The sequence below is a fragment of the Chloracidobacterium sp. genome, assembly GCA_016715795.1.
Lineage (GTDB): Bacteria > Acidobacteriota > Blastocatellia > Pyrinomonadales > Pyrinomonadaceae > OLB17.
Genome location: JADJXP010000001.1, coordinates 518,263 through 575,933 on the forward strand (window position 1 = coordinate 518,263; position 57,671 = coordinate 575,933).

Annotated in this window: 47 protein-coding genes and 6 pseudogenes (2 of these 53 only partly in view); 27 read left to right on the plus strand and 26 right to left on the minus strand. The window is 55.6% G+C overall.

Annotated elements, in window-relative coordinates:
* Both IPM59_02340 and IPM59_02345 read right to left on the minus strand, forming a co-directional pair.
* Nucleotides 1–1,435: the 5' portion of a TonB-dependent receptor gene (locus IPM59_02340; GenBank protein MBK9214433.1), read on the minus strand. 1,445 nt of this gene lie to the left of the window's left edge; only the first 1,435 of its 2,880 coding nucleotides appear in the window; its start codon is at nucleotides 1,433–1,435; its stop codon lies off the left edge, out of view.
* Between the two features lie 28 nt (nucleotides 1,436–1,463).
* Complete coding sequence (locus IPM59_02345; GenBank protein MBK9214434.1) at nucleotides 1,464–3,434, minus strand: winged helix-turn-helix domain-containing protein; 1,971 nt, start codon at nucleotides 3,432–3,434, stop codon at nucleotides 1,464–1,466.
* A 139-nt stretch (nucleotides 3,435–3,573) separates the two neighbouring features.
* Here IPM59_02345 and IPM59_02350 point away from each other — a divergent pair, with 139 nt between their 5' ends.
* The 5 genes from IPM59_02350 to IPM59_02370 all read left to right on the plus strand — a co-directional run bounded on the left by IPM59_02350 (nucleotide 3,574) and on the right by IPM59_02370 (nucleotide 10,869).
* Entirely contained in the window at nucleotides 3,574–4,920 is a 1,347-nt protein-coding gene (locus IPM59_02350; protein MBK9214435.1) for a PD40 domain-containing protein, read from the plus strand.
* A gap of 89 nt (nucleotides 4,921–5,009) precedes the next feature.
* On the plus strand, nucleotides 5,010–7,601 hold the full coding sequence (locus tag IPM59_02355) for a PD40 domain-containing protein (protein ID MBK9214436.1): 2,592 nt from the start codon (nucleotides 5,010–5,012) through the stop codon (nucleotides 7,599–7,601).
* Entirely contained in the window at nucleotides 7,598–7,933 is a 336-nt protein-coding gene (locus IPM59_02360) for a VCBS repeat-containing protein (protein ID MBK9214437.1), read from the plus strand. The genes IPM59_02355 and IPM59_02360 overlap by 4 nt, the downstream gene beginning before the upstream one ends.
* Before the next feature lie 95 nt (nucleotides 7,934–8,028).
* Complete coding sequence (pgsA, locus tag IPM59_02365) at nucleotides 8,029–8,715, plus strand: CDP-diacylglycerol--glycerol-3-phosphate 3-phosphatidyltransferase (protein MBK9214438.1); 687 nt, start codon at nucleotides 8,029–8,031, stop codon at nucleotides 8,713–8,715.
* Nucleotides 8,716–8,907: 192 nt separating this feature from the next.
* The gene (locus IPM59_02370; GenBank protein ID MBK9214439.1) at nucleotides 8,908–10,869 is read left to right on the plus strand and encodes a diguanylate cyclase; all 1,962 of its coding nucleotides are present in this window, start codon (nucleotides 8,908–8,910) and stop codon (nucleotides 10,867–10,869) included.
* On the opposite strand, the gene IPM59_02375 is transcribed toward IPM59_02370, so the two are convergent.
* The 4 genes from IPM59_02375 to ribB are packed head-to-tail and all read right to left on the minus strand — an operon-like array spanning nucleotide 10,866 to nucleotide 20,392.
* Nucleotides 10,866–12,320 (minus strand): BamA/TamA family outer membrane protein, encoded by a 1,455-nt coding sequence (locus tag IPM59_02375; protein ID MBK9214440.1) that lies wholly within the window; start codon nucleotides 12,318–12,320, stop codon nucleotides 10,866–10,868. The genes IPM59_02370 and IPM59_02375 overlap by 4 nt on opposite strands.
* Nucleotides 12,259–14,139, minus strand: a complete 1,881-nt coding sequence (locus IPM59_02380; protein ID MBK9214441.1) for a hypothetical protein — start codon at nucleotides 14,137–14,139, stop codon at nucleotides 12,259–12,261. The genes IPM59_02375 and IPM59_02380 overlap by 62 nt, the downstream gene beginning before the upstream one ends.
* Before the next feature lie 8 nt (nucleotides 14,140–14,147).
* Nucleotides 14,148–19,265 carry a translocation/assembly module TamB domain-containing protein gene (locus IPM59_02385; protein ID MBK9214442.1) on the minus strand — a complete coding sequence of 1,706 codons (5,118 nt, stop codon included), beginning with the start codon at nucleotides 19,263–19,265 and terminating at the stop codon, nucleotides 14,148–14,150.
* Nucleotides 19,265–20,392, minus strand: coding sequence for a 3,4-dihydroxy-2-butanone-4-phosphate synthase (gene ribB, locus IPM59_02390; GenBank protein ID MBK9214443.1), 1,128 nt, complete (start codon nucleotides 20,390–20,392; stop codon nucleotides 19,265–19,267). Before ribB ends, IPM59_02385 begins: the two co-directional genes overlap by 1 nt.
* Before the next feature lie 373 nt (nucleotides 20,393–20,765).
* Here ribB and IPM59_02395 point away from each other — a divergent pair, with 373 nt between their 5' ends.
* Entirely contained in the window at nucleotides 20,766–21,329 is a 564-nt protein-coding gene (locus IPM59_02395) for an MFS transporter (GenBank protein ID MBK9214444.1), read from the plus strand.
* On the plus strand, nucleotides 21,307–21,708 hold the full coding sequence (locus IPM59_02400) for a hypothetical protein (protein ID MBK9214445.1): 402 nt from the start codon (nucleotides 21,307–21,309) through the stop codon (nucleotides 21,706–21,708). The genes IPM59_02395 and IPM59_02400 overlap by 23 nt, the downstream gene beginning before the upstream one ends.
* Before the next feature lie 15 nt (nucleotides 21,709–21,723).
* On the opposite strand, the gene galU is transcribed toward IPM59_02400, so the two are convergent.
* The gene (gene galU, locus IPM59_02405; protein ID MBK9214446.1) at nucleotides 21,724–22,596 is read right to left on the minus strand and encodes a UTP--glucose-1-phosphate uridylyltransferase GalU; all 873 of its coding nucleotides are present in this window, start codon (nucleotides 22,594–22,596) and stop codon (nucleotides 21,724–21,726) included.
* 137 nt (nucleotides 22,597–22,733) lie between these two features.
* Here galU and serS point away from each other — a divergent pair.
* The 3 genes and pseudogenes from serS (at nucleotide 22,734) to IPM59_02420 (ending at nucleotide 24,612) form a co-directional block, all read left to right on the plus strand.
* Nucleotides 22,734–24,018, plus strand: a pseudogene (gene serS, locus IPM59_02410) (serine--tRNA ligase).
* A gap of 31 nt (nucleotides 24,019–24,049) precedes the next feature.
* Complete coding sequence (locus tag IPM59_02415) at nucleotides 24,050–24,298, plus strand: AbrB/MazE/SpoVT family DNA-binding domain-containing protein (GenBank protein ID MBK9214447.1); 249 nt, start codon at nucleotides 24,050–24,052, stop codon at nucleotides 24,296–24,298.
* On the plus strand, nucleotides 24,286–24,612 hold the full coding sequence (locus tag IPM59_02420) for a type II toxin-antitoxin system PemK/MazF family toxin (GenBank protein MBK9214448.1): 327 nt from the start codon (nucleotides 24,286–24,288) through the stop codon (nucleotides 24,610–24,612). The genes IPM59_02415 and IPM59_02420 overlap by 13 nt, the downstream gene beginning before the upstream one ends.
* Before the next feature lie 9 nt (nucleotides 24,613–24,621).
* Here IPM59_02420 and mazG read toward each other — a convergent pair whose 3' ends face one another.
* On the minus strand, nucleotides 24,622–25,443 hold the full coding sequence (mazG, locus tag IPM59_02425; protein MBK9214449.1) for a nucleoside triphosphate pyrophosphohydrolase: 822 nt from the start codon (nucleotides 25,441–25,443) through the stop codon (nucleotides 24,622–24,624).
* Between the two features lie 62 nt (nucleotides 25,444–25,505).
* Here mazG and IPM59_02430 point away from each other — a divergent pair, with 62 nt between their 5' ends.
* The 3 genes from IPM59_02430 to IPM59_02440 all read left to right on the plus strand — a co-directional run bounded on the left by IPM59_02430 (nucleotide 25,506) and on the right by IPM59_02440 (nucleotide 27,841).
* On the plus strand, nucleotides 25,506–26,060 hold the full coding sequence (locus IPM59_02430) for a DUF1844 domain-containing protein (GenBank protein MBK9214450.1): 555 nt from the start codon (nucleotides 25,506–25,508) through the stop codon (nucleotides 26,058–26,060).
* Nucleotides 26,061–26,183: 123 nt separating this feature from the next.
* Nucleotides 26,184–26,867, plus strand: coding sequence for an MBL fold metallo-hydrolase (locus tag IPM59_02435; GenBank protein ID MBK9214451.1), 684 nt, complete (start codon nucleotides 26,184–26,186; stop codon nucleotides 26,865–26,867).
* A complete protein-coding gene (locus IPM59_02440) occupies nucleotides 26,867–27,841 on the plus strand; it encodes a deoxyhypusine synthase family protein (protein ID MBK9214452.1) in 975 nt (324 codons plus the stop codon). Before IPM59_02435 ends, IPM59_02440 begins: the two co-directional genes overlap by 1 nt.
* Before the next feature lie 88 nt (nucleotides 27,842–27,929).
* Here IPM59_02440 and IPM59_02445 read toward each other — a convergent pair whose 3' ends face one another.
* Both IPM59_02445 and IPM59_02450 read right to left on the minus strand, forming a co-directional pair.
* The gene (locus IPM59_02445; GenBank protein ID MBK9214453.1) at nucleotides 27,930–28,586 is read right to left on the minus strand and encodes a hypothetical protein; all 657 of its coding nucleotides are present in this window, start codon (nucleotides 28,584–28,586) and stop codon (nucleotides 27,930–27,932) included.
* A 29-nt stretch (nucleotides 28,587–28,615) separates the two neighbouring features.
* Nucleotides 28,616–28,846 carry a hypothetical protein gene (locus tag IPM59_02450; GenBank protein ID MBK9214454.1) on the minus strand — a complete coding sequence of 77 codons (231 nt, stop codon included), beginning with the start codon at nucleotides 28,844–28,846 and terminating at the stop codon, nucleotides 28,616–28,618.
* Nucleotides 28,847–29,087: 241 nt separating this feature from the next.
* On the opposite strand from IPM59_02450, the pseudogene rfaD reads away from it, so the two are divergent.
* From rfaD to IPM59_02485, 7 genes and pseudogenes are all read left to right on the plus strand, one after another.
* Nucleotides 29,088–30,116 (plus strand): annotated as a pseudogene (gene rfaD / locus IPM59_02455) (ADP-glyceromanno-heptose 6-epimerase).
* 5 nt (nucleotides 30,117–30,121) lie between these two features.
* A complete protein-coding gene (ribF, locus tag IPM59_02460; protein ID MBK9214455.1) occupies nucleotides 30,122–31,579 on the plus strand; it encodes a riboflavin biosynthesis protein RibF in 1,458 nt (485 codons plus the stop codon).
* A gap of 96 nt (nucleotides 31,580–31,675) precedes the next feature.
* Nucleotides 31,676–31,924 (plus strand): hypothetical protein, encoded by a 249-nt coding sequence (locus tag IPM59_02465; protein MBK9214456.1) that lies wholly within the window; start codon nucleotides 31,676–31,678, stop codon nucleotides 31,922–31,924.
* Nucleotides 31,925–32,377: 453 nt separating this feature from the next.
* Nucleotides 32,378–32,428: a hypothetical protein gene (locus IPM59_02470; GenBank protein ID MBK9214457.1), complete on the plus strand. Its 51-nt coding sequence runs from the start codon at nucleotides 32,378–32,380 to the stop codon at nucleotides 32,426–32,428.
* Nucleotides 32,429–32,678: 250 nt separating this feature from the next.
* Nucleotides 32,679–33,152, plus strand: coding sequence for an AarF/ABC1/UbiB kinase family protein (locus IPM59_02475; GenBank protein MBK9214458.1), 474 nt, complete (start codon nucleotides 32,679–32,681; stop codon nucleotides 33,150–33,152).
* Complete coding sequence (locus IPM59_02480) at nucleotides 33,152–33,385, plus strand: hypothetical protein (protein ID MBK9214459.1); 234 nt, start codon at nucleotides 33,152–33,154, stop codon at nucleotides 33,383–33,385. The genes IPM59_02475 and IPM59_02480 overlap by 1 nt, the downstream gene beginning before the upstream one ends.
* A gap of 288 nt (nucleotides 33,386–33,673) precedes the next feature.
* Nucleotides 33,674–34,162, plus strand: a complete 489-nt coding sequence (locus IPM59_02485) for a hypothetical protein (GenBank protein ID MBK9214460.1) — start codon at nucleotides 33,674–33,676, stop codon at nucleotides 34,160–34,162.
* A gap of 155 nt (nucleotides 34,163–34,317) precedes the next feature.
* Here IPM59_02485 and IPM59_02490 read toward each other — a convergent pair whose 3' ends face one another.
* From IPM59_02490 to ttcA, 6 genes and pseudogenes are all read right to left on the minus strand, one after another.
* Nucleotides 34,318–34,647 (minus strand): hypothetical protein, encoded by a 330-nt coding sequence (locus IPM59_02490; GenBank protein ID MBK9214461.1) that lies wholly within the window; start codon nucleotides 34,645–34,647, stop codon nucleotides 34,318–34,320.
* 497 nt (nucleotides 34,648–35,144) lie between these two features.
* Nucleotides 35,145–37,683, minus strand: a pseudogene (locus IPM59_02495) (restriction endonuclease).
* Complete coding sequence (locus IPM59_02500) at nucleotides 37,676–38,698, minus strand: virulence RhuM family protein (protein ID MBK9214462.1); 1,023 nt, start codon at nucleotides 38,696–38,698, stop codon at nucleotides 37,676–37,678. The pseudogene IPM59_02495 and the gene IPM59_02500 overlap by 8 nt, the downstream one beginning before the upstream one ends.
* Nucleotides 38,699–38,883: 185 nt before the next feature.
* A complete protein-coding gene (locus IPM59_02505; GenBank protein MBK9214463.1) occupies nucleotides 38,884–40,461 on the minus strand; it encodes an Eco57I restriction-modification methylase domain-containing protein in 1,578 nt (525 codons plus the stop codon).
* A gap of 142 nt (nucleotides 40,462–40,603) precedes the next feature.
* Entirely contained in the window at nucleotides 40,604–41,245 is a 642-nt protein-coding gene (locus IPM59_02510) for an N-6 DNA methylase (protein MBK9214464.1), read from the minus strand.
* Between the two features lie 288 nt (nucleotides 41,246–41,533).
* A pseudogene (gene ttcA / locus IPM59_02515) lies at nucleotides 41,534–42,369 on the minus strand (tRNA 2-thiocytidine(32) synthetase TtcA).
* A 303-nt stretch (nucleotides 42,370–42,672) separates the two neighbouring features.
* On the opposite strand from ttcA, the gene IPM59_02520 reads away from it, so the two are divergent.
* The 3 genes and pseudogenes from IPM59_02520 to mscL all read left to right on the plus strand — a co-directional run bounded on the left by IPM59_02520 (nucleotide 42,673) and on the right by mscL (nucleotide 43,854).
* Nucleotides 42,673–42,987 carry a polymer-forming cytoskeletal protein gene (locus tag IPM59_02520; GenBank protein MBK9214465.1) on the plus strand — a complete coding sequence of 105 codons (315 nt, stop codon included), beginning with the start codon at nucleotides 42,673–42,675 and terminating at the stop codon, nucleotides 42,985–42,987.
* Entirely contained in the window at nucleotides 42,984–43,298 is a 315-nt protein-coding gene (locus IPM59_02525; protein MBK9214466.1) for a polymer-forming cytoskeletal protein, read from the plus strand. The genes IPM59_02520 and IPM59_02525 overlap by 4 nt, the downstream gene beginning before the upstream one ends.
* An 80-nt stretch (nucleotides 43,299–43,378) precedes the next feature.
* Nucleotides 43,379–43,854 (plus strand): annotated as a pseudogene (gene mscL, locus IPM59_02530) (large conductance mechanosensitive channel protein MscL).
* On the opposite strand, the gene IPM59_02535 reads toward mscL, so the two are convergent.
* The 5 genes from IPM59_02535 to IPM59_02555 all read right to left on the minus strand — a co-directional run bounded on the left by IPM59_02535 (nucleotide 43,826) and on the right by IPM59_02555 (nucleotide 47,142).
* Complete coding sequence (locus IPM59_02535; GenBank protein MBK9214467.1) at nucleotides 43,826–44,248, minus strand: 5-formyltetrahydrofolate cyclo-ligase; 423 nt, start codon at nucleotides 44,246–44,248, stop codon at nucleotides 43,826–43,828. The pseudogene mscL and the gene IPM59_02535 overlap by 29 nt on opposite strands.
* 135 nt (nucleotides 44,249–44,383) lie before the next feature.
* Nucleotides 44,384–44,695, minus strand: coding sequence for a type II toxin-antitoxin system RelE/ParE family toxin (locus tag IPM59_02540; protein ID MBK9214468.1), 312 nt, complete (start codon nucleotides 44,693–44,695; stop codon nucleotides 44,384–44,386).
* Nucleotides 44,692–44,937 carry a hypothetical protein gene (locus IPM59_02545; GenBank protein MBK9214469.1) on the minus strand — a complete coding sequence of 82 codons (246 nt, stop codon included), beginning with the start codon at nucleotides 44,935–44,937 and terminating at the stop codon, nucleotides 44,692–44,694. Before IPM59_02545 ends, IPM59_02540 begins: the two co-directional genes overlap by 4 nt.
* A 7-nt stretch (nucleotides 44,938–44,944) precedes the next feature.
* Complete coding sequence (mnmA, locus tag IPM59_02550; protein MBK9214470.1) at nucleotides 44,945–46,063, minus strand: tRNA 2-thiouridine(34) synthase MnmA; 1,119 nt, start codon at nucleotides 46,061–46,063, stop codon at nucleotides 44,945–44,947.
* Nucleotides 46,060–47,142: a hypothetical protein gene (locus IPM59_02555; protein MBK9214471.1), complete on the minus strand. Its 1,083-nt coding sequence runs from the start codon at nucleotides 47,140–47,142 to the stop codon at nucleotides 46,060–46,062. Before IPM59_02555 ends, mnmA begins: the two co-directional genes overlap by 4 nt.
* A gap of 286 nt (nucleotides 47,143–47,428) precedes the next feature.
* Between IPM59_02555 and IPM59_02560 the strand changes: the two genes are divergently transcribed.
* Entirely contained in the window at nucleotides 47,429–48,580 is a 1,152-nt protein-coding gene (locus tag IPM59_02560; protein ID MBK9214472.1) for an AAA family ATPase, read from the plus strand.
* Here the strand turns inward: IPM59_02560 and IPM59_02565 are convergent.
* The 3 genes from IPM59_02565 to IPM59_02575 are packed head-to-tail and all read right to left on the minus strand — an operon-like array spanning nucleotide 48,470 to nucleotide 51,488.
* Nucleotides 48,470–49,579, minus strand: coding sequence for an SGNH/GDSL hydrolase family protein (locus IPM59_02565; protein ID MBK9214473.1), 1,110 nt, complete (start codon nucleotides 49,577–49,579; stop codon nucleotides 48,470–48,472). The genes IPM59_02560 and IPM59_02565 overlap by 111 nt on opposite strands.
* Nucleotides 49,580–49,606: 27 nt before the next feature.
* Complete coding sequence (locus IPM59_02570) at nucleotides 49,607–50,383, minus strand: hypothetical protein (GenBank protein MBK9214474.1); 777 nt, start codon at nucleotides 50,381–50,383, stop codon at nucleotides 49,607–49,609.
* Nucleotides 50,384–50,387: 4 nt separating this feature from the next.
* Nucleotides 50,388–51,488, minus strand: coding sequence for a hypothetical protein (locus IPM59_02575; GenBank protein ID MBK9214475.1), 1,101 nt, complete (start codon nucleotides 51,486–51,488; stop codon nucleotides 50,388–50,390).
* A 257-nt stretch (nucleotides 51,489–51,745) separates the two neighbouring features.
* Between IPM59_02575 and IPM59_02580 the strand changes: the two genes are divergently transcribed.
* The 3 genes from IPM59_02580 (at nucleotide 51,746) to IPM59_02590 (ending at nucleotide 55,163) form a co-directional block, all read left to right on the plus strand.
* Nucleotides 51,746–53,164: an MATE family efflux transporter gene (locus IPM59_02580; protein MBK9214476.1), complete on the plus strand. Its 1,419-nt coding sequence runs from the start codon at nucleotides 51,746–51,748 to the stop codon at nucleotides 53,162–53,164.
* A gap of 107 nt (nucleotides 53,165–53,271) precedes the next feature.
* Nucleotides 53,272–53,961 carry a leucyl/phenylalanyl-tRNA--protein transferase gene (locus tag IPM59_02585; protein MBK9214477.1) on the plus strand — a complete coding sequence of 230 codons (690 nt, stop codon included), beginning with the start codon at nucleotides 53,272–53,274 and terminating at the stop codon, nucleotides 53,959–53,961.
* Between the two features lie 77 nt (nucleotides 53,962–54,038).
* Complete coding sequence (locus tag IPM59_02590; protein MBK9214478.1) at nucleotides 54,039–55,163, plus strand: saccharopine dehydrogenase NADP-binding domain-containing protein; 1,125 nt, start codon at nucleotides 54,039–54,041, stop codon at nucleotides 55,161–55,163.
* A 75-nt stretch (nucleotides 55,164–55,238) separates the two neighbouring features.
* Here the strand turns inward: IPM59_02590 and IPM59_02595 are convergent, their stop codons facing one another.
* Both IPM59_02595 and IPM59_02600 read right to left on the minus strand, forming a co-directional pair.
* Nucleotides 55,239–57,119 carry a tetratricopeptide repeat protein gene (locus IPM59_02595; protein MBK9214479.1) on the minus strand — a complete coding sequence of 627 codons (1,881 nt, stop codon included), beginning with the start codon at nucleotides 57,117–57,119 and terminating at the stop codon, nucleotides 55,239–55,241.
* Nucleotides 57,120–57,332: 213 nt separating this feature from the next.
* Nucleotides 57,333–57,671 (minus strand): annotated as a pseudogene (locus IPM59_02600) (IS3 family transposase); it runs 816 nt beyond the window's last position.

Here is a 57,671-nt window from a genome sequence, read left to right on the forward strand (position 1 = left end):
CACCGCCAAACTTAAACACATGAGTCCCCATCGCGCGAGTCACGTTGTCGTGAAACTGCGTGACCTGGAGCGGCGGAAAGATGGTATCGACATTGACCGGCGAGCCGAAGTTTGCAACATTATTGATGAATATCGACGGCCCAATCCCCGAAAGTTCATTCCGTCTGGCCCCTTGTACACGGCGCCCATACTGAAAACGGAATTCATTGAATCTGGTCTGCGTGTAAGACAAAAGTTGGACCGCGACGGCTTGATTGAGCGTGAAATTATCGAGGCCACGTTCAGCGGTGTTTCGCCCGCCAGAAATAGGATTGTCCGCGCTGAGATCAGCCAGGTTGAAGCGGGCAGTTAGGCGATTGCGGCTATTTAGCTGAGCGTCAGTCCGAACGATATAGAAGCCACCTCTCTCAAGGGCCGGGATCGCCGCCGGGAAGATCGACGGCGAAAGGCCAGCTCCGATCAAAAGGGCACGATTCGCGGGCGTTATCGTCAGCAACCTCGCGGCCATCGCCTTGTCATCGCGATATTGCCTTTCGAATCCGAAATAGAATTGCCAGCGATCCTTTATTATCGGAGCGCCGACAGCGGCGGTGAAAATATCCGTCTTGTTCCCGGGCAGATCGACCGCCGGGAAGAAGAAGGGGCGTGAATAAAATGGTGGTCTCCGTAATCGGTAGCTGGCAGATCCGTGCAACTCATTCGTCCCCGACGGTGTGATCACATTCATTATCATTCCCGGGGTGTCGCCGAACTCGGCTGCGTAACCATTTGTCACAAGTTGAACCTCACTGACAAACACTTCGGAAATATTCAGCAAACGCGATTGATTATTGTAGACAGTGTTTGTGTTGCCATCTAGCAGATGGTTAATGCGATATAGATAGCCATTAACGCTAAGACGAGGAAAAGCAAAGCCGCGGGACTGTCGGCCAGTCACATTTGCGTGCAGAAAGCCTAAGTTTAGCGGATTGCGGTTGATCAGCGGTGCGTTCCCGACCTCACGCGCGTCCAGCACACGTCCTAGGTCTGTTCTGCCTCCATCTGAGATGGCCGAATCCGCCGAGACGGTCACTGACTCAGCGATCGTCCCTGCCTCTAGTTGGATATCGATTGTCGCGATCTCGCCCGCAGATAGAATAATACCGTCGCGCACGAACCGCTTGAAATTCGGAGCCTCAGCTATTATTCGATAGTTACCTAGCGGCAGCAGGGGAAAACGATAAACGCCCGAATTCCCAGAACTGACTTCGCGTGTGGCCCCGGATTCCACGTTGGTAACGCTTATCAGCGCGTCGGGCACATAGGCACCCCTTGAATCGAGGACTGTGCCTTCGATCTGCCCGTTCGATGCCTGTGATTGGGCTGAGAGGTTAGGCACGGAGTGCCCCGCAAGCACAAATATCGTAAGGGCAAAAACTAGAGTCTTTCTCGCCATTGGTCTCATATTGCCGAACGCAAAAAGATCACTCTAATCCGAGACGTCTGACCAGATCATCGAATCGCGGGTCACCGCGAAGAGAATCGAACGCCGGTTCCACGCCCAGGTTGTACACAAGCCATTTGCGGTTCTCAATGGCCTTGTTCAGATACCCAAACGCCTCGTCTTTTTCGCCCAGCAGTGCGCAATCTCGCGCGACGTTGAATGGGTTGTCGGATACTTCCTTTACATCAAGTCTGGCAAACTCAAGAACTTTCCGCTTGACTCCACGCCAGCCCGCCGTTTCATAGGCCCTTTGATAAACTTCAACGTGGTCGGATTTTCGGCGTTCCTGCATTATTTTCATGAATATCTCAAAGGAACGCGCTTCGTCCCCCTTCATTTCATAGGCAAACTGCATCCAATTCGAAAAATGATCCTCATCCAAGTCTAGTAGCCGTTCGAATTGCACAACCGCTTCGTCGTAGCGGCGAGCGTAATATAAGATTCGTCCACGGTGCATCATATACTGAGTCGAGCTCGGGTCAATTGTTTGCGCGGTTTCGATCTCCGTCAACGCTTCGTCAAATTGTTTGCGGGCGGCCAAAAGCAGTGCATAGAACCAGTGGGCCGTATCATTGTTCGGTTCCAGTTCGATGGCGTGGAACAAATCTCTTCTCGCGGCGGGAAGGTCCCATTCAAATACAAGCTTTAGCTGTCCGCGAGCCACATAGGCTTCCGCCAAGTTGTTGTCGAGTTCAAATGCCTTATTGATAAATTCTGCTGCCTTGCCGGACCTTGGAACGTCACCGCTCAGAATATCCAACCGAAGGTAAGCACTCGCCATTCGTGCATATGCCAACGCATAATTCCGGTCCAGTTCGATCGCTTGCTCAAAATACTCAATTGCCTTTTTTTGATCTCGGGCACTTACCTGCGTCGTCAAATACTTCCCTTGCAGATAAAGCCGATAGGCATCTTCGTTGTTGGTTCCGCGTTTTCCCGGGGTTATTGAAGTGGTGGCAAATCGAGTCTGCAATAGAGCCGCGACCTCATGGGCGATAGCATCCTGCATAGCAAACAAGCTTTCGGTTGATTTTTCGTTCTTATAAGATTCCTCGATCTGTCCGGTAGCGACGTTAAAAAGCTGTGCCGTGATGCGAAACCTTCCCTCAGCCATCTGGTAATGGGAGGCAAGAACATAATCTACCTTCTGCTCTCGTCCGACGACAATCGGATCTTGGTCGATGTCTATATATTTGCGCGTTGCGCTGAGCGGCCTGATGATAAAACCCTTAATCGAACCGAGCCTGTGGATCAATGAATCGGCAATCCCGATCTCGTAAAGCTCGTCGCGGTATGCCGCATTTATAGGTTTAAGCGGAAGAACCGCGATAGATCTGGCCGCCGGCTTTCCTGATTCTGGCCAGAAATTGAATGAAAGCAGAAAAACAAGGGAAATGGCGGTTACGAATCCGACGGTGAAGAAGACGGCACGACGATTCCTTGAATATGTAACCGTTAGGCCGGCAGTTGGAACTGCCGACTTAACATATTCGTCCGTCTCTGTCGTGTCTGGAAGCTTTTCATCGGACGCAGCCGATCTTACCGGTTTCTCGGCCTGCTGCTGAGCGGGCGCGCGCTCTTCAGTGACCTTAGCGACGAAGCGGTAGCCTTTCGTCGCAACCGTTTCGATGAACTTGCTGTTCTCGTCCTCGCCCAGAGCCCTGCGAAGGGTGTGAATTATGCGCGCAATGTTGGCTTCCTCGACAAACGAGTCTGCCCAGACGCGTTTTAGCAGTTCATCCTTTTCAACCAGATGCCCGCTCTCGCTGACGAGTATAGTGAGTACCTCGAACGCTTTCGGCGTCAGGGGAACGGGCACATCTTGGTTCAGCAGCCTTCGTTCCGCAACGTCAAGCCGGAACGATTCGAACCGAAATAAATGTCTCGCCTCGCCCTCCATTTCGCTTTCGGAGAAATTTAGGAGAAAACCACGAAATTTTTCCAAAGACATCTTGCCACCCAACGCCCTAGCCTGTGATCGCACGGTGCAGCAGGTCGGTTGGTGAATGCTTTCGGATGAAATTGAAACTTCTTGCCCTTAAGTATAACAGCCGACGCTGCATCGAGCAACGAAAAGAGAGGTGACGACTATGAAGAACAAGATGATCTCAACAATACTAGCGCTCTTTACTCTGATGGCGGTGATGCCGACGTCCGCCTTTTCGCAGAGCCGATTGGCGCCTGAAAGCTTTTCTGTTTTCAGTCTGCCGCAGAATGTCGGCACGGCGGTGAACTCGACGAGTAATGAGAGCGCAGCGGCTGTCGCTCCGAACGGGCTTAGCCTCTATTTTTCGAGCAACCGGGACGGGACTCTCGGCAGCATTGACCTGTGGGTCTCGCAACGGGCAACGGTCACATCGGCATGGGGCACCCCTCAGAATCTGTCGATGCTCAATTCCGGGAACAACGAAAACCTGCCGTCTCTTTCCGCAGATGGAAGGACCCTATTCTTCAACTGCTCAGACTGTTCAGGTTCTTTCGGAGGGGCCGACATCTACATCACAACAAGAACTGATCCGAACAACGACTTTGGCTGGAGCAAACCCGTCAATCTTGGCGAGGTCGTCAACAGCTCCAGCAATGAGATCGCCCCTGCATATTTTCAGGACCCGGCGAACGGGTTGGGAGTCCTTTATTTCACGAGCGACCGAATTGACGGGGATTTTGATATTTATCAAAGCACGCGCAACGCGAATGGAACATTTAACGCCCCTACGAATGTTGAGGCATTGAACAGTATGTTGGAAGACAGAAGCGGGGGAATTCGAGGGGACGGCCTGGAGATGTTCTTTACGTCTGATCGAGACGGCGGGCTGGGCGGAAGGGACATTTGGGTCTCAACCCGCGGGTCCGTCTCTGCAGATTGGAATCCACCCGTCAATCTCGCCGCCGTAAACTCGGCCGGCAACGACCAATCTGCATCGTTATCTCACGATGGGTCGATTCTCTACGCCGCATCGACCCGTGACGGAAGCAGCGATATCTACACCGCCACGCGCGTCAGCGTCAACCGCAGCGCAACCGCTGATTTTGACGGTGACGGACGGAGCGACCTGAGTGTTTTTCGGCCGTCGGACGGGATCTGGTATGTCGTCGAAAGCGGAACAAATACCTTCCGCGCTCAGCAATTCGGGGCCAATGGCGACCGTGTCGTACCCGGAGACTATGATGGCGACGGCCGCACGGACATCGCCGTTTACCGCCCAACGGACAGGAATTGGTACATCAGCCGAAGCTCCGACAGTGCGGTCTCGATCACGACGTGGGGCCTCGCCACCGACCGGCCCGTACCCGGCGATTACGACGGCGACGGACGGACCGATATCGCAGTTTACCGAGATGGCACATGGTATGCGATCCAGAGTTCAAACGGCCAGTCGCAGAACCACCAGTTCGGCTTAGCTACAGACATTCCTATCGCCGGCAGTGCTCAGTAAAACACGCCGGGGCCGCCTTTTGTCTGCGAGCAGATCGAAGGCGGCCCTTTTTGCTATTTCAGGTATCTGAGATTTGAATGGAGGTCGTCATGTCACGCAAATTTGTTCTTTATCAGATTTATTTGTTACTGATCGCTATTTCGCTTGGTTTTCCAGTGACGGCCATTGCTCGCCCGGGCGATCTTGACCCGACATTCGGCGACGGCGGGATCGCCATCACCAGAGGCAATAGTTTTAATCACCTAGATTCTGCGTACGCAATGGCAATCCAATCGGATGCCAAGATGGTCGTGGTCGGAGACGGCTACAGCGGTGGGCTGGGCTGGGATTTTGCGGTTGTCCGCTATAACGCGACCGGGTCGCTGGATCCGTCTTTCGGGGACAGGGGCATAGTTATTACCTCGCTCGGCGACTCCCATGATGGTGCCCGTGCTGTAGCTATCCAGCCAGACGGCAAGATCGTTGTCGCAGGCTACAGCTCTGGCTCAGGCTCGGCGGTCGTTCGTTACAACCCAGACGGTTCACTGGACACCTCGTTTAACGGCACCGGGATAATCAGAGCCTCGGCCGGCGGGGCGGCGGTCGCGATCCAGGCGGACGGTAAGATCGTCACGGCCGGCAGCAGCGGCGGCGGCTTTGCGATCCTACGTTACAACACGAACGGAACGCCCGACCTCTCACTTAACGGGACCGGCATGGTAACTACTCCGATCGGGAATGTGAGCAGCGGCGCCACTTCTCTAAAGATACAGTCGGACGGCAAGATCGTCGCCGCCGGATCGAGTCGAGACGACGTCACAGGCAACAGTTTCGCCGTGGTCCGGTACACGACCTCCGGACACCTGGACACTACATTCAACGGGACAGGCAAGGCAACAACATCATTCGGGGATGCCTATGGGGGAGCTAGTGACCTGGCGTTTCAATGGGATGGCAAGATAGTCATCGTCGGTTCGACCGGAGCTCCGGGCACTGGCTATGACTTTGCATTTATTCGGTACGATTCGGACGGTTCGCTCGATGCCACATTTGGCGGCACCGGGAAGTTCACTATCCCAGTCGGGCCTTCCAGCGATTCTGCGCATTCGGTAGCGATCCAGGGCGACGGCAGTATCCTGGCTGCCGGCAGCAGCTTCTCAAGCGGCGGGAGTATTCCGAGCTCTTTTGCTGTGGTTCGGCTCAAACCGAACGGAGCGCTCGATACAACATTCAACGGGACCGGTATAGTCCGCAACCCGACTTGCTGTCAGGCCTACGCCTCAGCAATGGCGGTCCAATCCGACGGCAAGATAGTGGTCGCGGGCGGCTTTGATGACCAACTGTATGACTATTATGACTTTGTAGTTGTTCGCTATCAGGGCAACCATCTCCGCTCGAATGGCAAGATCGCATTTACGAGCGATCGCGACGGGAATAGCGAGATATACGTGATGGACCCTGACGGCAGCAACCAGACGCGGATCACTAACAACAATATTTTCGATGGACACGCCGCATGGTCGCGTGACGGCCGAAAGATGGCCTTTATTAGCCAGAGAGAGACGGGAGGCTATGCTATTTTTCAGATGAACGCGGACGGAACGGATAAAACGGAGATCACCCCGGTGAATTACCAGCCGAGCAGCTTATTGAGCACCTCGTGGGGCATTAGTTGGTCGCCTGACGGCAACAGGCTCGTTTTTGCGGAGAGGGATTTCGTGGCGAACGAATGGCATATCTTCGTTGTAAATGCCGATGGTAGCAACCGAAGGTTCTTGACACGGGGCTGGGACCCGGCGTGGTCGCCCGACGGCACGAGGATACTCTCCGTCACGACACGTGGATCGTCGTCGGCTGAAAGGATTCAAACAATTGGGCCTGATGGCACCGATCTTCGGATCTTACCCCCACTGCCGAACCAATTCAGATGGTACGAGGGCGTTTCATGGTCACCCACCGGCAGAGAGATCGCTGTGTCGGCAGAAAACTCCGCGAATCTGATCATGTTCATTCTGGATGCAGACGGCTCGAACGCGCGAGAATTTCACTGGCAATGCTCGCCCGTCGCTCCCGATGGATGCAGTAATGTCTTTTCACCATACTGGTCGCCCGACGGACACTCGATCGCTTTTGTTTACCCAAACCAGATCTACACAAAAAAGGTAGATGGCGGCGAACCGGAGCGGCTTACGACAAGCGGCCGGAATTTTGACCCGTCATGGCAGCCGATCATACCCCGCTCGGCTCTTGCCGATTTTGACGGAGATGGGCGGTCAGATATTTCTGTCTTTCGCCCTTCGGATGCAACTTGGTATCTCGACCAATCCGCTAACGGTTTCTCCTCCAGGCGGTTTGGTATATCGAGCGATAAGTTGACTCCAGCCGACTATGACGGCGATGGCAGAACAGACATTTCGGTCTTTCGCGACGGCGTCTGGTATTGGCTAAACAGTTCTGACGGCAGTTTCCGGGGGAACCAGTTCGGGGTATCAGGTGATATTCCGATTCCCGCAGACTTTACTGGCGACGGACGGGCCGAACTAGCTGTTTACCGAGACGGGATCTGGTGGTCGCTCGATCTAACAAACGGCCAGGTGGGCAGCTCCAATTCGGACTGCCATCTGACAAACCCGTCGTCGGGGACTATGATGGCGACGGGCGCGCTGATCAGGCGGTGTTTCGCGATGGCATCTGGCATTTGAACCGTTCATCCGCGGGTTACGAGGCAGCGCAGTTCGGTATCGCTACCGACCGCACTGTGCCCGCAGATTATGATGGCGACGGCAAAACCGACCTCGCAGTTTACAGGAACGGGACGTGGTACCTCCTTAAGACCAATGATGGCTATGCAGACTTTCTGTTCGGGCTTGACACGGATATCCCGGTACCTGCTGACTACGACGGCGATGGAAGAGCCGACATTAGCGTTTGTCGAACTGGAAGTTGGTACATAGTCCAAAGCTCGAATGGGCAGCCATCCTATTATCAATTTGGGTTGGGGAGCGATGTCCCCATCGCGGGCAGGGCTCAATAGCTACAGGCGACTATGTGATAAATACCGGCGGGCCGCATGTGCCCGCCGTTTTTGTTATCGCGAGGCCTGTGCGTAGAATCTAGGTTTGTAGTCGTGTGAACCTGCCTAACTACATTACGCTTGGCCGCATCGTGATCGTGCCGCTGCTCGTGGTCGTGCTCCTTACGCCTGTGGCCGAGTATTGGTTTGGAATCGACGCTTATGCACTTGCAATCGTGATCTTTCTGATCGCGGCGATCAGCGATATCTTTGACGGCCAACTCGCCCGCCGCCGCAAACAGGTATCGACGCTCGGCAAGTTTCTCGATCCCATCGCCGACAAGCTGCTCATATCAGCGGCATTGATCGTCCTTGTCGAGAAACACCTCGCCCCGTCGTGGGCCGTCGTCGTCATAATCGGACGCGAATTTATCATCACGGGCCTGCGTTCTGTCGCGGCCAGCGAGGGCATCGTCATACAGGCTCAGGGCATGGGCAAATTCAAAATGTGGGCCCAATGCGTCGCCATTGTTGCCCTGCTCGTAGCTGCAGCCAACGGCAATCCGCCCGTCTCGAACTTCGGTCTCGATTATCCCGCATTCTTCTGGCGCGTGCCCGAGGTGCAGGCGGCGTTTGCAAACCTCGCTCAATTCTCGCTCACCTCAAACGATTGGAAGGTCTTTGGCTATCTCGTCGGCCGCGGCGCTCTCTGGGTGTCGGTCATCACGGCTCTTTGGTCGATGTACGGCTACTTCGCCTACTTCCTGCGTGCTCGTTCTGCCGAGAGGACACCTTCAACCTGACCGATTCGCCCTTCATTCTGACCGAATTCGTTCCATCGGCCCGGCCCGAACCTACTGACTTCTCAATATTTTACAGATTCCACGGTGTGGCACGCTATTTGAGAGTGCATTGGCGGCGGAACCCGTGCGTCCGCCAGAATATTGATCCGGTCCGAGTGCCACAGGACGGCAGGCAGCGTCCTTGAGAGACCAATGAGAATCTCGTCAATCGCCCCGAACGGAATTTCTCGAAGCGTGATAGCCACGGGTATCGTCGGCATCGCGATCTTTAGCGCACTCATCGCCTACTTCGGCCCGGAGATCCTGTATTTCCTCTTACCGCTTTGTGCCGGGATGGCGCTCGCCTATCGTTTGCATGTCATTCGCCTTGCGGAAAAGACCAAGGCGATCGCCGAGGCCAGCCGCATCCATCTCGCAACGGTCGAAGCATTGGCCACAGCAATCGACGCACGCGATCAGGTCGGCGTCGGCCACGTTCGCCGCACACGCATCTACGCCGTTGGCATCGGCCGAATTCTCGGCCTGTCAGAGAGCGACCTCGAAGCCCTCCGAACCGGCGCATTGCTCCATGACATTGGCAAGCTCGCCGTTCCCGACCACATACTGAATAAGCCGGGCGACCTCACGCCGGCCGAACTTGAAAAGACAAAGATCCATTCCGATGTCGGCGCGTCAATCCTCGAAAAGGTCGGCTTTGACCATCCCGTCGTCCCGACCGTCAGGTATCACCACGAATGTTGGGATGGGAGCGGCTATCCAGCCGGTCTTAAGGGCGAAGATATTCCGATAACGGCTAGGATCTTGTCCGTTGCAGATGCTTTCGACACCATGCGGGGAGCAAGGCCGTATCGATCCGGCCTTCCGCGTGAAGACGCCCGCAAGGCGATCCAAAATGAGTCAGGCAAGCGTTTTGATCCGCTCGTTGTTTCAACACTGTTGCGGCACCTGACGGCGTTTGAGGCAGAACTGGCCGCTGAAGGCCTCACCTATGGTGACGAACAGGACGTCGCTGCCGCGAGTGGACCGCAGTGCTTTGTCGAACAGATAAAACTTGCCAATCGAGAGGTATTCAGCCTCTATGAACTCGCGCGCGAGTTTGGTTCGCGCGTCACACTCGAGCAGACGCTGACTCTGTTTACCGAGAAGGTCTCGGAGTTTGTTCCTTTCGACACTTGTGCCGTATATTTGCCCGACCCCGAGCGCACGATCGCAACGGCCGTGCATGCCCAAGGCCATGCGGCGAATGCGATGCTCTCACGGCAACTGCGAATCGGGCAGGGCGTCTCTGGCTTCGTAATGCGATCGAGCGAGGCTGCATACAATGTCGATCCCGATCTGGACTTTTCTTACTCTCAGGTTGAACTCGCCGGCTGCTACTCGACGATCGCATCCGTGCCGCTAGTTGCCGACGATGAGCTGATCGGTGCTATCACGCTTTACTCCGCTGACCTCGAAGAATACGGCGAAGAGCACATTCGATTGCTCGAAACGATATCCCGCATCGCGTCAGATGCCATCAGCAAATCACTTAAACACAGCGAGACAAAACGCTACGCCCTCACCGATCCGATGACGGGCCTGCCCAACGCACGCAGCCTGCAAATGCAGTTTGAGAAAGAGGTTGCCCGTGCCAGCCGTAACAACAACGGCTTTCAGCTCCTTATGCTCGACCTCGACGGCTTTAAGCTGGTGAATGATAATTTTGGCCACAAGGTCGGCGACCAGATGCTTCGTGAGGTCGGCAGGGTGATCAAAGAGCAGCTTCGCGACTACGACTTTCTAGCGCGATACGGCGGTGACGAGTTTGTCGCGCTCGTCCCCGAGACATCGGCTGAGGACGTGGCAGACCTCTGCGACCGCATCGAGCAGGCCGTGTTGGAATTTCGTCTCACTGCGAACGGCAGAGAAGCATCGGTCGGTGTCAGCCTGGGCGGTGCCAGCTACACGCGCGGCGGCGAGACCTTTGACCAGATGATCATCGCTGCCGACAAAGCGATGTACAATCGAAAAATGATGCGCAAGAAATTCACCGTCGCGCGGAGCATCGCTCGGGTAGGCGAAACTGCGGCCACTCAAGGCCGCAATGTCAGCTCCGGCAGCCTCATCGTGGAACTTGATGAGCGTCACGTCGTTGCCTCCGACGCCGTCAACTAAAAGGCTTGCGAAAATCGAAAGTGAAAGTGGCCCTGTTTTAGCCGATAGTCTGTCGGCGGCCCCATCGTCTGCGGAATAAGGAACGTCGGCGGATTTAGCAGATACCCGTAATCAACGCCAAACTCACCGCCTACGGGCGTCTTAACTCGCAGGCCGAGGCCCGCCGAATGCGTCCAAAATGCCCTCTGATTGTATCCGGCGATGTCGCCGGGAGCGATGTCGGAACGCCTAAATATATCACTCGCCTTTCTAAACACATTTCCGCCGTCATAAAAGGGCACCGCTCTAATCGACTTCGTCAGTGGTATCCGCGCTTCGAGATTCAACACCGCTATTGCGTTGCCACCGAAAGGGACCGTAAACGGATCGAGAAACACCTCTTGTCCGCTGCTGTTAAAGAACCTGCCGGTCGGGACAATGACAACCCGCGGCCCGGCCTCTTCGAAATCGAAGCCTCGCAGAGTGTTTGCTCCGCCGGCGAAGAACCGCTCACTAATTGGCAGCAGCCCATTCAGGAACGCGAAAGGTGATCCTGTGTATCGATCGCCGCCTTTGAAAACACGCCCAGCCCCAAAGATGCCTCGCGCTGCCAAAGTCGTCCGTTTGACCGTGTAATAGTGATTGTAACTGACCTGAAACTTCTGGAACCCGACGTTCGCCCCCAAGACCGGGATCGATATGTTGTAATCCGCCGTGAGATAGTCGCCATTCGTCGGATCTGATGCGTTGTAACGGCATTTGTCGGTCGGCTCTCCCTTGTCGATGAGCTCGAGCAGCGAATACTTCACTGCACAGTTCCGCCTGGTGTCACGAACAAATGTAGCCCCAAAACCCGAGATCCGATTTTGCGCATCAGGCCTGAGAAGGTCCTTTATCAACAAGCTTTCGATGTTGTAAAGCCTGACATCCTCAAATCGATACCGCACAAAGAGTATGCTGCGATCCTTGCGGCTGATGGTGCGGCTCGTCTCAGCCGAAAAGGCGGCCCGGTTGATCGTAGGACTGCCAACCTTGCGGCCAAATTCGTCAATGGGATTGCCATTCTTGTCCACACGCTGGACGATCCCGAAAGTGCCTCGATCGAAGGCCGATCTGAAGAACCGAGTCACCGTCGTATCGCGTTGATACTGCAGCGAGAGCGTCAGGGGCGCGAATCGCTTGCGTCCGTCAGGAATAAAGCGAGGGTTGATCACGTCAAATTGGACGAGCTGCTGGCGTTGGCTCACTTTTACACGGGTGCCGCCCTGCCACAGCTTGCCAAACAGGTTGACATGGCGAATGTCAAAAAATCCGCTAAGGCCAAGGTCGGTCGAGAAGCCTCCGCCGAATGACATTAGCCTTGGCGGCTGTTCCTCGACACTGACCAATACGTCCGAGATGCGATTCCCGCTAGCATCCTCGCCTGCGGGCTGCCGGCTTGATCGCGACACGCGAAAAGGCATCAGTGCCATAAAGATTCTGCTCGCTCGTGTATATATCCGGCGAACGAAGCAGTTCGCCCTCGCTCAATGCGAGCGTTTTCATCACGGCATCGCGTTCAGTCTTTTCGTTACCATCGATCAGGATGCGGCCGATCACGACCTTTTGTCCTTCGTTCTCAACCTTGAACTCAACGCCGACATCACGCTGCGATCCGGACGAACGGACCGGCAGATCGGTTACCGATGACGTCACGCGAGCATCAAAGTATCCTCGCGCTGAGTAAAGCTGTGACAGCTTCCTGACCGCGTTGCGGACCCTCGCCCGCGAGTAGTTGGCTCCGACAAGCTGATGCAGCACCGCAGTCAGATCATCGGTCGGGACGGCTGAATTTCCGGTAATCCTGACATCTGTCACGACCGATGGCATTCCTTCCTCGACAACGAACGTGATAATGAGCTCCTCTCCTTCCGGAGATACGCCCTGCGTGGCCCGCACCTCAGCGTCGCGATAGCCGAGTTCGGCCATGATCGTCCGGATGGTCGACGCATCCTCCTCCAGGATGGCCTCGCTCGTATAGCCGCGTCCGTAGCCAAGATAAGGGATGATACCGAGCGCATTTGCCTCCTGCGAAGCAAGGACGCTGCTCACGTCGTCGATCGTTATCGCGTCTGTCCCGCGAATGCGTAACTTATTGAGCGACAACCGGCGGTTAAGATCAACGCGGTATCGGACAGTGATCTGGCGGCCCGTGAGGTCCTCGCCGCCCAGGAATGAACAAAGGAACTCTGTATCGTTTGGGATCGGATTGTCTTCGTTATCGAGAAGCTGCGGCGTCGCCGAACATACCGAAACTACATCAGCAAAGAAATATCCCTGTTCCTGATAATAGTTTTCGAGCCGTCGTTCGCCCTCGATGATCGCGGAAAAGTCGAGGGTTCCCTCGCTTCGGATCGGCAGCAGCCGGGCCTCGGTGCCGTGGCTGATCTTTTCTTTTTCGGTATCGACAAGGACCTCGACCTTTGGCCCCACCTTCCCGCCAAGGCTGACCGCGACGGTGTTGCTATCGTCGTCAAACACCACACGTGGTTCATCAAGCATCGGCGACAAGAGATCTGCCTGGCGGAGCACTCTCTTGATCATTCCAACATCAGTTGTCAAACGTTCGCGCGAGTACAGCCCGCCCGGCTTCAACCGAAATGCGTTGGCGTCGACCGGTTTCTCGAGGCCATTGATATTTATCTCGAAGCGTTCGACTCTTGCCTGCGGACCGGGCGTAACCTGAAAGACGACCGCAATCTGGCCGGCCTGAGCTGCTGGCTGCCGCTCGAATGTCACCGCCGAGCGAAAGAAGCCTCGCTCACGCAAAAAGGCGAGGATCTCGTCCGCATTATTCTGGAGCGCCTGCTCGGTAACCACCGATCCGGCCGTCAGAATGTTCAGCTTGAATCGTAATTCCTGCTCTGTTACCTTGTCACCGATCGAGTCCGCCACGTAGATCGAGACGCGCGACGCCTGTGTCTTCATCCGCAAGTCGAATGTCAACCTGACATCGCCCGCGGTATCGGTCTCGGCCGACACGGAGATCGAGTTGATCGTCCGCGCGCGTGAATAGAGCTCTTCGATCGCTTCGCGGATCCGCGGTGTTGAGTAGGCGGGCCCAAGCGCTTCCGTAACGATATCGGTATATTCCTTGACCTGACGAGCAGCCGGATCGACGCCCGGTATTACGACCGCCACCTTGGACAGTCGGCGTTTCTCAAATTGGCCTTGCGCTCTGACGATCGATGCTCCTGCCGCAACAACAAATGCGAGCAGAAGAGCAACGTAGATATACTTTCTCGTCCGCATTCGCGTACTCAGAACCTTTTGCGAAACCGCACCTCAAAACTGAAATTGTCACGGTCACGTGTCACATTCGTCAGGGACCGTTGCTCGTACTGAGCAACCAGCGAGAGCTTGTTTGAAACGCGATACTCAAAGGCAAGCACCTGGTTCTGATCCTGCGACAGATTGGTCGAATACGTCACTCGCAGGTTGTTATTGATCTGTCGGCCGACCGTCAACCGGGCTCCGGGATTTGCCTGCGAGCCCGATATGATCGGATCGATCTCAAAAACATTGAGGCCAAAAAGCTTGTCCGTCGCCCTACGGACCGGATTATTGATGATGGTATCCGTGAGGATCTCGGCCGCCGTATTGATCCCCGTTTCGGCAAAGGTCGGAATGCCTGCTCCCGTATTCGCGAGGCTTCCGGTGGTTATCAGTGATACAACGTCAGCCTGAGGCAGCGCAGGGCTCGAGCGGACCGTCATCGTCGCAAGCTCTGAATCGCGCAGCGGCCCGCTGTATGTGACAAACACCTGATAGCCGCCGATATCAGTCTCGGCTTGGAGATTGACCACAGGATCGATCGATGTCTCGGGCGGAAATTCTAGCACGCCGCGCTGTACCTCATAACGGTCCTTGCGAAACAGGATAGTGCCGCTATTCGCTGTGATGCGACCCGTCAGCCTGGGATTGTTGGCGTCGCCCGTCAACACAAGCGACACCGATGCGGTCAGGTCCGCGATATTGTTTCTGACGATAAGAGCATCACGGCCTTCGATGACGACATCGAACCGCGGCGCCGTCATCCCGCCGACGCCCGTTGTTAGTACAGGGTCGCGTCGCGAGCTAACGACGTTGGCGAGGTCGATGTCCTTTGAGTACAGGCTGCGGCGGGCAAGCACCCGGCCCGTGACCGTCATCTCGATCTTCTCGGCCGCGCTGCGGCGAATGCCCGTCACCTCAAGCTGAGCGTCACCCGTGGTAAGGAAATCTTTCGGAAGCGGTACGGTCACGTTATTGCCGTTGAGCGAGAAACGGAATGAGCGCATTGCCAGCGAATCAAACAGGGTCTGGCCGCGTCCGGCACCAAGCAGTCCCCCACCGGATGCGGTGAACCGTCCGCCGCCGAGATAGCCCGCAGCCTGTTCAAGCTCGACCTGATCGGACGTAAATATGATGCGGGCCTGCACGCGTTCCATAGAGTAACGATCTGAGCCGAGAAATGTAGCGATCGAGCCATTCACCACATTTGAGATCCCCGTGAGACGCGGGTTAGAGTTCGGTCCGAATAGCCGCACCGATGTATCGGCAAAGCCCGCAAAGAACGTGTCGCGAGCGGCAAGATTCAGGAGATTCAAGTTCACGCGGCCGTCTATCGTCAGGTTGTTCTCGACACCGTCCGCCAGGGCCTTTGAACCTGCGATCGTCATATTCGACCCGCTTCCTGCAAACCTTGCCTGCACAAATTCGATACGCTTCGGGTCGAACCTTACGATCAATAGCTCTGCCGCTGATAGCGGCGTATCCTTTATTTGAAGGGCGAGCTGTGAGAAGGTCGCTGTCCCGCTCAGATTCTCCCACGAGATGACTCGCTCACCTTTGTCGCTAAGCACTCCGAGGTCGCCGGCTGCTTCGACGCGCCCAGTGCCGGTGCCCGTGATCGGGACGCCTTTTAGCTGCGGAATAAACGACAGAAATGGAGCAAGCGGACTCTGTTGAAGGTCGGTCATCGCCGTCATTGGCATGCTGTCGGAGCGAAGGTCCACCGACGCATTGATCACCTGTGGCCGGCCGTTGAGGCCCGCACTCAGTTGGGCTGTCAATCGCTGGTCGACCGTCTGGCCCGAGAAATCGACCCGGCCAATAGAGCTATCGGTCACAACGACCTCAGGGGCCGATCCGCTAAACGAGATGTTGTAGGTTTGCGTCCTGAAATATACTCCGGACGCTCGGGCCGTAAAGCTCACATCGCCCGTCATCACAGGAATGCTGTCGCTCGGCGGGAGCAGTGCCGTCACCAGCGTCAGCGGCATGGCCGTCCCAGCCAGGTCCATATTGAAGGCCTCGGACGCCCGATCAAAGTTTCCGGTCGCTGAAAGCCGGCCCGCCGCAACCCGCATCTCAGCCCGTTCGATCTCGACGAGTGTCCCGACGAAGCTCGCCTTCACCTGAAGGCCGTCAAATGTCTGGCTCGCGATCGTGCCATTTTGAGCAGAGAGATCGATCGTGCCGTTTGCTTCATTCGGCAGGCCCTTGATGTCAACGCGGCCCGATGTATTCCCGTTTAGATCACGGATCCGCGCAGGCAGATCGATCGGCAACGCGGCAAGCAAATTCCCGGCATTGATGTTCGTAAGCGTCGCATCGACCGTCGTATTATTGACGCCCGATGCGGGGATCACAACGGTGAACACGGCAGTGCCGCCCCCGGATTCTGCAAGGCGGCCGTTTCGCAGTTCGACGCCCGCAGGGGCGATAAGGATATCGCTGGCCATACTGCCCAATTCACGCCCCCTCATCGTCACGCGATCCACCGCTAGTGGGCCTGTGACCGTCAGTTTCGACGTGCTGCCCGTCACGGCTCCGTCAAACGTGAGGTTGCCTGCAAACTGCACTTGCATCGAATCAAGCTGTTCTTCAAAATCCTGCGACACGCCAAGGACACGCATCATCCTGTCGATCTCACTTGCTTCGGTCGAGTGTATTGCGACCGCGAGATGCGTGTCGTCGCTTCTCGCATCGAACCGCCCGGTCGCATTCAACCGGCTTTTGTCTGAACGCAGGTTCGCAACATCTATATTGAACATGCCATCCGTCGCCGTCAGCCTGATCTGCCCGTTGACGGGGATCATTCCAGCGCCGGCCGATCCGGCATTCGCTGTCACGGAAGCATCGATCACGCCGCTCGCGGTCGAGAACGATGTGCCCGCAAACGTCAGATCGACGTTCCCCGTCGTCTGGCCGTCTATCGGTGCAACGCGGTTCGTCGGCAATGCAAGCAGCCGCGCGACGTCGAGATCCGTAAATCGACCTGCGATTCGTGATTGCACCCGCGAGTTCATCCCGAAAACGGCGTTCCCGTTGAATCGGCCGTCCATCACAGCCGCCGTCACGTCGGCCAGCGATACGCTATCATTAGAGGCCTCGACCCTTGCCGTTGCCGCACCGAGCGCGACGCTGCCGAGCGTCCCGCCGCCGATGCTCATGTCGGCGGTCGCACGATAACGGCCGGACGGTTCGAGAATATAGACCGGCCGCGCGAATTTGACCGCCTGCAGCTCGCCGCCGCCGGCAATAGAGTCTGATCTCTTGACCGCAACCGTTCCAGCGTCGATGTCGTTCGAGCGTGCCTCGACGCGTCCTTGCCTGATCGTCAGCCGGACGCCACCGATATTCAGGCTGCCTAGGACGGCCGCATCGGTATCGAATTTTGCTACGCGAACGCTGTCCGAGTAGACGACCGTCTCGGCCACCGTGTCTTTCAGGTCGACCTGCGGGGCATCGATGCCGTCGATACGGAAATCGCCTGTATCGACTCCATCGGCGCGAAAATTCTTTGCCGCCACTGACGTTGAGTCCGGCACATCGGTGAAGCGAAAACTGTCTGCTTTGAGGCCACGCAGCTTTGTGTCACCAAGTGTGCCCTCTTCTGACCGCAGGCCGTTGATCTCGATATCTGTCCGCCGATTTGCGTTCTTGACCCGAACATTCGAGCCGGTCACGCCTCTAAGGCTGTAGGCTTTTGCCTTGAATGAGCTTGCGCTTGCGCTCGGAGCTGACAGATCGATCGCCCCGTTACGTTGGCTGAATCTCAGATTTCTCGCCGCAAGGAGTTCAAATTCCGTATCACCGACCCCAAACCGCGGCGTCCGGCCGTTGCCGGCTTCGGCCAGGATCTCTCGGTCGCGAAGCTCCGCTCTCGCATCCTTTAGAAACAGCCCGCCGAGTGACAGAGCTCCCGCCCGGGCCGCCGCGGCCTCAAGCTCACCGACCCAACGCAGATCCGTGCCCGTCCCGCGAACATTCCCCGCCATCTTGAGCCAATCCACGCGAAAATCGCCATAGGTCAGCATTTCGGCCACGGCGCGTCCATTGGCGTCATAATTCGAGTTTGTCCCGGCAACGGTCGCCTCTACATTCACGGCTTTCAGATAAACGCCTTCGATCCGCATTGCCTCGCTATCTGCGATGCCCTCGATCGCGTACGTCTCGCCCTCGCCGATTATCTTGCCCTTGAAATTCCCGGCACCGGTCAACTGCGTCCCGGTCAAAAGAAGCGCCGACGCCTGCGTCATGTCTATTGTCGAATCAATATCGAGGTCGTATCTCGGTGAGGCCCAATCGGTCAGGCGGCCGGCGAGCGTCGACTTGCCGAGCGGTGTGGTGAGATCGAACCGGGTGATGTCCGCTCCCTTATCATCGGCAATCCCCTGCGAGCGAATATCGATGTTCTCAACTTTCTTCTCGTCGTACGCCAAGTTAGAGTCAGTCGAGGTCAGGTCAAATGAATATCGCAGCGGATCGCCGGGCGCATTGCGAACAAGCGGCGAGAGTAGAAAGAGGATATTGCGCGCGTCGCCGTCGATACGTCGATTAAGGTCGCCGAAATGTATCACGCTCTCACGCAAGGCAAACTTTACCGACTCGTATCGAAAATTTACGGCCGCGCCTTGCTCGTCCTCGACAAGTTTGAGGTTTGAGAAGTTTGACCGTCCGTTCTCATCAAACTTTATCCACACCTCAGCCCCTGCGATGTCGGTGGTATCGATCCTGATCTCGCGTGTCAGCCGCAGGGCAAACAGGTCGATCACGGTCATGCCGAGATGGGCCTCGCGAAGGGAAAACAGCTTCTCGCCGGTCAGCTTGTCGTTAAATACGGCTTCCCGTATATGTAATTCCAGCGGCGACGCTTTCAGATCGAATGCCTCGGCAGAAAAGGCGATGCCCATCTCCGACAGCCGGGCCGTGAACGCGTCCTTTGCATAGCTGCTCGCATAGCCCGACCGGAATAGAACGACGCCCATGAGCGCAACAAAAAGCAGCGATGCCGCTATGCCGCCCAGCGCCAATAGAGCGATTCGCAACGCCCGCCGGCTCGGTTTTGCTTCGGGTCTTTCTGGCTCGTCGCTGGCCATTGTTGAACTCACTACAAGCTGATCGTCTCAACGATCTCGAGGCCAAACGCCTCAAGCGCCGCCACGCGCGGCGGATGATTTGACAGAAGGCGCATTTGCTTTATGCCTAGGTCCTTTAGTATCTGTGCTCCAATGCCGTGATCGTGGACCTTGCCATAACCGGTTTCATGCTTGGCCTCGTCGAGGCCAATGCCGCGTTCCTGCATCAGGGCATACGTCCTGAGCTGATTCACGAGGTCGAGGTCGTTGTCACGCTGCCTCAGATAAAGCAGCACGCCGCGGCCCGCATCAGCTATAGTTTTGAGAGAGTTTTGAATGGCCCCTGCCGCCTCGCCCGCCTCCGCGCCGAACATCGCAAAGGTCACATTCTCGGTTTGGACGCGCACCAGCGTCGGCCCCGTTGTCCCCGAAACAGCACCCATCACCAACGCAATATGCGTCTCGCCGTTTATGACGTTCTCGTAAATAACTGTCCGAAACTTGCCATAATGCGTCTTTAGGTCGCTCTCGATGACTCGCCGGACGAGCGTTTCCCGTTCGACGCGATATCGAACAAGATCAGCCACCGATATGATCTTGAGCGCGTGTTTTTCGGCAAAAACCTCAAGCTCCGGCAAACGCGCCATCGTGCCGTCGTCGTTCATTATCTCGCAGATCACCGCCGCCGGCTGCAATCCCGCGGACCGGGCGATATCTACGCTTGCCTCTGTCTGACCGACGCGAACAAGCACGCCGCCACGCTTTGCCCTCAACGGAAAAATGTGCCCGGGCCGCGCAAGATCGGCCGCGCGTGAATTTGGATCGACCGCCGTCAGTATCGTCTTTGCACGGTCCGCTGCCGAGATGCCGGTTGTGACGCCCTCACGTGCCTCGATCGATGTCGTAAAGGCCGTTCCCATACTCGACGTGTTTTCGCTTACTTGCGGAAAAAGGCGCAGTTCGTCGCATCGCTCCTCGGTCATCGGCAGGCAAATGAGACCGCGGCCGTGCACGGCCATGAAATTGATGATCTCGGGCGTAACCTTCTCCGCCGCACACATGAGATCGCCCTCGTTCTCGCGGTCCTGGTCATCGACGATTATGATCATTCGCCCTTCGCGAACATCCATTACCGCGTCGTCGATCGGTGAAAACGGCATCTCTTCCGATTTTAGCGAAAACCGCGAATTTACGCGAACAAACGCCCGATTTTACGGCATTTGATCATCGGATAAAAAAATTCTTGACGTTTCGCGTATAAAACGCTTGACAACCGCTGCAATTCATGTTATGGTGTCGTTAAAGTGAGGCTCAAAAGGTGTTTTTGGCGGAATGCACCTCTGATCGTCACCTTTGCTAATAGGCATTGATCTTTGAAAACCTAAGCCCGTTCTCCTCGGGGTTCCTCAGCTCCTATCTCTCCGGCCTTTGCGTGGATTCACGGCCATGTCCACGTCAAGAACACGGAAAAAAAGGATGCAAGGAATCGCGAAGAGTTGGCGGGTCATTCCAAAATTGGCACAATAACCCCTTATGCCGCAACCGGAAACGTCGCAGTTTGTGCGGGTCGTGCTCCATGTGATGTTCTTTCTCTCAGGCATCGCGACGGTGCTGATCGGTCCCGTCCTGCCGGTTCTTGCCCGACATTTCAGATTGAGCGACCTTGATGTGAGCTACTTCTTCCCCGCGCAGTTTGCAGGTTCGATATCAGGAACGCTCCTTAGCAGTTGGACGGCACGGCGGGAGAGTTACTTGGCAGCGGCCGTCACCGGGACAGCCCTAATGGCGGTCGGTGTGGCGCTCCTGAATGTAGACAGCTATCAGGTTTGTCTTGTCGGCTTTTTTATCAACGGCCTCGGGATCGGTATGACAGCGCCGTCGATAAATATGCTGGTCCTTGAGATGAGCCAGGGACGCGCGGCATCGGCATTGAGTATCCTGAACTTTTGCTGGGGCGTCGGTGCGATCGTCTCGAAGCCGTTCGTGGACATTCTAGGGACGCACGACTCGCTTGGCTCGACGACATGGGCGCTCGCCGTTCCATTGGCAGTATCGGCGACGCGCGTTCGCTCCGGTGCTGTTCCGCTTTCTCAATGAGAACAGGATGCTGCTGCTCGGCCTGACTATCGTCCTTGGCGGAATGCTCATCGTCCTGACGGCTGCCCAGATCGCGTCCCTGAGCATGGGGGCCATCGCCGCCGGTTTTGGAACGTCTTGGATATTCCCAACCAACGTCGCACGATTCTCGCGAACATTCGGGCCTTCATCAACATCGAGGGCGACGCCCCTTTTCGTAGCCGGCACGATAGGGGCCGCCTCATCGACCTGGTTGATTGGCCTGGTTTCCGAACGCACCGGCAGCCTTCGCTCGGGCCTTTACATTCTTGCCGTCGGGATCGCTGTCCTGATAGTGCTGCAGATAATTCTTGGGACGCGCCGTGTCACAAGGACCGTTGTAGAAGCCGGCACGAAGTAAGGTATCGGCGACGGGTCAGTCTAGGTCGAGCCTCTTCAGATACTCTCGAAATTCGCTGCCGAGATCGTCACGCTTGAGGGCAAACTCGACGGTCGCGATCAGGAAGCCGAGTTTGTCGCCGGCGTCGTGCCTTATACCGTCCAGCTTTAGGGCGTAGAAAGGCCGCTCCTTGAGCAATATTCGCATTGCGTCAGTGATCTGTATCTCACCGCCTGAGCCTGGTTTGGTCTGCTCGATCGCAGCAAAGATATCAGGTGTAAAGATATATCGGCCGATGATAGCGAGATCGGACGGGGCCTCAGCAAATGGCGGTTTCTCTACCATGTCGCGGATCTTATAGACATTCGGTTCGACTTCCTCGGCATCGATAACGCCAAATCGCGAGATCGCCTCGCCCTCGACCTGCATCGTCGCGATAACAGGCGCGTCGTATTTTTCATAGACGTCGATCATCTGCTTGAGCGCAGGAACCTCGGCGTCGACGATATCATCGGCGAGCAGTGCGGCAAATGGCTCCGAGCCGGCAAAGTCCTTTGCCTGGTAGATCGCATGGCCGAGCCCCAAGGCCTGCTTCTGCCGCGTATAGCTGATGCGGGCGATCTCGGAAACGGCGTGGACCTCGCGGAGCAGATCATCCTTGCCGCGTTCCTTGAGCATCTGTTCCATCTCGAACGAGATATCAAAGTGGTCCTCGATAGCCGTCTTGTCGCGACCCGTGACGATAAGGATCGACTCGATACCGCTGGCCACAGCCTCCTCGACCGAATACTGGATCAATGGCTTATCGACCAGCGGGAGCATTTCCTTCGGGCTTGCTTTTGTTGCCGGCAGAAAGCGCGTCCCAAGCCCAGCAGCAGGGAAAACAGCCTTGCGAATTTTGTTTGTCATAGCGATGTTTGCTACATTCGACGATTGATTTTAGGTTACTTATGGCCGATAAACAAACTGGTTTCGGGCTGCACTGGGTCTAGCGGCGAATCGATTCTTGTGATAACTTTGTAATTACATTCTGTGGTGAGAGGCGAATGCTGGACCTGAACTTTGTAAGAGAAAATCTTGACGCCGTCCGTACGGCCATGGCAAACCGCAACTTCCCGTCGGGCGAGTTGGACAAATTCGTCGATCTCGACGCCGAACGCCGCCGAGTTAACGGCGAGGCTGATGCGGTCAATCAACAGCGAAACGCGGCAAGCAAGCAGATCGGAGCCCTGATGCAGGCCGGCAATCGTGAGGAGGCCGAGGCCAAGAAAGGTGAGATTGCAGGCCTCAGGGAGAAGCAGGCTGAGTTGGAACGGCTTCGCGACGAGGCCGATGCGGGGATGCACGATCTTTTAGCCGGGCTTCCCAACATTCCGGCCGCCGATGTGCCCGTTGGTCCGGACGAAGCGGCTAACGAAGAAGTTCGCCGTTGGGGCACGCCGCGTGAATTTGATTTTGAGGTCAAGGATCACGTCGATCTGGGCGCGGCCCTCGGCATTCTTGATCTTGAACGCGCCGCAAAGATTGCCGGTGCGCGGTTCGCGATACTTAATGGTGCAGGTGCTCGGATGGAACGGGCTTTGGTCAACTTCATGCTCGACGTCCAGACACGCGAGCACGGCTATACCGAAACAGCGCCACCTTTTCTCGTCAATCGCGAAGCGCTGTTTGGCACTAACCAGTTACCGAAATTCGAGGAAGACCTGTTTCATATCAAGGACGAACGCGGCTTTGCCCTGATACCGACGGCCGAGGTTCCGGTGACCAACTATCACGCCGGCGAGATCCTCGATGAGGCCGACCTGCCGATGTATTACACGGCCTACACGCCGTGCTTTCGCAGCGAGGCCGGTAGCTACGGCCGCGATACGCGCGGTCTGATCAGGCAGCATCAGTTCGAAAAGGTCGAGCTTGTGAAGCTGTGCAAACCTGAAGATTCAGAGGCCGAGCACGAGAAATTGACCGCCGATGCCGAGCGTATTTTGCAGTTATTGGAACTGCCCTATCGCACGGTCGTGCTCTCGACCGGTGACATGGGCTTCGGAGCTCGAAAGACTTACGATATAGAGGTATGGCTCCCTTCGCAGAGTACTTATCGCGAGATATCAAGGTCGCTCGAATTGCGGCGACTTTCAGGCCCGACGGATGAATACACGCTTTCGCCGCGCAGGCGGCAGCAAGCCGGAATTCGTCCACACATTGAATGGCAGCGGCCTCGCCGTCGGGCGAACGTGGATAGCCGTCGTCGAGAACTATCAGCAAGCGGACGGCTCGATCACGGTCCCCTCGGCTCTGCGGCCCTTTATGAGTGGTATTGACAGGATCGGTTGACCGCCGGAACGGGTGTAATTACGATGTAATTATGAAATGCCAGATCATTCAGATCGGTAACTCGCAGGGCATTCGCATTCCAAAGATATTGCTCGAAGAAAGCGGCATTTCGGGTGAGGTTGACCTGGAACTACATTCCGAGGGCATCCTGATCCGCAATATCCAGCGGCCCCGCGCCGGCTGGGACGACGCGTTTAAAGCCATGGCCGAGAACGACGATACTGAGATGCTCGACGGCGTAGGCCGGTCGGCATTTGATAAGAAGGAATGGCAATGGTAAAGCGGTTTGATGTTTATCTCGTCAATCTTGACGACGAACCGTCAAAGGACGCGAAGAACACGCGGCCGGCAGTTATCATCTCGCCTGACGAGATGAACCGTCACCTTGGCTCTGTGGTGATCGCCCCGATCTCAGCTGCGACGGAAAAGTATCCTACACGGATACCGGTTGAATTGCTCAGCAGTGAACGCTCGATCGTCCTCGATCAGATCCGCACGATCGACAAGCAGCGTCTCGTCAAACACATTGGTGAGATCGAGAAAGCGCCTCGTCAAGCTGTTTTGGAGCGATTACAAGAGATGTTCGCGGAGTGATAATGGCCGTCAACCTGCGTGCTTTGCATCGGCAGCGGTTTTGGCCTGGTTCCAGAGTTGGTCCATCTCTTCGAGACTTGCGTCTTCCAAGGTCCGGTTCTGACGCTTGATCTCTTGCTCGACAAATTTGAATCGGGAGCGAAATTTACGATTCGTCCGTTTTAATGCCGTCTCCGGTTCGATGTCGAGATGGCGGGCTAGATTGACGATCACGAATAGCAGGTCGCCGATCTCTTCGGCAGCAGCCTCTTTGTCGCCGCTGTCGATGGCCTTTCGAAGCTCGCCGGTCTCTTCATCGAGTTTTGCAAAGATCGGCTCATTGTCGGGCCAGTCAAAACCGACCTTCGCGGCCTTCTTGGTGAGTTTCAGCCCTTCGAGCAGGCCGGGAAAATGGACGGGCACGGCGTCGAGGATCGATTCCTTTGGCTTCTCGGCCTTCCCTGACGCCACACGCTCATCGGCCTTGAGTTGGTCCCAATTGTCGAGTACGTCCTGGGCCCGTGCGAGTTGCTTGTCGCCAAAAACGTGCGGATGTCGCAGTATGAGCTTTTGCGTAACGCCCGCGCAGACCTGGTCAATATTGAAGTCGCCGCGTTCGGCCCCGATCGTCGAGTGAAAAATGACTTGAAGCAGCAGGTCGCCGAGCTCCTCTTTGAGGTTCGTAGTGTCGCCGGTCGCATCTGCTTCCTGAATGGCATCAAAAGTCTCGTAAGCTTCTTCGAGAAGATACTGGGCCAGCGATGCGTAAGTCTGCTCATGGTCCCACGGACAGCCGCCGGGGGCACGGAGCTTGGCCATTACGGCGACGAGTTCATCGAATGGTTCTGACATACGCGATAGTCTAGCAAGTCTGGAAAGTCGTTTCAGCAAGGTGATAATATTTGGTTACCGTTATGACGATGATAGGTAAAGAGGAGAATCAGGAAGAGGTCAGTTTTAAGGTCGCTGACCGTCGCAAGTTCAACCCGGACGGCTCGTTGAAGGAGGGTGTCACGTTTGATGAGCCTGAGAGGGCAACGACAGAGCTTGAGCAACCTGAGCCTGTTCAGCAGGTTCAACAAGATGTCGAAACAGAACATGCGGCTGAAGCCCCGCCCGATGAACATGCTGATGGCGACATTCCCGGGGCCGCCGACCCGGCGAGCTTTGTGAATTTTCTATCCACGCTCGCAACCAACGCCGCAGCGGCTCTCGGGGCCGTCCCGCATCCGGCGACAGGCAAGCGTTCGCTGGATCTGGAAACCGGAAAGTACTGGCTCGACGTGCTGGGAATGATCAAGGAAAAGACCACGAATAATCTGCATCCAAAAGAGCAACATCTACTCGACGGCCTACTCGGCGACCTGCGTATGCAATATGTGCATATCGTCAAAGCAACCGAAGAAAAGCTGAAAACCCAGGCCGCGGCAAAATTCTCTGGCGACGAGCTGTTAGGGAAGAAACAGTGAAACTTACCTTTCTCGGGACAGGCACATCGACCGGCGTCCCCTCGATCGGGTGCGATTGTGAAACGTGCCTGTCAGACGATCCAAGAGACAAGCGACTGCGGGTTTCTGTCCTTATCGAGCACCGTGACAAGAAGGTACTGGTCGATACGTCGAGGCGATTTTCGTCAGCAGGCGTTGCGTGTCGGCATCAACCACCTCGATGCCGTGCTGATCACGCATTGCCATGTCGATCACGTCTTCGGGCTCGACGACATCAGGCCGCTAAACTTCAGGCACGGGCCGATGCCGGTTTTTGCGAACGAACCGGCGTGGATCGACCTGCGGCGGATATTCCAATACATCTTCGATCCGACCCATTTTGGCGGCGGCTTGCCAAAGCTAATTCCACACACGGTCCACCACAACGCGCCGTTTATGATCAGCGAGGACCTCACCGTAACGCCGCTTGAGGTCATTCACGGCAAACTGCCGGTGATCGCTTATCGGTTTAACGACTTTGCCTATGCAACCGACTTGAAGATCATACCGACCAGCTCAATGGACGGCCTTCGTGACCTCGAAGTGCTTGTCTTGGACTGCGTCCGGATAAAGCCGCACAGTACGCACCTATGTCTCGAAGAAGCCTTGGCAATAATCGAAGACCTCCGGCCTCATCGTGCCTTTCTCACACATCTGAACCACGATATCCTCCACGAGCGCGATTCGAGTCTGCTTCCCGACAACGTCACGCTGGCGCATGACGAACTCGTGATCGAATCCTGGAACAAAAGAACATTGGGATATGATCCTCTTGAGCACTCAAAATAATGAACGGACAGATCACTGGGTTTATTAAACACCATTATCGCCATTTTAATGCCGCCGCTCTGATCGACGCGGCGGAAGGTTATGTGCAGCATCTCGGCGACGGCGGGAAGATGATGATCACTCTGGCCGGGGCGATGTCGACTGCGGAACTTGGACTGTCGTTGGCCGAGATGATCCGGCAGGACAAGGTTCAGATCATCTCCTGCACAGGTGCGAATCTCGAAGAAGACCTTTTTAATCTTGTCGCACATGATTTCTACGAACGGGTGCCGCATTACCGCGACTTGACGCCGCAGGACGAGCAGGCTTTGCTTGACCGGCATATGAACCGCGTGACCGACACATGCATTCCCGAGCACGAAGCAATGCGTCGGCTCGAGAAGGCGATGGTCGAGGCGTGGACGCATGCCGAAGCCGAAGGCAAGCGACTGTTCCCGCACGAGTTTATGTACGAGGTGCTGCGTAATGGCTCGCTTGAGGAGCATTGCCGGATAGACGTTAAAGACAGTTGGATGTACGCCGCGATGGAAAAGAATCTGCCGATGGTCGTGCCCGGCTGGGAAGATTCCACGATGGGCAACATGTACGCCGGCCACGTCATCACCGGCGACGTCGAAAACGTGCATACGGTGCGCACCGGTATCGAATACATGACGATGCTCGCCGATTGGTACACGCGCGAATCCGAAAATTCTTCGATCGGCTTCTTCCAAATCGGCGGCGGCATCGCGGGCGATTTCCCGATCTGCGTCGTCCCGATGCTTCATCAAGACTTGCAACGTGACAATGTTCCCGTTTGGGGCTACTTCTGCCAGATCAGTGATTCAACGACATCGTATGGTTCCTACTCCGGTGCCGTCCCCAACGAAAAGATCACTTGGGGAAAGCTCGAAGCCTCAACGCCGAAATACATCGTCGAATCCGACGCCTCGATCGTCGCCCCGCTGATGTTTGCTTATATCCTAGGCTGGTGAACGTCTCTCGGTGCCGGGACGGGCGTGCGACGCCGTGCCACAGAAAGCGCGCCCGATCGGGCGCGCTTTGCGATCTTGAACTACGAGATCACCTCACGCCAAGCTTTGCACAGCTTATTTCGAAGCTGTCGCCTGTGCCGTTGACCTGAGTTTCATTGAAGCGGCTACTGTAATAGTCCTGACGGAAGCTGATGTTGAATGCCTTGCAGGTGCCGTCATCCATTTTGAACGCTGTGTACGTATCGATGGTTCGGTGCGTGATATTGCCGAGAACTCCGCGATGGATCGTCCACGCGGGGCTGACGATGTTGATCTTCAGCACCTGATATTTCCAGCCGCCGGTCTTTAGTGCCGCGACCATTGTGCGATTTAGGGCCGCGTCGTTCATCTTCGCCGCGGGCATTGTGCCGTCGAGGTCTGTCGCTCCGACAGCCTTGTCGACCTGGAACGTAAAGGCGCCGGTGGCGATGGGGTTGCTTACCACGTCTTTGTTGACCTGGTTGATATATCTTAGTTCGACATCGACCTTGTGCGTGCCTTTTCCAGCTTTCGCAACCGCCTTGAGGAATTCCTTGCCGGGCCCACCGACGTCCGGAACTGTCAATCGCGGATGGTTCTCTTCGGCGAGTATGACAATGTAGATCACTTTTGAGCTGTACATATCGTCCCCGCCAACGAATTTTGAATACATCGCGCCGGGGACGGCCGTCGCGTAGCGGCCGAACCGGTCCGACGTGACGGGCACGCCATTGACCTTGACGAAATAGCCGACATTTACAAAGTTGGCAGGATTGGCCCGTTGATCGTCGTCTGGACGATCGGTTTATCGAGCGAGGCAAAGCCGTAGATGCCATCGCCCATTTTGAATGAGGTTTTAGGCGCGGTGGGTACTTTGATATCGCGGCTATCGAGCACGGTCTGATCTGAAAAATGAATGGTCTGCGCGTGCAGGCCGCTAAGTCCGAATACGAACAACAACGCCGTCAACATTAACGATTTATGCATTTCCAGCCTCCTAGTAAGTATGCCTAAACGATCCGCCTGCCTTGATCTACAAAGAAAACAGGCCATTAAGTTTTTGGGTAGAATAGGAATATAGCACACCTCGTATTGCATTATAAACACTTCGGTTGACGGGTTACGCATACTGCCTTGGTTCGCTACAATACTCGAATGGCATATGAGGTTCTGCGTACGTTAAGCGAGAACGCGGCAGATCATGCGACGAAGGCTCTCGAGGCGATAGATGAGCGGCAGATCCAAGATCATGGTCACCGGTGGTTCGGGCTTTATCGGCGCGCTATAGTCGCGCGGCTGAATGAGCTTGGGCGTGAGGACATCGTTATTGTTGATCGCCGGGACGACGGGGCGAAGGAGAAGAATCTTGCGCCGCTGAGGTTTGTCGAGTTTGTTGACGCGGACGAGTTTATTGCGCGGATGGACGATTTTCGTGAGACGAGCGATCATTCATATGGGAGCGTGTTCGTCGACGACCGAGACCGATCGCGAGTATATGATGCGGAATAACTTCGCATACACGCGGGATCTGGCTGAGTTTGCGGTCGAGAATAATATCAGGTTTATTTATGCATCGTCGGCGGCGACGTATGGTGACGGGTCAGCGGGGATGGAGGACGGGACTGCTACGCTCGATGATCTGCAGCCGTTAAATCTTTACGGTGAGTCGAAGCATCTTTTCGACAAGTACGCGAGAGACAAGGGCTGGTTTGAACGCATCGTCGGGTTGAAATATTTCAACGTCTTTGGCCCGAACGAGAACCATAAGGGCGATATGCGTTCGCTGGTGAACAAGGCGTTCGACCAGATCACCGAGACGGGCAAGTCGCAATTGTTCAGGAGCGCCGATCCGAATTACGCCGACGGCGAGTTTGGGCGGGATTTTGTTTACGTGAAGGACGCTGTCGATATGACGCTGCACTTTATGCCGGCCGGAGCCCTTACTGACGTGCGGGCTACTGACACGCGGGATACTGATACTAGCGGCGGTTTGTTCAACATCGGTTCGGGCGAAATGCACACGTGGAACGCGCTTGCCGCGGCCGTTTTCAAAGCCCTCGATCGCGAACCGAAAATCGAGTATGTCGACATGCCCGCGGTCCTTCGTGACAAGTACCAGTACCATACGCAGGCCGATATCACGCGAATTCGCGACGCTGGTTATACAGGCGAGATCACGCCGCTTGAAACAGGTGTCCGCGATTATGTTCAGAACTTTCTCGTACCGGGGAAACATCTCGGCGAGAAGACCCCTTGACTCATATGTTCTCGATCTGCCTAACTCTTGTCCTCGCCTGCACGCCGACGGCGTTGCTCGACTTTGTAATTCCTAAATGGAAAGTAGATAAGGATATCCGCATGGAGGATGCTTATAAGCATCTCTATCAAGCGACGCGCGGGGGCGAGCATGCGGCTCCTAGCCGTGAGTCCGCCAAGAAATGGCTTGACACGGAATGGCAGTCGCTGACGGGGCCCATCAAGGGTGAAATGTGGTGGGAACCGCTTTGTCCCGACGGCGAAGTGGTCCGTGTCAATCTCCGTCCGTTCAAAGAGCTCGGAGCGACCTCCGACGACATTCTCGACGCGTTCCTGGCGAGTGCGAGCGAATACAAAAGCGAGCCGAAGGCCTTTACCGAGGTTTGGGCCGAACTCGGCGAACAATTGAAAAAGAAGAAGATAGGCAAGCTTGACCGAGCGAGTTGGGACAACTTGAACACGAAGATGAAGGAGCGGAACTATCCTGCCGTTCATCATAGCGAGCACTACAACAAGGCCAGACGCCCCGCGTATCGCATACTAACCAGCCAGCGGACCCGTCAACTGACGCACTTTATCACCCAAATTGAAACGATGAAGATCTTTCACGGCATCGAGAACGCAAATATTGCAAGACCCACGGTGTTGACGCTCGGGGTTTTTGATGGGCTGCATCTCGGCCATCAGAAGATAATGCAAACGGTTGTCGGGCGCGCTGAGGCTGTCGGAGCCACTCCGACGGCGATCACGTTCGATCCGCATCCGCGAGCGGTCCTGCATCCGGAATCAGCGCCGCCGCTTTTGCAGACGCTGGATCAGCGGCTGGCGAGTTTTGAAGTGCTCGGCATCGAGCAGGCGATCGTGGTTGCATTTGACCGCGAGTTTGCATCCCAGCCGGCCGAGGATTTTCTGCAAAGCATTATCCACGACCGCTTGCACGCGAAAGAAGTTTATCTCGGCAAAGGTTTTGCGTTCGGCAAGAATCGAGGTGGAAATATCGGCCTGCTCCGCGGTATGGGCGCTGAACTTGGCTTCGTTGCCGACGAGGTGGGCGAAGTTCAAATTCGAGGGCAGAGGATAAGCTCCTCCGCCATTCGCGAGCTCCTGCTCGCCGGCCGTATAAACCTTGCACGACGAATGCTCGGCCGTCCGTATGGCGTCGAAGGCGTGATCATTCGCGGCAACCGTCGCGGGCACACGATCGGCTTTCCCACGGCGAATCTCAAACCGCACAATCGAGTTATGCCGAAATTCGGCGTTTATGCGACGGCGACTTTGGTACAGGGTGTTTGGCGGCGGAGCATTACGAACATCGGAGTAAGGCCGACGTTTGAAAAAGACTCAGAACCCTCGATCGAGAGTTACTTGTTTGATTTCGACGGGGACCTTTACGGCGATGTCCTTCGTGTGCGTTTTCTACATCGGATCCGCGATGAAGCAAGTTCGCAGGCATTGACGAGCTAAAGGCCCAGATCGAACGCGACACGGCCACCGCCAGGAACTATTTCCACCATCAGGGCGTTAAGAATATGCTCGCGTTGCTGTGAGCGTTGCGCACGAATGAACGATATCGCTGTCAAAGATCAACTCTCAGGCCACCGCGTCGAAGAGCCGCTCGTGCCGACGGGTGAGTTAGCCATCGCGAAACGCACATCCGACGAGCAGATCTCTGTCGAAGGGCGCAAACTCCAGGCGACCGAATCACGCATTGAGGCCCGTTCTCACGGGATTCGAGGTTATCTGCGACTTTTTCCAAATATCGCGTGTTATCGCGATGCTGTCGCTTTACCTTTACCTCGACCAGCTTGACGTTCATCAGAAGCACCAGAACAAGGTAAAACGCGAAAGGCTCAGCCGGGCGATGCTCCTGACGCGTGCCGCCGTTTACGGCGAAAAGCTGTATGCAATCAAGCTCTGGTTCCAACAGGCTTTCATGCAGCTGCTGCGACGAGTGTTCCTTGGCTCCGAAACAAGCCGTGAGCGGATTCAGGAGAAGCAGGCCGTTTGGCTCAAGGAGAAGCTCATCAAGCTCGGGCCGACGTTTATCAAGATCGGCCAGGCGATGGGCACGCGTGCCGATCTGCTGCCACTACCCTTTGTCAAAGAGCTTGGAACGCTGGTCGATCAGGTGCCGGCGTTCCCGAATGATATTGCGTTCGCCATCATCGAGCACGAGCTCGGCAAAAGATCAACGAGACCTACTCCGAATTCGAGATCGAGCCGGTCGCCGCCGCATCCTAAGGCCAGGTCTATCGGGCCCGCCTGCACACCGGTGAGGAGGTCGCCGTCAAGGTTCAGCAGGACGAATCTTGAGGCGACGATCGCCGGCGATATCGTCATCCTCAAAAAGGTCGCAAAGTTTGCCGAACGCTTCCCGCAGCTAAACGAGAACGCCGACTGGACCGGCATGCTTCGCGAATTTGACGTGACCATCCACGAAGAGATGGACTACGCCGCCGAGGGCCGCAACGCCGAGCGGTTTCGCGAGAATTTCCGTAACTGGTCAAACATTCACGTTCCGACGATCCATTAACGCGCCGACCAAAAAGGTGCTGACAATGGAATTTATCCACGGCACCAAGGTCACAGACCTCGACGAGCAGGCGAGCCGCAACATCTCGCCGTCAAAGGTAAACCGGTCGCTGATAAAGACTTACCTCAAGCAATTGCTCGAGGATGGCTTTTTTTTCACGCCGACCCGCATCCCGGCAATCTGCTCATCATGCAGGACGGCCGCATCGCATTTTTCGACTTTGGCATGGTCGGCCGGATCACGTCGGAACTTCAGGCGAAGATGATCGACGCGTTCTTTCACGTCGTCGGCAAAGATCCGGCGGGCATTGCACAGGACCTTATCGATCTGGACTTTCTCAAGCCTGGCACACCGCCATCGACGATCAAACCCGTTGTCGAGCGTATGTTCGAGTTTCACTTTAACCTCAAGCTAACGGACGTCAATTTCAAAGAGCTGACCTACGATCTTGCGGACGTGATGTACGGTTATCCATTCCGGCTGCCGTCGATTTTACATACATAATGCGTGCTCTGATGACGCTCGAGGGCATCGGCATCGTCACCGATCCTGAGTTCAACTTCTTTGAAACGGCCAAGCCATATGCCAAGGAATTCATGCTCCGCCGCGAGGGCAAGGACTTTCGCAAGGCCTTTGTCAACAAGGTCATGGGTCGCGACCCCGACGGCAAGATCGACTGGGACCGCACCTGGAAACTCGCCAAGATGGCATTCCGGACCGTTCTAAACACGGGTTGACCCGTTGTCGCCGGCGATGCGTCTCAGGTAAATTGCATTTGTGAGCTACCGAACGCTATTTATCGCCGCGGCCGTCATTATCTCGGTCAACGCTGTCACGGCCCAAAAGCCCATGCCGCTCACCCAAGACATCACGATCAAACGCATCGAAAAAGACTTTTCGGCCGACCGTCTCGATCACCCTTCATGGAAAACAGCGTCGCCCGTCGAGGTTGGGACATACTGGTCGGGCGAGGCTGCTCCTGATTCCCGGGCGTTCGAGCGCGTCTGCTGTGGTCTGACACGGCGTTGTATGTGCGCTTCGATGCCGTGCAGGGCGAACCGCTCGCCGTCAGCCCGAAGCCCGATCTCAGCAAAAAGGTCGTCGGCCTTTGGGACCGCGACGTGTGCGAGATCTTTATCGCACCCGACAAGAATGACGCCAACAAGTATTTCGAATTCGAGATCGCACCGACCGGCGAATGGATCGACCTCGGCATCGAGGTGACGCCAAATGGCCGCAAGACCGACCTCGAATACCGCTCCGGTATGACCTCGGCAGCCCGTATCGAGAAAGGCCGCGTCGTAATGGCCATCAAAAATACCCTTCGCCGCTCTCGGACGGCGGCCTGCAAATGGCACCGTCTGGCTCGGCAATCTCTTCCAGCGCGTAGGCTCAGGTCCAAAACGCGGCTACCTCGCCTGGCGCCTCACCAGAACACCCAAACCAAACTTCCACGTCCCCGCAGCCTTCGCCAAACTCCGCTTCAAAAAATAACCGCCCCTGCGTCTCTCTAGTCGTCGCGGTCTTCCCGCGACGGGAGCGACGGGCGACAACGCTTTTTTCCTACCCTCGTCCCTCGTCCCGTGTGCCTTGTCCCTGATTCCGATAATGCCTCTTCGCCCTATTCGATTCCTTCGCGGTCCTCAGGTCAAGCACGAGGATGTCGTCTTCATCGATGCGCGCGTCGCAAAACTGCACTGTATGCGGCAATTCGATCCGCTTCTCCTTCAACAGCCTGTGTCCCCGCAGCAGCCTCGATTTCGTCCGCGAATTCGCAATTCGCACCGGATAAGCGTCTCTTTTTTTCCGGCACCGTCCGCAGCAGCCCGATCCTCTGATTCGGCGCGTCCCACATTATAAAAAACGCCTTCGGCCCGCCCATAGTCTCCCAAGTGAAGCGCGACATCACAATATCGCCCTTCGGATTCAACGTCACATACAACCCCGCATAACGCGGCATCACATCCCCGCGTTTAATGACTTCCCAATCCGCTTTCATCGTAGTTTCGTCTCCTGTGTAGGTTTTGTGTTCCGAGTCTCAGCCTAGGCTCGTTCTAACACCTAAAACCCAAGCCCTAAGACCCAATTCCCGATTGTAGCACATCCGTTGCACTGTTGCATCTATAACAGACCGATTGCGCAAAATCTCTCCCGGCTCCGCCGCCCGATGAGCGGCGGTTGAGGCGTCCCCTCGACACTGGCTCTCTCTGGGGCCAGAACTCTGGCTCCGCCTTTCCGCCGCCGCATCACCACTCAACCAGGGAGTCCCGGCTCCGCCGCGTCTTCCGCAACGGGAGCAACAGGCGACAAGTCGGACCGCAGGCCGCCAGCCTGTCCATATCTTCTACCGCCTACCGCCTACTGCCTTCTGAATTCGGACTCCTCTTCGCCGCCGTAACCCCAAAACCCTCCAACCGCTTCCGCGTCCTGAGCACGACCAGTCGGCTCAGGACGCGGAAGCGGTTGGAGAAAGAACCCGCAACGCCTGTCGCGACTCTATTCTCGGGCAACCACCGTGTCGTAAAGCCCGTAATGTCTCAGTCCTTCGTGGCTTTCGATTCCCGTATAGCTCAGAGACGCGTCTTCGTACCGCCGGAAAGCAAAAACGGCCTGATTCATCTGCTCGGTATTGAACACTCGAAGACGCACGAGCAGTTGAAAGTCCTTTACCGTCAGGCCGGTAACGGTGAGAAACAGGTCGGGTTCGATCCTGGTGATCACGTCCTGAAGCGTGTTTTCTCGGTAATCGGTCAGATACATGAACGCCGGAATGCGGGTAGCGAATTTGATCAGCTTTTCCTGAACCATCTTGCGTTTGGATTTGTATTCCTTCTCTTCGGCGGTTAGCTCTTTCTTTTCCTTTTCGGACAGGCCCTTTTCCTTGGCCTTGTTCTTGAGTTCCTTGACCTTCTCGCTCTTGTTGATGATCGTTTCGATGATGTTGTCGCCGAGCGCCCGCCAGCCTTCTATCTTTTCTACTGCGGCCATAGCTTCCGGGTCGTCGAAAACGCGCCGGAGCGTGTCATTATCAACGTTGACAAGCAAAGCACTTTCCCATTTGCGGGCTAGGAGCGTCGCCGACGTTCCGGGCCATTGCTATGTCGAGAATTCCACCCGCATCGATCTGCGTCATGTTGGCGCCGTCGTAGGCGAGCACCGGCAGGAACGAGATCAACTCCTTGACCGCGTTCTCCGGGGTCGGTTCGTTGGGCGAGAGCCCGATGGCGTAGTCCGACAATTGACGCAGGGCACGAGTCGGAGCGAAATCAAACACAAAACAGATAGGCTTGAGTATTTCTTCCTCGTTCGGATCGTCGCCGTTCGGGTTCTTTATCGACCATGGCGATTGAACACGAAACGCAGATTGGAAATACGTCTCAGGCGATTTGAGATTGCGGAGCATCAGGATCGATGACCACTGCGAGACGGTTACTCCGGTGGTCAGCTTTCCGCAGGAAAGCGTGATGGTCTTTGAATCAAATCCGCTGCCGATAGCCCTTCGAACTGGCGGCAAAGCGTCCAGCCCGATGCCTGCGGCGGCTCCAGCCGCAACGATCACGTCATAGTCCCGCCAGAAAGTGTTGTGCTTTTCGTGCAGCAGGTTCGCCATCGCATGGCAAGCCGCAACGCTCGGAAGGAACCAAAACGAGTGCTGCAAGTACGGCAGCAGTCGCACATCCGAATACGGAAACGGCGGACGAGTGCCTGTCTTTAAGTACTCGATATCCTTCGGTGCGTAACCGCCTCGGATTATATCGAGCCACTTCTGAACGTCGCTCTTATGTTTGAACTCAGCAAGATCACCCAGACCGGACGCCTCGAAAAAAGCATTCAGATCAAACTCGTCGAATTCGCCCGCACTTGCGATAGCCAAAAGCTCGTCGGGCATCTGATATGTCAGTAAGCGCATCTGCGGGAGCGCACCGTATGAGTTTCTCTTGTCGGGATGCCCGGTAGCAAATTCTTCTTTGGCCCGCTGTTCGTCTGTGTACGTCCAATTGAATATCTGCTCCTCGATAAACTCGCCCGTAGATAACGCGCGAAACGGCGTGCCGGAAAGATAGAGATATGCTTTGGTCGTGATCGGCAGAAACTCGGCTTCTTTCTCTGATAGCTCGCCTAGGTCTTCGTTGACATCTTCCAGCCCGCTGCCGTATTCGAGCTTGGCCTCCTTTTTGGCGACCGCCTCTTCCTCGCCCTCGAAGAGTTCCTTTGCCGTTTCACGCCACGCACCAAAGTGGTACTCGTCAAACACCACAAGGTCCCAGTTCACGGCATGGAGCCACTCGTTGTTTGCCTTAATATTTCCGAACAGGTCACGGCCAAGCAGGTCCTGAAAAGAGCCGAAATAGACCACAGGCTTTGACGCCTTGATCTTGGTTGGGTCGCTGCCGGAGGATTTCGACTGATACTGCCACCCGTCAAAATCCACATGCGATTCCAGATCGGTCCGCCACGCATCCTCGACCGCAGGTTTGAAGGTCACGACCAGAACTCGCTTTGCTCCGATCTTTTTTGCAAGCTGATAGGCCGTGAATGTCTTCCCGAAACGCATCTTCGCGTTCCACAGAAAACGCGGGACGGCGTGCATGTCCTCTTTCCAGATCGAGTGAAAATAGGCGTGCGTCTTGTTTACCGCATCCATCTGTTCGGCCCGCATCGGGAAGGTTTCGTGATGCGTGCCGGTGAACTTCTGACTCGTGCGCAGTTCAGTGAGCACGGTCTTCACATCGGCGAGGGTGCATCGCATCCACTCCAACTCGTGGTTCTCGAATTTCTTCCGGACCAGCGCCGCCCGGACCTCGTGGTCCGTGATGACCGTCCCGTCGTCGCGCTCCGCCGATTCGTCCAGCTCGATCTTGTAATTCTTGATCGCCGCGGTCTTAAGCTGCTCCGCGATCCGCTGCTTCACGTCACGGGTCGTCTGGCCGACCTTGAGCAGACCCGTGTGGGCCTCGTCCGCGATCGAATAGGCATATATCCGCGGTCGGATCTCGGGTTTGGGGGCAAGGATCTCTTCGATGGTCTTACTCATTGTTCGGCGTAGAACGTTTTTTTGTCTTCTTGACCAGGAGGCGTTTTTCGACTGTTTCGAGATGTTCTATGAAATCCTTTTCACCCTCGCTCAGGTCGTTTTTGTGCAGGTCCTTAAATTTCTGATACTCCACGGCGGCTTTTTGTATAGCTTTTTCGTGGCTAACTGTTCCCGGATGATCAAGTATGTCATTCCCGGCCATACGCAGAAAATCGTCGAGCCGCTCCGACCAGTCTTTCATATACATCACCTTGCGGTTCAAGGCCTGAAGCTCGGCGAACTCGAGATAAGCAGTGACGATCCGGTTCAGGATGTTCAGTTCGGCTTCAGTTAGATAATTCTTGGCGATTTCGGTTTCCTGCTTTGTTGGCTTTTTTCCTTTGAAATTGGTAAGTCCGAGATTTGGCTTCTTCGCGCTGATGCGTTTGTAGATGATCTCGGCTGCGGTATTACCGTGGGCTGCCCAGTGCATTTTGTTCTGGACAGTTTGAAAAAAGAGGATCGCGACGTCTGACTTCGGGTCGTAGTCCACGCTGGTCGAAAAGATATCGAGCACCTTTCGCCAAAAGACCTTTTCCGACGAGCGTATATCGCGAATGCGCGTCAGCAGTTCATCGAAATACGCTCCGCCACCCGATTCCTTTAGTCTTTCATCGTTCAGAGCGAAGCCCTTTACAACGTATTCGCGTAGCCGAAGCGTCGCCCATTGGCGAAACCGCGTACCTTGAAGGCTTTTTACGCGATAGCCGACCGAGATAATTACATCAAGGTTGTAAAAATTAGTTGGTTTGGTAGAAAAATCGGAAATTCCGATTTTTCTCATTGAGGATGCTTCTTCCAGCTCATTTTCCTCGTAAATGTTCAGGATGTGCTCATTAATGGTTGAGCGGCTTTTCTGAAAAAGCTCAGCCATCTGATCGATGGTCAGCCAAACGGACTCGTCCTCGAGCCGCACCTCAAGCGTTGTGTCGCCCGACGCCGCGGTATAAATAATTATTTCGCCCTTATCCTTCATTCAAACTCTTCTCAGTCGTCGACAAACTGTCGACAACCCGACGGTTCGGTCCGAAATCCCATTCCGCAATTGGTCGGCGCCTCGTCCGCGATCGAATAGGCATAGATCCGTGGTCGAACCTCGGGGTTTGGGGGCGAGAATTTCCTCGATGGTCTTGCTCATTATGTCGTTTGACGCCTTACCCGTTAATCAAACAAATCGGACTGCATTGGGCGAACCATACTTTCGATGAACGCGCTCTCTTCTTTCGTGATTTTGTATTTCTTATACAGCTCGTCGTCCATCCAAGTGCGGTCCCAAGTCTGCGACGGGACCCAAGTGTATGTGGAGTGTGTCGCATGCTGCGTGATTTTTCTAAGTGAGACAAGGAAGCGGAAAAAACGTGTAAGATAGTACGACTGGATACTCTGGGCCTCCTTCTCTGAGTTAACCGAAAAAAAGAGGAACGACTGAGTGCAGACTGACGGAGATGGAGCGATTAGCGGTTTACCAAGTATTTGATGCGGTAACATGTCGCCACCGTTGAAGGCTTCCGGAACAAGAACCTTCCAAGTGTCAATGAGATGGGTGCTTTTGGTTACCGCCTCGCGCGCTATGTAGCCCACGTTGCGCTTCATCGTGCGTATGTAATACAGAGGCAAATCGCCATCCCGCTTCGCAGCATGAAAACCATCGAAGTTTGATGTCCAACCGAACTCTTTGTCACGAGCGAGGATTGAATTGATTGAAGGTTCGTTGTGCTTCCTCACTTTCCGCAGAATTGCCATAGCACGCGAATCCCGAACAAATACATCGTACTCGCCCAAATTACGCTCTACAGGTCCAACAACCTCACCGCCTCGGATCGTGGTTACCTTGCAATCGCCGTCATAAGCCGCATCCCATAAAAAGAAGCACACTCCAGCTTTGAGTTCGACAGAAGGAAACACCTCACCTGCGGCGGGGTAGTCCACGAGTTCGCGAATTCGACGGTCCCTCAACATGGTCTGGCGGAACTCGTTGAGTCCAAGGCCAGAAGCCATCCATCGCGATGGAATTACCATCGTCAAAAATCGGGGCTCAAGCTTCTTTGCTTGTTCGACAAAATGTTGGTAGATCGGAACGTCGCGGGTGCCGCCATCGGATCCAAGTTGATAAGGTGGATTTCCGATAATTACGTCGAATTGCATATTGTCTCCAAACAGCTCGACGGTGCGAGCTTTGATGTCCTGCGTATGAATGAAAGCGTAGGCGTGCGTCTCGAATTCCGCACCTCGGTCGTAGGTGGTCTGGTTTGCCCCGCAGAAACTGCACCTGCCATTAGTCCACTTGTGCTCTTGCCGCTGAAACCAAATGTGTCCGCCTTCGTTCTCAAGCCCTTTCGCGATTGAGTGCTTGCTGTTGGCATGTTTCGAGCAATACACGCTTCGGCGGGCGAGCAAACTTGTGAGGTGGGTGATGGCGATGCCGAAGACCTGATTTTTTAGGATGTGATCTACGCGCGTCTGAAGGTCGGGTATCTCTTTCTCCAATCCTTTGACGAGGCGGCTGGTTATCTCGCGGAGGAAAACGCCCGATTTTGTACACGGGTCGAGGAACCGTACGTTAGCTTGTGCCCACAGGTCCGCCCCGCCGTTGTCCGCCGCCCACGCCTGCTCAAGCGTGTCCAGCATCCGGTTAGCCAACTCCGGCGGCGTAAACACCTCGTCGTTGGACAGGTTCGCAATGCACGTCAACACATCCGGATTGCGCCCCCGCAAACTGAAACCTGCTTGAGTGGTCATAGGCTTTCTATAAATTGCCACTAGCTTTAGCTAGTGGGTAGAAGATCAACAATAATTTCGGCTTTAGCCGAAGTTCTGAATTGGGCTAAAGCCCTGTCAATTTTTCACTGCCTTTTATCCACTACCTAAAGCTAGTGGCAATTTAAACCGCAGATTCAGATGCCAACTCCCTCACCGTCATCGGCGGATACGTTTTCGTCGGCGTGAAGATCTCGTGCTTTTCAACGTTGGCCCAAAGTGAACCCTCGGCACTGAAGGCCGCAGATTGTGTCAGGCTGGCGAGGTGAAAATCACGCCGCTGAAACTTTCCCTTACCGAGATAACCCCATTCCGCAAATGTGAGTGGCTGGCCGTTGTCAGTTAGCATTTTCATCGCGTCGCCGTGAACAAGGTTTTGCGAAAGCACATAGAATGCAGCCCGACAGAGATCGTCGTGCTCGTCTATGTTCAGATATTCAGCAAATATCTCGAGCAAATTCTCGCGACACTCCTCAATATTGTCCGGCAATAGCTCGATGCCGTAAATGCACATCAGCCCCAGCAACGCATAGTGCCGCCGCTCAAATTCTGACTGGCCATACTTGAGTTCAACCGCCGCGAGCTTCCGTTTCAGGATCTCAACAAGAAAGTTCCCGCTTCCACACGCCGGTTCCAGAAACCGCGAGTCGATCCGCTCGGTCTCGTCCTTAACAAGATCAAGCATCGCCTCGACCATCCACGCGGGCGTAAACACCTCACCGTGATCGGCCACACGCTGCTTGCTCCTGACCTGTGCGTTTTCCATTTCGTCGATGCCGGTCATTATACAACGAAACCGACCTCCACCTCGCACCATGCGTCACGGCGGACGGTGTCGACCTCGTTATGATCGGGCGTTCAATGGCACGATCAAGGCGGTGGTCACCGGCACGATCAGTGGGTGTGGTCAGACGGGGGTAGGCGTGTGGTCATTTGAGGAATCAGACGGGCGTTACAGGGTCGCGAAAGTGTCGATACAGTGGCAGGTTTTGTCGATACAGAAGGCGAGAATGTCCGCACTTTTGGGGGGTTGTGTCGATACAGAACCTTCTTGCTACTGACTACTGGCTACTACTTCCAAAGTCCTTCTGAATTCTGGATTCTGGCTTCTGTATTCTTGTTCGCTGTGATCGAACAGGTCGTCGAGTTCGCTCATCACCGAGCCGTGGCCGGGGGGAATGGCTTTGATCATGGGCTCGAAGTTGTTGAAATCATACAACTTATTGTCGAGCAGATGTGACGCCGTGACCTGTGTGAGGGCGGTCATCATGATCTGGCGGATGTGGGGCGTTTCTTTCTCGAGCTCGGTGACGAGGCGTTTGACGCGGGCGCGTTTTAGGTTGGGCTGCGAGCCGCAGAGGTTGCAGGGGATGATCGGAAACTGCTGTTCCTCGGCGTAACGTGCGATCTCGCTTTCCTGGCAATACGCAAGCGGGCGGATGAGCGTGTTGCGGCCGTCGTCGCTCCTAAGTATTGGCGGCATTGCCTTTAGCTGGCCAACGTAGAAGAGATTCATCAGGAACGTCGCGATAATGTCGTCAGCATGATGGCCGAGAGCGATCTTTGTGCAGCCCTCTTCGACGGCGGTCGTGTAGAGAATGCCGCGGCGTAATCGCGAGCAGAGCGAGCAATACGTTTGGCCCTCAGGAATGTGCTGTTTGACGATGGAAAAGGTGTCTTCCTCGACGATGCGATAGGGCACTTTCGCGATGCAAGGTAATCGGGCAAGACGTTCTCCGGGAAAGTCGGGCCGCTTCTGATCGAGGTTAACCGCAAGTATCTCAAAGTTTACCGGTGCCCGCTGCTGGACATCAAGCAAGAGGTCGAGCGCTGGTAGCTGTCCTTGCCGCCCGACAGGCACACCATCACGCGGTCGCCCTCTGCGATCATCGAGAAATCCTCAATCGCGGCCCATCTTTTTGAGCAGTTTCGTCTTGGTTTTGGTCTCAGCCTTCAAAATCTACCTCTTCGGCGCCGAAAACTATGAATTTTGCCATTTCGGGCCGCCATTTACAACATCAAAATCTACTAGACACGCCTGCAAAAACTGACCTATTATCTATTTGTTAGAGAAGATAAGGCACGTTTGGGCTCGTCGTCCGCGGCAAGTGACGCCGGCGAGGCGGTTTTTCCGGTAAGTTCCCAAGCCGCGCGAGGCTTTTCGGCGAAATTTCATCAGCGAGGTAACACACTATGATCAGAATGGGACGCGGAAACAAGGACGACGGTGCACCCGAGCAGCCGCAAACACAGCCAAATCCATACAACTACGCCAGCGAGCCCGCCGGCCGAGCCATCTCAGAAAGCGATTCGATGGCCCGCGATATCAAAGAGGGCCGGCTGTCCGGCTTTGTCGGCCACGGCACCACGCTGACCGGCGAGACCGAGTTCCACGCGATGCTTCGTGTTGACGGGCATCTGATCGGCACCGTCGCCTCCGAATCAGGAACACTTATCATCGGGACCAACGGCCAGGTCGATGCGAATATTACCGTTGCCGCAGAATGATCAATGGTGCGGTCAACGGCGACATCATCGCCAGCGAAAAACTCCAGCTCGGCCGCACGGCCCGCGTGATGGGCAACATCCAGAGCCCTCGGCTGATCGTCGAAGAAGGAGCGATCCTCGAGGGAAGCTGCTCGATGCTCAAGGCCCGCGAGAGCCAGGAAGAAGAGGCCGTCTCGGCTGCCGCCCAGTATGAGGAACCGCAATCGACCCAGATCGACCTCGTTGACGAGGAAGAGGACGACGACGAAGCCGCCTATCTCACCGACGAGGACGACGATGAGGATGAGTCGGCCGATGCGGCTAAGGTATAGTCGATAGGTATCTTGTTTGACTACTGAGGCGGGCTCGCGTCCCGCCTTTTTTCATACCAACTATTAAGGAGAAGGGAATCATGTGGAATGAATTCAAAGCGTTCATCGCACGCGGCAATGTGCTCGACCTGGCTATCGGCGTCATCATCGGAGCGCGTTTGGCAAGATCGTGACGACGTTTACCGAGGGCATTGTAATGCCCGTGGTCGGAATGGTGACCGGCGGACTCGATTTCAAGAGCAAATTCATCAATCTGAGCTCAACGCCGCTGCCGCTGAAGGATGGCCAGGTCGATCTCGAAGCGGTCGCGAAGGCCGGGCTGCCCGTCCTGCGATACGGCCAGCTTATCAGCGACATCATCACGTTTCTAATAGTCGGCCTTACGATGTTCATCATCGCCAAGCTCGCAATGGACTACTTCAAACGCCTGGCCGCCCAGAGTGAGCCGCCGCCGCAGGAAGCACTGCTCGGCGAGATACGCGATATCCTAAAAGGCCAAGGCCTGACAGGTTGTCAAAGATCAGTACTCAGAAGCGATAGGCCATATCGGGCGTAATGCACATATCGAGGGCGACGTCTGACGATGTTATGTCGTCGATCGTATCGACGGGCGGAAATAAGCTCACGCCGGCCTTGACGCAATCAGGCCGGCATTTTGCCAGGAAACGGTCATACATTCCCTTGCCATAGCCGACGCGGTGGCCTGCGCGGTCAAAGCAAAGCAGCGGCACGATCACAACGTCGATATCCTGCGGCGCTACGATCTCACTGCCCGCCGGTTCACGAATGCCAAATGCGTTCTCTTGCCAGTCCGACGACGCCTCAAACGCAACATTCTCGAAATCGCCCGTCTTCAGGTCGGTCCGCGGAGCTGCGGTAGCGATATCAGGCCGGTCACGCCACAGTCGATAGTAGATCATCGAGGTGTCGATCTCGTTGAACTTGGCCATTCTGATAAATGTGTGAACAACACCGCCCGGTGGCAGCTCCACCGTCTCGAAAAGCGATCGGCGATGCGTCGGCTTGCCGTCACGACTTCGGAGGCCGAAAGCGATGACCGTCTGTCAAGACAGAGTTTGCGCAAGTCAGCCTTCTTCATCTGAGGTACGAGATACCCAAACCCGCGGATGGCGCTTGTGGTGGACACACGCTGTAACCGTGATCAGGTTGTCAAAGATCATGAAGAATATGGAGTATGGAAATCGCCTCAGGACAACGTGTCTGGTTTTTCCAAGCACTACTTGATACGACAGTGGTCGCTTCGCAATATCACCCAACGCCTCTTCAACCACAAGGAGGAATTCGTGTCCCAACGCTACCTCTTCATCTTCATACCAATTATACGCCTCCAGAATATCTGCCTCAGCTTCAGGCCGAATGATGAGATCGTATCTCATCTGGATCTTGACGAGAGAACTCGTTCTTTTACATCGGCCCACGGGTTACCTTCTCGCGGATCCAAGATCGCGGCCGCTTCCCTGCGCAGCAGTTCGGTCCTTAGGTCACCATCGTCAGATACGTTCATGTCGAGTTCTATTTCATCCAAATGCTCGACGATGTAACCGGCAAGGTCCTCACGGAGCGGTTCGGGACGTTGTGAGAGGCGTTCATTCAAGATCGTTAGATTCGAAGCTGCCATAATATCCTCAGTCTCGCATAATCCAGCCGCCGCCAACAACCTCATCGCCGGTCTCGATATCGTAGAAGATCGTTGCCTGGCCGGGCGTTATTGCACGCTGCGGCTCGTCAAAGACGATGCGGGCGTGGGCGTCCGGCAACGCGGTGATCGTTGCCGGTGCGGGGTCGTGACGGTAGCGTATCTTGACCAGAGCACGGACAGATTCCGCCGGCTCGTCGAAAGCGATCCAGTTGACACCTCTCGCGATGAACTCGATCGCGTCGAGTTCGTCTTCCTCGCCAACGATTATCTGATTCCGTGCTCGCTCGATCTGTGTGACATAGAGCGGCCTTTCCGCAGCGATGCCGAGGCCGCGACGCTGGCCGATGGTGTAGCGGTGGATGCCGGTGTGTTTGCCGACAACTTCGCCGGCGGCCGTGACGATGTCGCCGCCATCAGGTAACTCGCCATCGCGGCCATCGTGGGCGAGGTAGCGGTCGATGAACTCGCTGTATTTGCCGTCGGGCACGAAGCAGATCTCCTGCGATTCCTGCTTCTCGGCCGTGTAAAGCTTTGCCCCGCGGGCGATGTCGCGGACCTCTTCTTTTTGCATCTCGCCAAGCGGAAAATAGGCTCGCGAGAGCTGTTCCTGCTTGAGTTCCCAGAGAAAATAGCTCTGGTCCTTCCAGTGGTTTGTCGAGCGGAGCAGGCGGTAGAGGTTTGCGGACTGGTCATAAATGACGCGGGCGTAATGGCCGGTCGCAACCTTGTCACACCCGAGCGAGACGGCCATTTTGTCCAAGGACGCAAACTTGAGCCGCGAATTGCACGCGACGCATGGTATCGGCGTCTCGCCCGACAGGTAGCTCTGAACGAACGGCTCGACCACGTCGCGCTCAAAGTCCTTTTCGAGGTTGAGGACGTAGAACGGAAACCCGAGTGATTCGGCCACGCGACGAGCATCGTAAACATCGTCGAGCGAGCAGCACCGGCTCGGCAGCGGATCGCCGTTCTCATCGACCGACACGCCGCGACGCTGGTTCCATAGCTGCATCGTAAATCCGACCAGCTCGTGTCCCTCGTCCTTTAACAAAGCAGCAGCAGCCGAACTATCGACTCCGCCGCTCATTGCCACCGCGATCTTCATTTTGTGGCCTTCTTTGCACCCGTCAACGCTGTCAGGTTCTTAACGATTTGATCGCCCATTTTCTTTGAGCCAAACGCTCCATCGGCAATAATCGCCTTTCCGGATGCAATAACGATCGAGGTCCTACGGTGCGTGATCGTAAAGGTGAAATTAAAGGTCAGTATTTGATGGTCAAGGTCGATAATCAGATCGGGCCGGTTCTTCTGATCCCATGCATTCTCAAGGAATACCCATCCAAGGTCGTTGATCTCTTTGCGCTGTTTTAACTCGGTAACGAGTTGAGCGGCTGTAAAGAGACTCGTATCACTGCGAACCGCGACCTTTTTTGAAGTTAAAAGAAGGTCTTTAGGATCCTTGCTTGGATTCCGGGCCAGTTTAAGATCTTCGCTTGACGCCGGCAGCGTCAAATTTCGTCCGTTCCCATAGGTCCGATGCGCCGTACCGTCGCCAAGTCCCTTGATCGCCGCAATCGGCACCCCGAAACTCGAATCAGTTGGGGCGGCAAGCAGTTTGGTCATCAGTGCCAACGGCTGGCCGGACGTATCAAAGACCACCCCACCGTCAATGTCCCCCGGAAGTTCGGCCTGAAACTGCAATACGCGGAAACCCTCGCCGGCCCCCGGAACCTCAGTAGCCATCTTGAGACCGGTCACCGAGGCCGCCGTCTCAGCCCAGAGCTTGCCTGGACTATGGGTAACGACGGTCAGTTTGTCGCCAGGTTTGAGGCCGTCAGAACCAGCGCTGTCCTTTACAGTGACCTCTGCGCCCTTGATCTTGATCGCGGCAACATTTCGTCGGCCGTCCAGATTAACCAGATAGACGTCATCAAATATCTCACCATTTTGCAGGCGAAGCTGAAGTTCTTTCGCGTCCGTTACCGAGTCTAACGGCACCAAAAACACGCCGTCCGACTTAATGGCTACCGCCGGAGCGATGCGAACAGTATTGCCTTCACCGTCACCGACCAGCAGAACCGCCACCGTCGAACTCTGTTGGGCTGATGTCGGCGCCGCCATCAAAAACAGCGCGGCAGCTGAAAATGCTATCGATGTTGTGAGTCTCAAGAAGTATCCCATCATTCCTCCACGACCGTCTTATTCTGACCGCTCTCCATTATATGATGCAACAAACCATCGTTCTCAACACCAGTGTCCCACGACGGGACAGTTTGGGACAGTGGAAAATCACCGTAACTGTTGCACATACAGCATTTGCTGGCATATTTGCGGAGTGTCCCACTGTCCCGCAAAGATTTTTGATTGTTGCCTGTATAAAACACTTGACTATTATTGCAACCTGTGCATAAAATGTCAAACATAAATGCTTGATGAGCAGAGAACACATCAGGCGGCCCAGTCGTGTTCGATGAACGAGCTGATCGGTTCCGCATTAGGCGATGACGAGCCAATGTCGTTGTTTGGCGAGTTGTGGCTCGAGGGCGAGATGGCATTGCTGTTTGGCGAGGTAGGCGTCGGCAAGAGCGTACTGGCGACGCAGATCGCCGAGTCGCTTGCGCGATCATGGCAGCTCGGACCGCTGGAGCGAACCGCGGGGCCGCGACGAGTGCTCTATGTCGATCTCGAGATGTCGCGAAAGCAGGTGCAGATGCGTTACAGCGATGATGGCAGGACGGACGGCAAATTGGGCGAACATTATGCATTTTCGGAAGACGTCAAATGGATATCGTTCGATCCGTATGAGGCGATGGCCGAGGCGAACGCCGAAGAAACGGCAAGATCGCTGTGCAGCGGCATCGAACGGGAGGTGCGAAAGCACGATATCGACGTGGTCATCCTAGACAGCCTGACCGCTTTGAAGCGTTCGTATTACGGATCGACCGAACTGTCGCCCGTGATGCGTCGGCTGAGGCGACTCATATCGGACTGTGACGTTTCGGTGCTTGTCATTGCGGACGTAGCTCGCGCCGACAGGCCGCGTGCACTCACATTGAACTGTCTGGGCGGGCTCCGGCTGGCGGCAAATATTGCGGACAGCATTTTTGCTCTGGGCCAGAGCGGCGAGGCTGCGGACGAACGCTATCTGAAGCACTTGCGCTCCCGTTCGACGGACATCATCTTTAATTCGGCGCATCTGCCGACGTTTGCGTTGATCAAGGACGAGAGAGCATTTCTCGGCTTTGAATTTATTCAATACGAGAACGAACGCACATTAATGACCGATATCCGGCTTGAGGCCGAAGACGAGTTGACCGTCAGAATATACAGGGAAATAAAGGAGAAAGGCCGTTCGATTCGCGATGTTGCCGAAGAGGTCGGGAAGTCAAAATCGACGGTCCACAGACTCTATAAGTCGCTCGTCCCGCTTCCCGGCCAGGAAGGCTATGAGGAAGCGGATGAGGCCGAGCAACGGTCAAGCTCCTCCGCCGACGGGGAACCCAAAACAGGCTTACCGCCGCTCAGTCAGAGCGGTGCGAATGGCCATGATAACGGCATCGGCGTAGAGGCGCGAACCGGCCCGGTCGGGATGGCCGACGGCCGCGACCGAGCACCGCCGTGATGAGTAATCGAGGCCCGTCGAGCGTTTTAGCTCGTCAAATGCGACCTTGCAATCGGCCTTGCGCTCGAGAAAGAGCGGATCGGTCACGGTGCCGTCGGCACGCATTCGGAACAGCTTTGTGTCCGGAGCCTCGACCGAATGCTCCTCGGTGAGCGGCGAAGCGACGAAGACACCCTGCGTGCGGCCGGCTTTTGCGTTGAGGTCATCGACCGCAAGGCGAAGACTGCGGTCGGATCCCGTCATCCACAGCCGCGAGCGCGTTACGGCCTTCTTGAAGAGCCGGTTGAAGAGCAGCGGCCGCATCAGGCCGTTGTTTGCAAGCGACTGGAGAGCTCCCGGAGCATTTAGCGTTTCGAGCCAGCCGTTAAAGACCTTTCCTTTTGACGAACGCGGGCTGATCATCGGAAAGTAGCCGACGAGGACGATCAAGGCGTCGGGATTATTTGCCGAGATGTGTTCGAGCAGTTCACCGACACGCTTTCGGCAAACTTCCTCGATGAGCGGCGGCAGCTTCTTGTTGTCGCCGAAAGGGTCGAGCACGCCCTCGACCGAGATATCGGTGATCCCTGCGGAGAGGATAACCATATCGGCGCCGCGCGCTCGGCCCGCCTCGCGATATTCGGCCGATGCGGTCTCAACCTGCTTGAACATGCTCGGCGTCGAGACATTGACCTCGCCTTTGTAATAGTGGTTCTCGTCCTTGCCGGCGCGACGGTATTTCTCGGCCTCCTTGGCATCAAAACGGACCGTCGCTCCGGAATGGGCCTTCACCTTGAGCTTGACGTCGCGCGGCGAACCAAAGGCATCGCGCCGCAGCCATTCGGCCGTAAGGCTGTAGATCTTGTCCTCCTCCACGAGGCCCTGGCCCCAGATGAGCGAATCGCCGACAACAAGCAGGTGATAAGGTTCGCCGTCGGCAGCCAGCACATTTCGAGCCGGAATGGCGGCGAGCGATGCGGCAAATGCCTTAAGGAAATTGCGGCGGTCGAGGTGAAGCATCAAAAAGTAGCTATTAGCTTATAGCTGTTAGCCATTAGCTGTTTTTCTGAGCCGAAGGGCCATTAGGATCGACAGGCAGCCGATGGCTGCCAGCAGGTGCTTGATCGTATGGCCGCTGATGACGCCGCCAACGGCATTAAATATCACACTGTCCCACAGCTCTGCGAGCTTGGCCAGGCCATACCAGATGGCACCGGCGAAGATCAGCCATCCGTGCGAATACATCGGCCGGAATAGCAGCAGCAGCACAGGCACTACCAAAAGAGGCATCATCTGGACCCAATAGTAGAAACGCAGGTCCTGGAATTGGTCCCAATAGAATACGCTGCCGGCCCCGATAACAATTGCGGGAACCAGCAGCACGCGGAGCCGAGGGCTGATGTATTCGCCGAGCAAGGCGACAAACATACCCATAAATCCGACCGTCAACGTCAGGCGGTCCCACACGAGCGTTGCGTCGGCCGGGGCCCAGTGATAATAGGCGGAGGCGACGCCGACCGAGGCGATGCCTGAGAACATAACGATCCAGGCGGCCTGCATCGGGCCCGCGTGTCTTTTGAAGAGCGTGATAAGGCCGGCGATGCCGACGAGCAGAAAGCCGAGATTTGACGCCACATCGCCGAAGTTAGGAATGCCGATGAGCGGCCGCTTGTCGGCGAAATTGTGATACTCCTGATACTGGCCAAACGGCGGCCAGATGATAAGCAGCGTCGCCAACGAGCCAAAGACGATGGCAGCGATCACGGCATGCCGCCAGCCAAATGCTGTCGGCCCCGGCGAGGTCGCTTGGGGCGGATCATTCATTGCGTCAGTAGATAGACTTTAGCTTATCCTCTATCGCCTCGGCAAAGGCACGCGAGCCCTCGACATTCGGGTGGGCGGCGGACGATAGTTCACACATTCGCAGGGAAAAGCGTCCGTAGTGCTGAAATTTCAGTTCAGAGAATACGCGGGCACAGCCGACGAGCCGTTCCTCATAGGTCTCGTCATTCGGCCGCTGGTCCATACCGACTTCCCAGAGCAGAGAATCCTTCGTTCCGTAGCTCCGGTCTGCGGTTATCGGTGACGGGACAAAGAGCACTCGAGGCTTGTCAAAACGTGCATTGGCCCGATCGATGGCGCCGCGTGCCTCGCGCTCGTACTCACGCATCCAAAGCGCTGATCGCTTGGCGAGCTTGCGCCTTAACGGCCTGAAAATCTGTCGCGTGACAACATTTGTAAAGATGCCCTGCAGCGAGCGCGGATAGCTCACGATCCTAAGGAAATACGGCGGTATCTTCTTGAGTTTTGCCTTGCGCGAGGCGACCGGGAAATAGCCGACGACGACGATGCGGGCTCGTGGAAAGGTGGCCGCAATGTGTTCTAGAATTCCCTGCAATGCCTCGCCGCAATACTGCTTGATGTCCCGGCCGAGGCGCTTTTCCGATACGAACGGATTGATGATATTCCCGACCAGCACATCCGTGATGCAGCCTGACATCATGACGAGGTCAACATCGTCGCCGCTCGCGTATTCGCGCCGCGCATCATCGATCTGCATCCGAATGCTCGGCTGCGAGATGTTTGCCTCGGGATAGCGGTAGATAGTGATGTCATCGCCGGCCTTCTGCATGGCAGCGAGTTCGTCGGCGTGCAGATTGAGACGCGCGCCGCCGTGGGCCTTGACCTTGAGGTTGACCTTGCGAGGTGATCCGGAGGAATCATTCTCAAGCCATTCTTTTACGAGGGTGTAGGATTTGTGCTCGGGCTTGAGGCCCTGCCCCGCAATATGCGAATCGCCGACCACCAGCATGTTGAGCTCGGCCGGGGCCTGGCCGACGGCGGCCCGGACGAAAAGCAAGCTGACCGCCGCAAATAATGCGGCACTCAGCCTTCGACAGGCGGACGATCTTGTCTCTTGAACCAACATCTTATGCGGGGAGGAACAGATGCCCCATTTTAGTTGCTGGCGCAGCGAGAAAGCAACGGCCTCGCCAGAAAAAAGCCGTCGTCGTCGATTGCATCTGTCGGCCGGCCTGTGTTACTTTCGTCAAACTATGAAGCTTGCCCTCCGCTAATTAATCCACCGCAATTCATGCTCTGATTCGTCGAAGTGCGCCTTTACGAAACGGGGCGTCTCTGGACACATTTTTGTGTGTCGCTCTATTACTATTAAGGTGAAACGACATGTCTATCGAAACGCCGCCGACGCTGGCGGCTGACAATTCAATTCGCTCGATCCTCAGAGAAGCTCTGTGGGGCTCGACGCGTGATTTTACTCAAGGCAGTCTCGGTGCGGCGATCGTCATTCTGGCGGTGCCGATGATCATCGAGATGTTTGCCGAGAGCCTGTTTGCAGTGGTTGACATATTTTTCGTCTCGCATCTGGGTGCGAATGCGGTCGCGGTCGTCGGCATTACCGAATCGATGATGTATCTCATCTATTCGGTCGCGATCGGCATAAGCATCGGAGCGACGGCGACCGTTGCGCGTCGAATCGGCGAAAAGGATCCCGACGGTGCGGCACGTGCCGCCGCGCATTCGATCTATCTCGGCGTGGCGGCATCGATAGTGCTCGGGGCGATCGGTGCGATCTTCGCGCCGGACATTCTGGCGGCAATGGGAGCAGACGAGCCGACCATTGCCGAGGGCGTCAATTTTACCCGAATCATGCTCGGCGGCAACGTCGTCGTGATGATGCTGTTTCTGCTCAACGCGATCTTTCGCGGCGCCGGCGACGCAGCCGTGGCGATGCGCGTGCTGTGGATGGCAAACATTCTGAATATGGTCCTTGCGCCGTGTTTTATCTTTGGCGTCTGGATCTTTCCGGAGATGGGCGTCACGGGTGCCGCTGTCGGCACGGTCATCGGCCGCGGCGTCGGTGCGGCCGTAGCCGCGTACACGCTGTTCTTTGGCAATCGGCGAGTAACGATACGAGGCGAGCACTGGACGTTTGACAGTTCGCTGCTATGGAAACTCGCTCGGGTCTCAGGCCCGGCCATCTTTCAGTTCTTTGTCCAGACCGCAAGCTGGATCGGGCTGATCCGCGTGATTACGGGCTTTGGGATGATCGCGCTTGCCGGCTATCAGATCGGCATTCGCGTGGTGATCTTTGCGCTGCTGCCATCGCTCGGTTTGGCAAACGCGGCCGCGACGCTCGTCGGCCAAAATCTCGGTGCCGGCAAGCCCGAACGCGCCGAAAAGGCCGTCTGGACGGCCGCCCGTTACAACGCCGTCGTCCAAACCTCGATCGGTATCGCTTTTGTGATATTCGCACCGCAGATCGCAGGCATCTTTACACAGGAGCCTGAGGTGCTGGCGTTTGCGAGCGATGCATTACGCGTGATCGCATATGGTTTCTTCTTCTACGCGATCGGCATGGTGCTCGAAACGGCATTCAACGGCGCCGGCGACACCTGGACGCCGACGTATATTGCGTTGGGCGTTTTCTGGTGCTTCGAGATACCGCTGGCGTATTACCTGTCGTATCGAGCAGGCCTCGGCCCGCACGGCGTGTTTTGGTCGATAACGATCGCGTTTTCGGTCCTGGCAGTCGTCGCGGCATTGCTGTTCCGCCGCGGCAAGTGGAAGCTGAAGGAAGTATAGGAAGTGTAACCGCAGAGACGCAGAGACACAGAGTAAGCGAAAAGAGATTAATCCTATTGTGTTCTTGGTCATCTCTGCGTCTTTGTGTCTCTGCGGTAAAATTCCCTATGGTCTTCCCGAATCCACTCACGCACGATTACGCCGAGTGGGTCGAGATCGGCGAGTATCTCTACAGCTCTCGTGATGTCGTCGCTTACGGCACGCCGCTGACGACTGAGAATGTTCGCGAGGCTTACCTGAAAGGCATTTTCCCGTGGTACACCGAGGGCCTGCCGCTGCCGTGGCATTGCCCCGAACGGCGGGCGATATTGGAGTTCAGGGAACTGCACGTTCCGCGAAGTTTGCTGCAAGCGAGGCGAAAGGGCGAGTTTACGTTCACTATCGACAAGGCGTTTGCCGATGTGATGCGCGAATGCTCGTTGGCCTATCGCCCCGGCCAGGGCGGCACGTGGATCACTGCGGATTTCGAGCGCGTTTACGGCCAACTGCACCGTGAAGGCATGGCCCACAGCGTCGAGGCGTGGGACGTCGACGGCGATCTCGCCGGCGGCCTCTACGGCATCGACGCGGGCGGCGTCTTTTGCGGCGAATCGATGTTCTATAAGCAGCCAAACGCCTCAAAACTCGCCCTGCTCCACCTCATCGACCACCTAGCCGCACGCGGCTCGACCTGGCTCGATTGCCAGGTGATGACACCGCATATGAAAGCCCTCGGGGCTAAGGAGATCAAGCGGAAGACTTTCCTAAAACGTTTATCCGAATCGCACCTTGCGGCTGCCAGTTTGTTTTCGGAATAAGTGATAAGGTATAAGGCAAAAGTGCGAAGTTCGACCTTATAACTTGTCCCTTCTCACTTATCCCTTATTCCGAAGTTATGAACTTTCTGATCTACGGAGCAAACGGTTACACCGGCGAACTGATCGTTCGCTACGCGGCCAAGCGTGGTTTGAAACCGATCCTTGCCGGCCGCAATGCGATCGCGGTCGAGGCGTTGGCTAAGAAGCATCATCTCGAGTACCGCGTGTTTTCGCTTAACGAGACCGACCGGTTGGATGCGGCATTGCAGGAGGTCGAGATGGTGCTGCACTGCGCGGGGCCGTTCTCGTTGACCTCGCGGCCGATGGTCGAGGCGTGTATTCGCAACAAGAAACATTACACCGACATCACCGGCGAGATTGCCGTTTTCGAGGCGTGTGCGGCCATGGGCAAAAAGGCCGAGGACGCGGGCGTGATGCTGATGCCGGGCGTTGGGTTTGACGTGGTTCCAAGCGACTGTCTCGCGAAGCATTTGAAAGATCGTCTGCCGACTGCGACACATCTGTCGCTCGCATTCTACGGCATGGGCCGCATCTCACACGGCACGCAGGCGACGATGACGATGAATGTCGGCAAGGGCGGCGCCATCCGCAAAGACGGCAAGATCACGAGCGTCCCCGCCGCGTGGAAGACTCGCGAGATCGACTTTGGCGACGGTGTCAGTAGCCCGAGTGTCAGTAGCCCGCACGTAAGTAAGGGCTCAAGCGACGTTAGCATTCCACATGCGGTTAATGGCCCAAGAGTCGTAAAGACCGCCGTCACCATCCCGTGGGGCGACGTAGCGACAGCTTACTATTCCACCGGCATCCCAAACATCGAGGTCTTCACCGTCGTCCCGAAGCCTCAGCTCAAGATGCTAAAGCTCAGCCGCTACCTCGGCTGGCTCCTCGCGTCAAAGCCCGTCAATAACTACCTCCAAAAACAGATCCCGCCCGGCGGCCCCACCGACGAGGAACGCGCCAAGGGCCGCACCCTAATGTGGGGCGAAGCCTCAGACCTAAACGGCAACCGCGTCCAATCCCACCAACAAGGCCCCGAAGGCTACACCCTAACCGCCCTCGCCGCCCTCAACATCGCCGAAAAGATACTCGCCGGCAACTTCACCCCCGGCTATCAAACCCCGGCAAAAGTCTACGGTGCGGACGTGGTACTAGAAATTGAAGGAGTTACGCGACAGGATTGACTGGAGCGGCAAGCATCCCTGCTTGCCTGAGGCGAAGCCGAAGAGCTAACTTAAGACATCTACGGCGTTGATTCTTCATTTAAGCTTCTGTTCTTTTAAGGCGACTTCCAAATTGTTTTTAGCATCCTTGTCGGTTGGATCTAATTTCAAGGCCATCCGATAGTCCGCAATTGCTTGGTCGATATTTCCCTTTTTTGAGAATGCGACTCCCCGACTGACATGGACACCTGCATCATTGGGCTTAATATTAATTGCTCTATTGTAATCCTTGATCGCTTGTTCGTAATTGCCTTTCTTAGCATTAGCAAGTCCCCGATTGTGGTAAGTACTTGCATCATTAGGCTCTAATTCAATTGCTTGATTGTAATCCCTAATAGCATTATCAAAATTGCCTTTGCGAGCATAGGCGACTCCCCGATTGTGATAGGCAGTGGCAAAAGCATTCCTTAGCTCAATGGCTCTTGAGTAGTCTGTGATTGCATCGTCATAACTGCCTTTGTTCACATAGGCAGTTCCACGCCCTAGGTATGCCTCGGGAAAGTCAGGTCTTAACTCAATCGCCTTAGAAAAATTAGCAAGAGCGCAATCGTTGTCCATTTCTTTCTCACAGTTGTAGGCAATACCGTAATAATCACTTGCAGTATTCGATACGCTTGAGAACAGGCCCGAGGCTAACCAAAACAATCCGCCCAATATCGTTATGGTTAATACTGCGACGCCGACGCGTTTCCATGTCGTGACCTTTTTTTCCTTAGCTTCTTCGAGGATTATTGCCCTTTCTAATCTCTTTTTTTCCTCCTGGAGTTTTGCTTCTTCGATTTTAAGCCGTTTAATTTCTTTTTGTCGCGCGACTTCCGCTTCGCGTTGTTTTCGTGCCGATTCAGCTTGATGTCGTTTTTCCGCTTCTTGGCGTTGACGTTGCTCTTGGACTAATTCTTCGGCTCTCTCGGCCCGAAGGCGTAGCTGTTCAATTCCTTTGATTAGGTCTTTCTCAGTATCTGTAACAAGCCTGTCTTCGCTTTCGCTTCGGCTGAACAAAGGGAAAGTCCTGTCTTCGTCTCCTTGGACTGTTTGCAACTCGTTCTCGATCTCCGTTTGGCCTAACACTCGTCGAAATTCACTAGCCGACGATGGGCGGTTTTCGATGTCTAGTGCTAACGCTTGCATAAAGATCCGGGAAATTTCGACTGGAACGTCCATATTCAGTTCATGAATCGGACACAATGGATCTGGTTTTCTCATTGCCAAGGCGAACGCTCGCTTCGTCAAGGCGTGCAGCGGTGCCTGCCCCGTCAATAATTCATAAAAGGTCGCGCCGACGCTAAATAAATCGCTTCGTGCTTCCGTAATTTCGCCTTCAAGTTGTTCTGGCGAGGCATATGCCTCTGTCATGGCAAACAGGCTTCGATCATTGTGTTGGGACATTAAACCAACCGTGCCTTTCGCGAGGCCAAAGTCCAAAAGCATCAAATGCCCGTTTTGGGTCAGTTTCAAATTTGAAGGTTTTATATCACGATGAATAACCGGCGGATTGTGCGAATGTAGATATTCAAGTACCGCCAAAAGTTGGTCGGCGAGGTTTAATGCCAACTCAACTGGTAACCATCCGCCGTAGTCACGTCGCACATCGTCTAAATCATTGCCGTGAACCAAATCCATTACTAGAAACTGGGCATTATCCTCAATAAAGTGATTCGTAACTCTCGGTAATGAAGGATGTCGCAAGATCGCTAGGAGTTTGGCTTCACGTTCAAACGCTTTCGTCATCTCCTCCGAAAGCTCAGCGTTCTCGTTGATAGTTTGTTTGACTGCCACCTCACAACTCAACCGAGTGTCCACAGCAAGATAAACTGCTCCCATTCCTCCCTTCGCCTTGCCATCGGGCTTCGTGTCAAGACGCGAGATAATACGGTACCGATTTTGCAGTACTGTTTCAGGTGAAAGGGCAGACACCATCGCTAATCTCTCTCAACTCCTATGTTCAACGATACTTGAACGCTTATTTGGATCTCGGGCCATTCTGCATCTGAGCTCGTCGACTATCCTCATGGTTGCTTACGCTGATTCGGTATAATATACGAAATTTAGGTGATTTGGAGTGATTTCCCTCATCATAGTCACGAGTACCGATAGAACCGAACTGCATTGCAACTGTCCAGCCCCCTGTTTTTACCCCAAGTGGAAAGCTAGTGTTTTTGGTCTAACTGCCGTCGGATCGTGATCGAGTTTGGTGGCAGCCGAGCCGGAGGCGAGGCTGGCAGCAAACTCGGCGGGTGTGAGATAGCCAAGCGACGAATGCGGGCGCGTCGTGTTATAGAATTTCCGCCAGCTTTCGATCACTACCCGTGCTTCCCACATCGAACTGAACCACCTTTGGCCCAGCAGTTCATCGCGCAGCTTGCCGTTAAAGCTCTCGCATTTGCCGTTCTGCCAAGGCTTGCCCGGTGCGATGAACATCGGCTGAATGTTGTTTGCCGAGAGCCATTCGCGGGTCGCCCCGGCGATGAA

What these genes read in the sequence shown, in the direction of transcription:
- IPM59_02465 (MBK9214456.1), top strand. Translation starts at nt 31,676, where the DNA reads ATGAACGATATCGCTGTCAAAGATCAACTCTCAGGCCACCGCGTCGAA.
- ribB (MBK9214443.1), bottom strand. Translation starts at nt 20,392, where the DNA reads ATGCCGTTTTCACCGATCGACGACGCGGTAATGGATGTTCGCGAAGGG.
- IPM59_02500 (MBK9214462.1), bottom strand. Translation starts at nt 38,698, where the DNA reads ATGAAGGATAAGGGCGAAATAATTATTTATACCGCGGCGTCGGGCGAC.
- IPM59_02560 (MBK9214472.1), top strand. Translation starts at nt 47,429, where the DNA reads ATGAACGAGCTGATCGGTTCCGCATTAGGCGATGACGAGCCAATGTCG.
- IPM59_02420 (MBK9214448.1), top strand. Translation starts at nt 24,286, where the DNA reads ATGGCAATGGTAAAGCGGTTTGATGTTTATCTCGTCAATCTTGACGAC.
- galU (MBK9214446.1), bottom strand. Translation starts at nt 22,596, where the DNA reads ATGACAAACAAAATTCGCAAGGCTGTTTTCCCTGCTGCTGGGCTTGGG.
- mazG (MBK9214449.1), bottom strand. Translation starts at nt 25,443, where the DNA reads ATGTCAGAACCATTCGATGAACTCGTCGCCGTAATGGCCAAGCTCCGT.
- IPM59_02505 (MBK9214463.1), bottom strand. Translation starts at nt 40,461, where the DNA reads ATGACCACTCAAGCAGGTTTCAGTTTGCGGGGGCGCAATCCGGATGTG.
- IPM59_02520 (MBK9214465.1), top strand. Translation starts at nt 42,673, where the DNA reads ATGATCAGAATGGGACGCGGAAACAAGGACGACGGTGCACCCGAGCAG.
- IPM59_02545 (MBK9214469.1), bottom strand. Translation starts at nt 44,937, where the DNA reads ATGGCAGCTTCGAATCTAACGATCTTGAATGAACGCCTCTCACAACGT.
- IPM59_02345 (MBK9214434.1), bottom strand. Translation starts at nt 3,434, where the DNA reads ATGTCTTTGGAAAAATTTCGTGGTTTTCTCCTAAATTTCTCCGAAAGC.
- IPM59_02585 (MBK9214477.1), top strand. Translation starts at nt 53,272, where the DNA reads ATGGTCTTCCCGAATCCACTCACGCACGATTACGCCGAGTGGGTCGAG.
- IPM59_02380 (MBK9214441.1), bottom strand. Translation starts at nt 14,139, where the DNA reads ATGCGGACGAGAAAGTATATCTACGTTGCTCTTCTGCTCGCATTTGTT.
- IPM59_02590 (MBK9214478.1), top strand. Translation starts at nt 54,039, where the DNA reads ATGAACTTTCTGATCTACGGAGCAAACGGTTACACCGGCGAACTGATC.
- IPM59_02440 (MBK9214452.1), top strand. Translation starts at nt 26,867, where the DNA reads ATGAACGGACAGATCACTGGGTTTATTAAACACCATTATCGCCATTTT.
- IPM59_02350 (MBK9214435.1), top strand. Translation starts at nt 3,574, where the DNA reads ATGAAGAACAAGATGATCTCAACAATACTAGCGCTCTTTACTCTGATG.
- IPM59_02450 (MBK9214454.1), bottom strand. Translation starts at nt 28,846, where the DNA reads ATGCATAAATCGTTAATGTTGACGGCGTTGTTGTTCGTATTCGGACTT.
- IPM59_02430 (MBK9214450.1), top strand. Translation starts at nt 25,506, where the DNA reads ATGACGATGATAGGTAAAGAGGAGAATCAGGAAGAGGTCAGTTTTAAG.
- IPM59_02525 (MBK9214466.1), top strand. Translation starts at nt 42,984, where the DNA reads ATGATCAATGGTGCGGTCAACGGCGACATCATCGCCAGCGAAAAACTC.
- IPM59_02415 (MBK9214447.1), top strand. Translation starts at nt 24,050, where the DNA reads ATGAAATGCCAGATCATTCAGATCGGTAACTCGCAGGGCATTCGCATT.
- IPM59_02490 (MBK9214461.1), bottom strand. Translation starts at nt 34,647, where the DNA reads ATGAAAGCGGATTGGGAAGTCATTAAACGCGGGGATGTGATGCCGCGT.
- IPM59_02595 (MBK9214479.1), bottom strand. Translation starts at nt 57,119, where the DNA reads ATGGTGTCTGCCCTTTCACCTGAAACAGTACTGCAAAATCGGTACCGT.
- IPM59_02575 (MBK9214475.1), bottom strand. Translation starts at nt 51,488, where the DNA reads ATGTTGGTTCAAGAGACAAGATCGTCCGCCTGTCGAAGGCTGAGTGCC.
- IPM59_02555 (MBK9214471.1), bottom strand. Translation starts at nt 47,142, where the DNA reads ATGATGGGATACTTCTTGAGACTCACAACATCGATAGCATTTTCAGCT.
- IPM59_02580 (MBK9214476.1), top strand. Translation starts at nt 51,746, where the DNA reads ATGTCTATCGAAACGCCGCCGACGCTGGCGGCTGACAATTCAATTCGC.
- IPM59_02480 (MBK9214459.1), top strand. Translation starts at nt 33,152, where the DNA reads ATGCGTGCTCTGATGACGCTCGAGGGCATCGGCATCGTCACCGATCCT.
- IPM59_02570 (MBK9214474.1), bottom strand. Translation starts at nt 50,383, where the DNA reads ATGAATGATCCGCCCCAAGCGACCTCGCCGGGGCCGACAGCATTTGGC.
- IPM59_02355 (MBK9214436.1), top strand. Translation starts at nt 5,010, where the DNA reads ATGTCACGCAAATTTGTTCTTTATCAGATTTATTTGTTACTGATCGCT.
- mnmA (MBK9214470.1), bottom strand. Translation starts at nt 46,063, where the DNA reads ATGAAGATCGCGGTGGCAATGAGCGGCGGAGTCGATAGTTCGGCTGCT.
- IPM59_02535 (MBK9214467.1), bottom strand. Translation starts at nt 44,248, where the DNA reads ATGGCCAAGTTCAACGAGATCGACACCTCGATGATCTACTATCGACTG.
- IPM59_02370 (MBK9214439.1), top strand. Translation starts at nt 8,908, where the DNA reads ATGAGAATCTCGTCAATCGCCCCGAACGGAATTTCTCGAAGCGTGATA.
- IPM59_02375 (MBK9214440.1), bottom strand. Translation starts at nt 12,320, where the DNA reads ATGGCACTGATGCCTTTTCGCGTGTCGCGATCAAGCCGGCAGCCCGCA.
- IPM59_02510 (MBK9214464.1), bottom strand. Translation starts at nt 41,245, where the DNA reads ATGGAAAACGCACAGGTCAGGAGCAAGCAGCGTGTGGCCGATCACGGT.
- ribF (MBK9214455.1), top strand. Translation starts at nt 30,122, where the DNA reads ATGTTCTCGATCTGCCTAACTCTTGTCCTCGCCTGCACGCCGACGGCG.
- IPM59_02565 (MBK9214473.1), bottom strand. Translation starts at nt 49,579, where the DNA reads ATGCTTCACCTCGACCGCCGCAATTTCCTTAAGGCATTTGCCGCATCG.
- IPM59_02540 (MBK9214468.1), bottom strand. Translation starts at nt 44,695, where the DNA reads ATGAGATACGATCTCATCATTCGGCCTGAAGCTGAGGCAGATATTCTG.
- IPM59_02395 (MBK9214444.1), top strand. Translation starts at nt 20,766, where the DNA reads ATGCCGCAACCGGAAACGTCGCAGTTTGTGCGGGTCGTGCTCCATGTG.